We start from the raw sequence: 43,881 nt of genomic DNA on the forward strand, positions 1-43,881 counted from the left end.
GCGGAAGCATCATTTTCAGCAGCGCAGCTTTACGTTCTTCTGAGTAGAAAGGCATGACCATACTCTTGCCGCCCCCGGAATGCTTTTCAAAAAGCGGGGGACACGACAACTACCCTGACACCGGGGGAGCGGCTCGCTTCGGGTCGTGGTTAGCTGATTGAGTTTTGCGCGATGGGTAACTCGACGCAGAATTTCGCGCCGGCCTCGCCGTTGGTGACGCTCAGGCGCCCACCCATGTTTTCCACAATCCCATAGCTCACCGAGAGCCCCAATCCGGTGCCGACGCCTATCGGCTTGGTGGTAAAGAACGGTTCGAAAATCCGCTCCAACAGGCGCGGGTCTATCCCGCCGGCGTTGTCTTCGACCCAGATACGCACATGGCGGCTGTCGTGCTCGCTGTGCAGGGCAATCCAGGGGCGCAGGGCAGGGTCTTTCTCTCGCTGGCTGAGCAATGCGTCACGGGCGTTGACCATGAGGTTGATCAGCACCTGTTCCAACTGATCGACGTAGCCTTTGACCTGTACCGAGAAGTCCGCAGGGCTGATGCGCACGTCCACACCTTTGCCGCGCAAGCCGTCGCTGAGCAGGGCCAGGGTGCCCTCCAGCGCCTGCGCCGGGTCGAACGGTTGCTGCTCGATTTCCGAGCGGCGGCCGAAGACGCGCATGTGGTCGACCACCCGTGCTGCGCGTTGCACCTGGGCGTCGATGCGCTGCAGTTTTTCCGTGAGGTAGTCGATCTGCGCATCGCCATTGCCCAGGCGCTTGAGCACATTGGCGATGGCCATGCGCATCACGTTCAGCGGCTGGTTGATCTCATGGGCCAGGCCGGTGGCCATTTCGCCGAGGGTGGCCATTTTCGCGCTTTGGGTCAGTTGCTGCTGGGAGCGGCGCACTTCGGTGTTGTCGCGGCCCACGGCTTGCACCTCGATCAGGGTGCCTTGTTCATCGAAGACGCCACGGTCCGACCACACCCACCAGGCGTGTTCGCGCCCCGGCAGTTGCAGGCTGATTTCCGCCGTGCTCACCGGGAATTCCGGGGTCAGTTGCTGGATGCGCTGCATAAAGGCGGCGCGCTGTTCATCCGACAGCCACTGGCCCAGGTCGATGCCTGGCAATTGGTCGGGCCGGCATTCCAGGTAATTGGCCAGCGGCGTGTTGCCGAAGGTGAGGATCAGGTCGGGACGGTAGCGACAGATCATCGCTGGCGAGTCTTCCACCAGGATGCGGTAGCGCTCTTCACTTTGGCGCACCTGCTCGGCGGCCAGGGTCGCCTCGGTGACGTCCAGCCACAGGCCCACGGCTTCCACCGGCAAGCCGAGGTCGTCGCGCAAAAGCTTGGCTTCGTCGAGCAGCCAGTGGTAGTTGCCTTGTTTGTCGCGCAGGCGGTAGCGGCTGCGCACGTTGCCTTCGCGCAGCAGTTGGCGGGTGCGTTCGAAGTAGCGCTCACGGTCGTCGGGGTGGATCAGCGCCGCCAGGGTGTCGTGGTTGCAGTCGGCCAAGGTCCAGCCCAGCAGCGGCAACAGGCTGGCGCTGAAAAACGCCGGGTGCAGCGCGCCGTTGACGTAGCGCTGCACATAGATGACGGCCGGTGAGCTGGCGATCAGGTTGTCCAGGCGCGCATGGGCGGCGGCGGCTTGCAGTTGCTGGTTCTGGATGTCGCTGATGTCGAGCATGAAACCGATCCAGCGCCGTTCATTGCCGGCGCCCAGCACTTGGCCTTGTATGCGGTACCACAGGGGCGACTGCTCGGACTCGGTGCGTTGCAGGCGCACGCTGGTCAGCAGTGGCTTGCCCAAGGCTTGCAGGTCTTGCAGGCGGCTGCCGAGGGCCTGGCGGTCGGCGGGGTGGATGAGTTCGAGCCAAGTGCCGAGGGGTTGGCGGGTGGGGCCTTCGTCCAGGCTCAGGTTGCGCAGCAATTGTGGCGCCAGCTGGATCTCCTGGGTGGCGGGCAACAGTTCCCACCAGCCAGTGCCGAGCAGGCCTTGCAGGGCTTCTACCCGTTCCAGTTGCTGGTGGTGACGCTGTTCGCGCAGGCGGCCCAGCAGCGGCGCGGCGAGTGCTGCGCACAGGTTCAGCCAGTCACGCTCGCCGGTGTGGTGTGCCTGGCCGTTATAGAAACCACACAGCAGCCACGCGGCGGCGCCATGGCTGTCGCGGTACGGCACCAGGAAGCCGTCGGCATTGCCAAATACACTGTGCAGGCGCGGGTTGTCGCTGCGGCCCTGGGCAATGTCCAGGCTCAGTGGCGTGTTGCCGTTGATGCTGTCCAGGCTGGTGCCCAGGTGTTGCCCGGTTTGCCACAAGGCCGGGGCGTCGTGAGCGGCGTAGTGGCTGTAGATGCGCCAGCCTTGATCATCCTCGTCGAGCAGTGCCATGGCGACGCAGGGGATGCGCCAGCGCTGGGCCACGCTGCGCAGGTGTTCGCTGAACACTTGGGGCAGGCGGTTGAGGCTGCACACTCGCAGCTGTTCGCTCATCAGGGCGGCGAGTTGGTGATTCTGTTCGCGTTGCTGCACCCGTACTCGGTCGGCCAGCAGGTCAGTGATGTCCAGCAGGTGCAGGGCCCAGCCGTCGCCCTGCGGCTCGATCCAGCCGCGGGTATGCAGGACCTGGCCGGCAGCGCCCTGGAAGTCGAGGTCCAGGCCGTGTCGTTGCCACTCCTGCGGCGTGCCCTCGACACTCAGCGCGCTGTCGGCGCACAGCAAGGTCTGCAAGGGTGGGTTGGGCGCGTTGGCAAGATGCTGGGTAAGCAAAGGCCTCAAGGTGCCTGAGATGTCCAGCACCCGACCCAGGTTGTCCAGTTGCACTTGCAGGCCCGGCGCGGGTGTTGCTGGCGCGTCCAAGGCCAGGGCGCTGGTGCGCCCGCGCAGGCGTGCGAACAATTTATCCCCCGTCGTCAAAATTGAAGGCTCGAGGTGGCGGTGAGGTGGGTGGGCAGGTTCGGTACGGTGCCGACACCGGGCAACACCAGGGCCGGCAAGACGGCTTTGATATTGGCCGAGGGGTAAGTGATCTTCACCGTCAGCAAATTATTGGTGTAGGTGGCGGTGATATAGCCGGGCAAGAAATTCAGTGAGCCGGGGATCCAGTTCAATTGGGCCTGGGCGGCATCCTTGGCGCGTTGCACAACCAGGTCCGAATAGCCTGAGGTGCTGGGGTCCAGGGACACACTGCGGCGTACCCCTTCGGCCACCGCCTGGTGAAATGACTGCATCAACAGCAGCGGCAAGCTGTAGCTGAGCATGCCGTAGAACACCGCAAAGAAAATCACGAAGACCAAGGCAAACTCGATCGCCGCAGCACCTTTTTGCTTTCTCGGGAGGCTCGATTTCATGACTGCGTCTACCCTGAGGCGAGTACTTGATATCAGCATAGAATCATTCAGCCAGAAGGGATGTTTTTTACGTGATCCAGACGCTAGTGATTGTGCTGTGGTTGGGCGTATGTGCCGTGCAGGATATTCGCCAGCGCCAAATTGCCAATACGCTGACCCTGGGCGTCGGGCTGCTGGCGTTGATCTACCTGCTATGGGCGGGGTCGACGTGGCTGGGCGCGCCCCGCAGCGAGGGTGGCCTGGCCCTGGCCTTGGCGCTGGTGCTGACTTTGCCGGGCTATGCGTTGGGCCGCTTTGGCGCGGGGGATGTGAAGTTGCTAGCCGCCTTGGGGCTGGCCTCCAATATCGAGTACTTGCTGGGGTCGCTCATCGGTGCCGGCATCGCCATGGTGGCCTGGGCGCTTATGCATCAAGGGCTTAGCTCAAACCGCGTTGAGCGGGCAGGGCAAGCGTCAACAAAACAGCCCTTTGCGCCCTTTGTTTTGACAGGTTTTGCCGGCAGCTGGTTTTGGATCCATCATTCGCGCGAGTGGATTAATGCTATGTACATAGTCGGAAAGTACGTCTACGTTTAAGGGGGAGTTGTAGGAGTTTTCGTCAGAAAGGATAGGTCAACATTTGGCTTGCCAGGCATGGAGTAGCGCGTGAACAAGCTTACGTCTGCAGTAAAAGTGCTCGTAGTCGACGATCAACCATTAATCGTAGAGGAGCTCTGTGAATTTCTTGAAAGCAGCGGGTACCGTTGTGTCCCGTGCGAGTCCAGCCAGCAAGCTGTCCAGCGTTTTGGCGAAGACCTTCAGATTGGTTTAGTGCTGTGTGACCTGCATATGCCGGACATGGACGGCATCGAACTGGTCCAGGCGCTGCAGCGGATCGCCGGCAAACATCGTGCGTTCGAAGCGATCATGCTCACCGGGCGCGCCGACAAGCAGGATGTGATCAAGGCCCTGCGTGCGGGCATCGCCGATTACTACCAGAAGCCGATCAACCTCGATGAATTGCTCGAAGGCCTCAAGCGCCAGGAAGCGGCATTGGAGGAACGGCAAAAAGACCTGCAGCTGGGAACGCTCAACCAGAAGTTGCAGTACCTGTCCGAATCGATCAACGACTTGTATATGGACTTGGACAAAGTGCGTCGCAACCCGACGCTCCAGGACCATGACGGGGACCCATCGGCCGATGAAGCCGGGCCGTTGGAGATGCCGGCGATTTTCAATCAGCTGTCACCGCGTCAGTTGGACGTGGCACGCCTGGTGGGCAAGGGCCAGACCAACTATCAGATTGCCTGTGAATTGGGGATTACCGAGAACACGGTCAAGCTGTACGTGTCCCAGGTGCTGCGCCTGACCCATATGCACAACCGCACGCAGTTGGCGCTGGCGTTGTCACCGAGCAACTCGGCGATGCGCCAGCGGGTGACTGCGCACTAAAGGCCCGGCCCCGCCCCACTGTAGGAGCGAGCTTGCTCGCGAAGAACGTCAACGATAACGCGTGTTTCCTGAATGAACGCGGCGTCTGTGAGTTTTTCGCGAGCAAGCTCGCTCCTACAGGGGGCAACGTTATTTGCTGCCCTGCGACGTCCCGCCCACTTTCTGATCAAAGAACTCCGGAATCGGATGCTTGTTGCTGTCCAGCCAGCGCTTGAGCGCCTGCTCGCGTTCTGCCGGCGTGGTCTTCTGCGGGTTGGCCGAGGCTGCGCGCCCGCTCAGTTGCAGCGCCATCCAGTTTTCCGTTTCTGCCTGCCGGGGCGAGGACGGCCCCGCTTCGATGGCCGAAGCAAGGAGGGGCAGGGCCAGGCATGCAAGGCCGGCGAGGTAATGGAATTTCATCATCGACTCCCTATTTCACAGAGGCCGGCAGCGTGTCGCTGACCGCCGCTACCTGATCTTTGACTGGACGCTGCGGTGCCGTGCCAGCCTCCTTGAGGTGTTGCGCCCGTGCCTGGGCCCGGGTCACCTGATCAGGGCTCAACCCGAGTTGGCCGACCACTTTCGCGGCTTGCTCCCAATTGTCCTGATAGATCAGCAAGGTCACCAGGTTCACCGCCGCCAGTTGATCGCTCTGCTTGAGTTCGATGGCGGTCATGAATTCAAAGCGCGCGTCTTCCAGGCGCCGTTGGTCGAGGTACACCACGCCCAGGTCATTGCGGACTTTTTCGTCGGTGGGCGCCAGCCGTGCCGCACGTTGCAGATGGGCCATGGCCTGGCCGTTGTCGCCCTTGGCCGACGCCAGTTGCCCCAGGCCGTGCTCACCGTCGGCGGCCAGGCAGGTGCCCAGCAGGCTGCGGTACAAAGGTTCGGCTTCATTGCGGCCCAGCAAGCGATAGGCGCGGGCTTTGCGCTGGCGAACCTGAGGCAGGGCGTCGGGCAGGTTCTGCAGGTTGGCGAGGCTGGCGTGCAGCTTGCCTTCGTTGGCCATGTCATCGGCCAGGTTCAGCGACAGCTCCTGGTCCGAGCTGGGCTTGGGGCAACTGCCCGGCGCCAGCAACCCGGCCCACGGAACCTGGCCGTTGCTGGCACAGCCGCCTAGCATCAGCAGGCTCAAGGCGACGATCAGTGGTTTCATGGCAGGCTCCTCAAAAGTTATTCAAGGCTCGGGAGATGGCGATCATGGCCGGCCCCCCGAGCACAATCAGCAAGGCGGGAAACAGGAACACCATCATCACCACGGACATCTTCGCGGACATCTTCGAGATGTATTCCTGCAGGCGGGTCAGGCGGCGGTCGTCAAGCAACTGCTTGAGGGCCAGCAAGGATTTCATCGCGCCACCGCCTTGGTGGATCAACTGCTGAAGGATGATGCAGGTGTCGGTGAACTCATCCACGGCCAGCAGGCGTGCGGTCTTGCCCAGCTCTTCGGACAGTTCCAGGCCCGAGTCGACTCTCGCCAGGATCAGGCGCAGTTCATGGGTCAGGTCCGGGAGCAGGCGCTGGGCTTCGCTGCTCAATACCCGCAGCGATTGCTCAACCGCCATGCCGGACTCGAACAGGATGCGCAGCAACGGAATGAAGGTGGAAATTTCCCGAGCGATACGCTCCTGGCGGTATTTTGCGCTGAGGGCCAGGATGCGCTTGGGCAGCAGGTAACCGATGCCCAGAGCAATCGCCGGCGCAATCCAGGGCGAGCCGGTATGGGGAAACAGCAGTTGCTGGCCAAGCACGGTCAAGCCCAACAGCACGATGGGCACGCCGATCTGGAAAGCGGCAAACATGGAGCGCTGGTTGGCTTTGCGCCAGCCGACGCGGTTGAGCAGGGTCTGGGTTTCGTTGTCCAGGCTGACCGAGCGCTGGGCCACGGCGCTGGCGCCCAACTGGCGCATCAGGCTGCCGAGTTTGTCCTCGCGGGTCAGTTGACCTTGCAGGCGTTGGCTGACCAGGCGTTGACGGCGCCTTTGCTCCAGCAGGTTGCCGACGATCAAGGCGACGGCGGCGAGCAACAGCAGGATGCTGATCAGGATGGCCATCTCAAATACTCCGCAACATGCGCCACATGACGAAGGTGCCTGTGATGTCGAGTGCCACCGCGGCCAGCAGCAGGTAGCGCCCGGTCCCGTCATTCCACATGCTCATCAGGTAGCCCGGGTTGACCATCAGGAAGTAGCCGACCATGACGATGGGCAAGCCCGCCAACACGTAGGCGGTCATGCGGGTTTCGCCAGTCATGGCCTTGAGTTGGCGCGCACCCTGTTCGCGCTCGCGGATCATCTTGATCAGGTTTTCCAGCAGCTCGCTGGCGTTGCCGCCGTAGCGGTGGTTGACCTTCAGGCCCAGGGCAAACAGGCGCAATTCATCGCGTTCGTAAAACTCGGCAAAGTCGCTGACCGACTCCGGCAGGCTCACGCCCATTTGCACGTTGCGCTGGATGCGGCTCATAGCCTGCTTGAGCGGCGCTTCGGTGCTGTCGATCGCGCCCAGCACGGCGTCCGCCAGGGTGCGCCCAGACTTGAGGCTGCGCACGCTGTGGTCCAGCAGCTGCGGTAATTGTTCGACCATGCGCTGCACTCGCCGTTGGTAGCGCCAGGCGATATACACCCGCAGCAGCAGAGGCGGCAGGATCAGCATGGCCAACAGGCCCAGCCCGCCGGCCAGCAGGTAGCCCAGCAACATGCCCAGCGCCCAGCCGCTCAACCACAAACCCAGGCGGTCGGTGGGCTTGCCCAGGCCGGCGCGCTGGAACATGCGCTCCAGCGCGACCCAGCTGCCGTTCGGCTCCAGGAGCACCGGCTGGCCGTCGCTGAGCCGCTCCAGCACTCGGTCGGTGCCGGCCTGGCGCAGCCCTCGCTGGAACAGCCAGACGGACAGGCTGATCAGCAGGATGCAAATGAGCAGCAAGACAAGTCCGGTCATGAGCCCTCTCTACAACGGCAATGCCGATTCGCGCCGCAGCTTGTCGCCGGCCGGGTTGAGCGCTTCGCGCAGAAAGCCGAAACCGGTACGGCGGTCGAGGCGGAAGAGGGTGTTGGTGACATACACGTCGTCGCGCACCCCCACCACTTCCACCACCTCGCTGACGCAACGGCGCCCATCGGGCAGGCGCGTCAGTTGGATCACCACATCCAGTGCGGCGCAGATCATCTGCCGCAGGGTTTTCTCCGCCACCACACGGCCGGTCAGGCCCACCAGGGTTTCCAGGCGCAGCAGCGCGTCCTGGGCATTGTTGGCGTGCACGGTGCTCATGGACCCGTCATGGCCGGTGTTCATGGCGGTCATCACGTCGAGCACTTCGACGCCACGGATCTCGCCAAGGATGATGCGGTCCGGGCGCATCCGCAGGGCGTTGCGAATCAGGTCGCTGGCCTTGACCTCGCCATGCCCCTCGGCATTGGGCGGGCGGGTTTCCAGGCGCACCACGTGGGGGTGGCCCAGTTGCAGCTCGGCCACGTCTTCGATGGTGACCAGGCGTTCGTGGGGGTTGATCAATTGGCTGAGGATATTGAGCAGCGTGGTCTTGCCGGTGCCGGTGCCGCCACTGATCAGGATATTGCAGCGCTTGCCCACCGCCTCCTGGAAGAACTCGAAGATGTTCTGGTCGATGGTTTGCATCGCCACCAGGTCGCTGCTCTTGAGCATGTCCTTGCGAAATTTACGGATCGACAGGCACGGGCCGTCCAGGGCAATCGGCGGGATGATCGCATTGACCCGGCTGCCATCCGGCAAGCGCGCATCGACCATCGGTGACGACTCATCCAGGCGCCTTCCAAGGGGCGCGAGAATGCGCTGCATCACACGTTCTACATGGTGCGCATCGATAAAACGCAGGTCGCTCTGGTGGAGTACTCCGTCACGCTCGATAAACACCCGGTGCGGGCCGTTGACCAGGATCTCGGTGATCGACACATCGCGCAGCAACACTTCCAGCGGGCCGAAGCCGGTCAGCTCATCGACGATTTCCTCGGCCAGGCGCTCCATCTCATAGCGCGAGATCGCCAGGTGCATGCGCGTGATGTATTCGGCCACTTTGTCGATGACAAATTGCGCCAGGGATTGGCGTGAACCTTCCAGCAGGTTCTGGCCCGACTCTTCGATGGCATCGATGATGTAGCGATGCAGCACCAGTTTCAGGCCGTCGTGGTCGTTGTGCGCGGCGCTTTCACGGGCCGGGGCGCCGAAGAGTTTTTCGCCGTTCATCGACTCGCCCCCAGCAGGCGGTCGAACCAGCGTGACGAAGGTTTCTCTATGGCCTCGGAGCGTTTGGCCAGGCGCTCGCCCAATTGGCGCAGGGTTTGGGTCAAGGCTTCGCGCGGGGCCAGGGTGAACAGGCTTTGCCCTTGGTTCTTGGCGTTCAGGCGGACTTCGGGGCTCAGGGGCAGCACGGCGATGCACTCCAGGCCAAAGCTTTTTTCCAGGGCTTGGGTGTCGGGTGCACAGTTTTTGATATAGCGATCGATGAGCAGCTTGGCATGGTCGAGCTTCATGCCTTTTTCGCGCCACAGGTTCAGCACCGCCAGGTTACGCCGACAGTCGAGCACGCCCTGGTCGGTGCACCACAGCAGCTTGTCGCAGTGGCTGACAAAGGTGCGCAAGGCTTCGCTGTCGGCCTGCCCTGTGAGGTTGACCACGATGTGTTGGAAGTGCTGGCGCAAGGCGCTGAGCAACATGTACAGCTCGGCGGCGCTGGTCATTTCCAAGGCTTCATCGCCGGCGGCGTAGGCGAGGATCCGCAGGCCGTCGTCGGTGCTGGTGACTGCGCTGTTGATCAGCGTGGCGTCCAGGCGTCGCAGGTGGCGCAAGGCGTCGCCGAAATTGAAGGTACTGTCCAGGCCCAGCAGCGCCAGGCTGTCCCCCTTGGGCAGGCCGAGATCCAGCAGCAGCGTCTGTTGGCCACTCTTTTGCACCACCATTGCCAGGTGGCTCGCCAGCAGGGCGCCATCGGTATTGCCCTGGGCACCGTAGAGCACGGTCAGGCCGCCAAGATGGGCGTTGGGCGCGGTGGGCGGCAGACGCTTGCTCAGGCGCCGCACCAGACCGGCCACTTCGCTGGAGCGCGAGCCGTAGGCGACGAAGTCCCGGGCGCCGGCACGCATGGCGTTGAGTACCAACTGGTTGTCCATGCCGTCGCCCAAGGCCACCACCGCCAGCATCGGCTTGGCTTCCAGGGCACCTTCGATCAAGGCGCACTGGGCTACCAGGTGTTCGCGGTCGAGGCCCACGAACACCAGGGTGGCGAAGGTCACGTCCACCAGTGCCAGCAATTCATCGAGGCTGCCGCCGCCCACGCTGATCACTTGGCCAAGGGGGGCCAGCGCGCCCTGGAGCCATTCCAGGTCGGTGCTGTTGCGGGTGATTGCCAGGAAGGTCTGGCTCAGGCTATCGCTCATTGGGAGAGTCCACTGCGACGGTCGAAGTTGCCGTTTTCCAGGAAGAACAGGCGGAACCAATTCGGGTCATAGGTGCGCAGTTTTTCGCCAGGCAAGGACGGCAGTTGCGCATTGGCCGCCAAGGGACGAACCAGGTGCGGGGTGACAATCATCAGCAGCTCTTTTTCTTCGCTCTGGATATTGGAGTCGCGGAAAAACGCGCCAAGAATCGGGATATCGCCCAGGCCCGGAAGCTTGGCGATGGTGGAGCGGTTGGTGCTGCTGATCAGGCCGCTGATCACGAAGCTTTCGCCGTCGGCCAGCGACACACTGGTGTCGGTACGTCGTACGGTCAGGGCTGGCACCTGAATGCCTTCGATCCGGATTGCATTGTTGTAATCCAGCTCGCTGACTTCCGGGGCGACTTTCAGGGCGATGCGGTTGTGGTCGATGACCGTGGGCGTGAGGGTCAGGCGAATGCCGAATTCCTTGTACTCGATGGTGATGGTATCGCTGCCGGCGCTGGGCACCGGAATCGGCACTTCGCCGCCGGCCAGGAAGGTCGCGCTCTGGCCGCTCATGGCCACCAGGCTCGGGCGCGCCAGGGTGTAGGCGAAGCCGCTGCTTTCAAGGGCGTTGATCAGTGCCTTGACCCGGCCACCGCCAAACCCGATGTTGAAGCTGTCAGGGCTCACCGGCAATTTGAAGATGCCCTCTGAAGGGGACAGCAAGCTTGGGCTGCCGAGGAAGAAATTACTGCCCATGCCCAGGATCTTGGTGCTGGCCTCCTTGAGCTTGGTGCGGCTGACTTCGACGAAGCGGATATCGGTCTGCACCTGGCTGGGCAGCGTCGGGTCTTCCGAGGGCGACAGTGATTGGCTGGTCAGCGCCGAGGTGGCCTTGCCTTTGACGAACACCATGCTCTGGCGCGGCGTGGTCGCGCAGCCGGTCCACACCATCAGGCTGGTAGCGCCGCTGCCGACGCCAGTAAGCAGGAAATGGCGGTCGCCGTTGACCCGCACATCGGCGATTTTCGGGTCGCCGATGGCCAGGCGCGTAATCGCTACCGGCGATTGCAGCTCGGTCTGCAAGCCTTCGCCCACCTCGATCACGGCGGGCAATTGGCCCAGGGCGTTGCAGTTGCCCGATGCGCCCATCGCCATGCCCAGGGGCAGGCACGGCAGCATCAAGGCCAAGGCCAATTGAGCGTAGCGTTGGCTCATCCAAGGCATCCTTGTTCAATCAGGGGGTAGGTTGTGCTGCCGCCGCGCCGCGAATCACTTCGACGCCCCGACGCTGGCCGGTGTCGGCCACCGCGGGGGTGATTTTTTTCGGCGGGCCGCTGAGGGCCAATTGGGTGAATTGGTAGAGGTCGCGGTTGGCGCTTTGCACCTTGTCCGGGGTGTCGCTTTCACCGGCCCAGTAGCGGCTGAGCAATTGTTCGTCGGCACTGCGCACGGCCAGGCGCAGCGTGCCGGCTTGGGAGGCGAGCATCAGCCGGCTCAGCAATGGTTCGGGCACCGCCAGCACCACACTGCGCGCGGCGGTACGGCGTTGGGCTGCCTGGGCGCGTTCTTCGGCGGTGGCGGGTGGTGGCACGGCCGGTGTGCCGTCGTTGGCCAAGCCCAATTGGTCGCCGACGCTGAGCAGGCGAATCGCCGGGATCACCACCTGTGCCGACTGCTCGGCATTGGCATTGTCCTGGCGCAAAAACAGCAAGACATCCACGTAATCGCCGGGGCTCAACTGGCCACCGGCACCGATGACTTCATCGACGGCAACGGCGAGTGCGCGTTCATTTGCACGGATCATGCGGGCCAGGGGGCCGCCTGCGGTGAAGCTTTCATCATTGAGCCAGGTGCCAGCACCCAGGGCCCGCATGGGCGTGCGGCCGATGGCCTGGTCGACGCGGGTCAGGCTGCCCGCCGGCACGGTGCGCAGTTTTTCCACGGTGACATCGGCAGCGGTGAGGGGCACAAAAGGTGGAACTGTGTGCACCAGCACCACGACCGGCTGGCGGGTCTGGTCTTCCACGACAGCAACGGTTTTTTCAACAGAAATGACAGGTTCAGGCGAAGGGCTAGCGACCGGTGCCGGTGAACGGCTCAGCACCAGGCCCCAATACCCTGCAACCAATGCTCCGATAAGCAGCAAGCCAGCCAGGACCATGCTGATGCGACTGTTCATGACGGCTCTCCCTATCCTGTTGCACTGCTTTTATTCTCGTTACTTCAAACGAGTTAAATTCGCAACCGGGCTGTGATGAACAACTAACGATTTGGCTATTTGAAGGTAGCTCAGCTAGGACAAAATGCCATTACCGAATGCAAAATTTATCTGAATGCTAAATTTGTGCCAGTAAATAGCTGGCGGAGAGTGATGTCGAGGCGCTTAATACTTTGTGATTAATGCGTTCTTACAGTTGTGAGTGTTAAGTTTGTTGACAATGCTCTAGTGGCACACGGCAATCATTGTGCGGGCCAGCTGTATCGGCGCTTTGTGGCGCACGGAAGGAGTACTCATATGATCTTTGACCTGTTCTTGAAATTTTGCATACACGCTAAGTTATTCCTGCGTCGCAGAGACGGAGCGTCGGCCATTGAGTATGTGATTATCGTAGCGATAGTTGCGTTGGTTATCGTTGGTTTCGGCTCCGAGATTGGAGATAAGATAAAAGATGTCTTTCAGCGAATCTCCGACGGACTGCCGGATCCGGCTTAACGATAAATTGCTTTAGGCTATCGCCCCGCGGTTTCTTTTTTCGTCAGGTACTGCCCATGACCCACCCTTCGTCATCCCGCCAACAAATCCTATTGGTGGATGACGAGGAGGATGCGCTGATCGAGTTGGCCGAATCCCTCGAAAACGAAGGGTTCATCTGTTTCACCGCGACCTCCGTCACCTTCGCCTTGCAAGAATTGACACTTCACCCTGATATCGCCCTGGTCATCACCGATCTGCGCATGCCCGAGGAAAGCGGTATCTCCTTGATCAAGCGCCTGCGCGAACACACCTCACGCCAGCATCTGCCGGTGATCGTGATGTCGGGCCATGCAGAAATGGATGATGTCAGCGATATGCTGCGCTTGCAGGTGCTGGACTTGTTTCGCAAGCCTATCTACCTGTTGCGCTTGCTCGATACCCTCAATAGCCTGTTTCCCATCACCAAACCTCACAGGTAATGTTCGCGCGCCACTCAAAAAATGTGGGAGCTGGCTTGCCTGCGATAGCGGTGGTCCAGTTAAAGATTCATTGACTGACACACCGCCTTCGCGAGCAAGCCCGCTCCCACATAAGCTCCCTCGCCACAGGTTCACAGCTGATAACTGAAGCTCAGCGTATATCGCGGCCTGCGGTTAAAGCTGTCCAGGGCGATATCCGACATTGGCTTGGCCGCTTCCAGCGCGATGTTGTAGTACTTCTTGTCGCCAAAGCGTAAACCCACCGCCGCCGAGGACATGTCGTTGGCCTTGACCGGCAGGTCGTTGAACCAGGATTTGGCGCGGTCTACCACCACATAGGGCTGCAGGATTTTCACCCAGTTGCCGGTACGGTTGAAGCTGTAGTTGACCTCGTATGCCACCCCCCAGCCCTTGTCGCCCGAGCCTTGGTCGTCCGGGTAGCCACGGCCGAAATTCTGTCCGCCGAAGGTGACGCGTTCGCTGTCGGGCAGGGTGTTGTCGCTCCAGTACAGCGCACCGGACAGTACGCCTTGCCAGTTGTCGAAGAACTTGTCGCTTTGCACGCCGGAAAGGCGCAGGCGAAAGAAGTCGAGGTCGGGCTTGGCCACGTCCAGGTCACTGCGGGCCTTGGCGCCCAAACCGTCGATGCCTTGGTACAGGCCAGCGGTGATGATGCGTAGGCGTCGCGCGTCGGCCTTGCGCCAATCACCTTCGAAAGCCAGGGCGCGCAGGTTGGATTCGATGTCGAAACTCAGTGGGAAACCCACCAGTTTGTAGCGCGTGGTCTGGTCGACCACGTACAGGCGCGTGCCCAGGGTGAGTGACTCGGTGGGGGAGGCAATGAACGGGTGGCTCAGGCCAATGGAGTAGCGGTCGATGGACTGGTGCGGCTTGAGTTCGAAACCGCCGTCCAGTTGCACGCGGGTTTTGGGGTCGGCGCGATAGCGCTCGGCGGCGAGCGCCAGTTGGGTGCCCTCGGCATTGATGAACTGGTTGTAGTCCACACGGTAGTAATGCTCTTTGTCCTCGCCGGGTGGGAACAGGCCGCTGACGGTCAGCTGTTCGCCCATGAACGTCTGCGAATTGCTGGTGGCGCTCAGCAACGCTTGCGTGCCGCCACGGCTTTTCTGCACCAGGCTCATGCTGGTGGTGAAAGGTTTGCGGCTGGCCTGGATCTGCATGCGCGTGGCGCCATCGGTGGTGCCCGGTGGCGGCACTTGCGCCTGTACGCTGAGGCCGGGGATGCGGCTCATCAGCGTGGTGTAGCGTTCGAAGGTCTTGCGGGTCAGCGGGCGTTCGGCCAGAAGCTTCTGCGCGAGTTTATCGACGTAGGCCGACACCGAACCAATGTCGCCGGTTTGTTGATAGTCCTTGATGTAACCCTCTACAAGTACCACGCGGACCAGGCCGTTTTCGAAGGTCTGTTGCGGGAGGAACGCGTAGGACAGCAGGTAGCCATCCTCCTGATAACGACGGGTGATGCCACGGGTCGCTTCAATCAGTTGCGCGAGGTTGGTTTCACGTCCAATCAACGGCGCATACACCTGCGCCGTCTCGGCGAGCGGGTAGACCGTTCCGCCTTCGATCTGCAACTTTCGAATAGTGACCTTGGTGTCCATCAACAGCGGCTGGCCTGCAGTCGGCGGCGCCTCGGGTACTTGGGTTTTCGACGTGGGTGGTCGATAGGCGTCAGCGGGCAGGTTGGGCACCGGCAGGGTGCGGACAGTGTCGTTGCTGTTAAGAAAGCTGGGAAGGGTCTCGGCCTGGGCGTAAGCACTGAGGGTGAGCAATAACAACGGGGTCAACACGCGCATAGGACACTCCATGGTCAACTGCAGCAGCGCTTCGGGCCCGCCGGGTTCTGGGACTCGGTTCGGGAGGGCGGCGACTGATCACAGGTGTCTCTGCCCATAAAAAAGACGAGAGACTTATTAAAGGTCTCTCGTCTCAACCAAGCGTAGGCGCTGTAGGGGAGGCCGTCTAATCGGCCAGGTGCATTTCTATTGTCCGGTCAGGCCGTTCAACAAACCGCCCAGACCTCCCGTTGCAGTCGTGCTGCCTGTGGTTGTGGCGGTGCCTGTTGCTGTGGTGGTCGTGCCGATATTCAGGCCGCCGAGCAAGCCACCGCTGGTGCCGCCAGTCACCAGGCCACCCACCGAGGCGACGGTGCCGCCGACCGCTGTGACGGTGGTGCCTACTGCGTTGGTGATCGGGCTGGCATTGGCCGCCGTCAGGTTGGTACCCAGGCTGCTGACTGCGCCGCCGACTTGAGTCACCAACCCATCCACCGGCGTACCGATACCGGTGGTGGTGCCCACGTTTTGCGTCAGCGTGGTGACGCCGTTGGTCACGGGGTTCAAGGCTGCGCCAATGGTGGTGGAGACAGTGGCGAGCGGTGCGGTGGCGCCAGTGTTGGCGACACCCGTGCCGCCGAGTACGGTACCCACGGAGGCGATGGTGCCACCCAATGCGCCGCCGGTTACACCGGCTGCGCTGACCGTGCCGTTGGTGTTGCCGGCATTCAGGCCGGTGCCTACGTTGGCGACCACGCCGCCGATCAGTTCTGGCAGGCCGGGAGCCGCGGTGCCACCGGTTGGGGCGACATAGCCACCCGACGTATCGAGCGTGCCGCCTACGCCAGTCAGCACGCTGCCGACAACAGTGGTGACCGGGTTGCTTGTACCACCCGTGGTAGTGACTTGAGTGCCCAGGCTCGCGACGGTGGTGCCAACTTTATCCAGCACACCACTGACTGGCGTGCCCAGGCCGGTTGCCGTGCCGAGGTTGCCGGTGGTGTTTTCCACCAGCGACACTACAGGCACCAACACTTGGCCGCCCAGGGTGTTGGTCAACGAACCCAGCGGGCCGGTGGTGCTGGCCGTGCTGAGGGTATCGCCGAGCATGGTAACGGTGGTGCCGACTTTATCCACCACGCCACCGACTGCAGTGCCTACACCGCCTGTCAGGCCGCCCACGACGGGGATACCGCCGAGAGTGGTTGAAAGTGATTGGCCGGTGGTCGACAGGCCGTCGCCCAGGTCAGCGACGCCGCCGCCGACACCTGCCACCGTAATGCCCAGCGAATTGGTATTGGTCCCCAGGGAACCCAGACCTGTTGTAACTCCGGTACCGATGGTGGTGACCGCAGTGCCGACCGAGGTGACCAGGCCGCCTGCTGTAGTGCCGACGATCGGAACAGGTGTCAAGGCGCCTCCGAGATCACCCACTGCTGCGCCTACATTGCCTACGGTGGTGCCGAGGGTGCCGGCGATCTGGCCGGTGATCAGCGGGGTGGTTGTCGAACCTGTTCCGCCGCCAGTCCCGCCAGTGCCACCACCAGTCCCGCCAGTGCCGCCGCCAGTCCCGCCAGTTCCGCCGCCAGTCCCGCCAGTTCCGCCGCCAGTCCCGCCAGTGCCACCACCAGTGCCGCCAGTGCCACCACCAGTCCCACCCGTGCCGCCGTCAGTGCCACCTGTGCCGCCACCAGTCCCACCGGTACCGCCGTCAGTGCCGCCAGTGCCACCGCCGGTCCCACCCGTGCCGCCGCCCGTGCCGCCATCACCGCTCCCTGCACCTGCACCTGCATCCGGCGAAGACGCCGCCACGCTGGATTTATGCCCGCCACCACCGCTGCTGCAGCCGCCCAGGCTCATTGCCAGAATCAGGGCCAGCGCGGTACTTGCTTTCCAAAACACGACTTGAGTTTTCATGATTGAATTCCTTGCACCTGGTACAACCTTGGTTGTTTCAAACCTTCGTTACTTCTTTGGATAACGATAGGTTTGTCCGTGTGGCTATCTCAGGCCAGGGCACTCTTTCACGCAACGCTCAACTTGGTATTAACGATTTATATACACTCGACCATCGTCGGCTTAATGACTAATGCCAAAGGTGTAATGGATGGATGTTTAGAGGATAAAAATCAAAGAGTTGTAAGTAAAGACGGACCTCGTAAGGCCCGCTATAACTTAGGGTATATATACAATTAATCAGGGGGCAGGCAACGGCTGCCACTGCCCCACCATATGTTGTATATCCCCAGCGCCTTTGAGTTCCAACGCCCCGCTGGAACCGGCCGCGCTGCTCATCAATATCACTTCACTGGGCAGTCGCACCGGCTTCAAGAATTGAACGTCGATTTCAATATTGGCGGCCGGCAAGTGTTCTGCCAGCGCCGCGAGGGTGCGCGCCTTGTTCCATAACCCGTGGGCGATGGCCTGGGGAAAACCGAACAACTTCGCGGCCGGGGTACTGAGGTGGATGGGGTTGTAGTCGCCAGACACTCGGGCGTAGCGTCGGCCAATATCAGGGGGGGCTTTCCAGCGCGTCAGTTCGGTGAGGGTTCCTGGAGTCTGCAATCCGCTGTCCGCAACTTCGCCTTCAAGCTTTACGCCCCGACATAGCATTTGGCTTTCGCCCTCCCACAAGAGCCCAAGGGCATCCTCTACAACCGTCACGATGTCAAAGGTTGCCCCCTTGGGATGGGGGCTGAGATTGCGTGCGTAGACACCGACACTCACGTCACCCACGCCACCCAACGGCCGATGAATACGGATGCGATTGCGCAGGTGGATCAACCCCAGCAACGGAAACGGAAAGGTCTTGTCCGTCAGCAGTTGCAGTTGCAGGCCGAACGCGAGGATATGCGGATAAGTCGCCGGCAGCATCGGGCTGTCAGCAAAGCCGCACACCTTGCGGTACGCCGCGACGGCGCTGGGGTTGATACTCATCCGGCAGCGCAACCCGCGTTCGGGCAGTGAGCTGCCGGTGATCTTGCGCTTGAGCGCCGCACGCCAATACAGCGGCAGTAGAGGCGGGGTGCTGTCCAACGTTTGCCATTGCATGCTTACGCTCCCAGAAGACTTTGCCCACACACCCGCAGCGCTTGGCCGCTGACCGCACCGGAACCCGGCTGGCTCAGCCAGGCGACGGCTTCGGCCACGTCCTGGGGCAAGCCACCTTGGCCCAGGGAACTCATGCGGCGTCCGGCCTCGCGCAGGGCGAAGGGAATATGCGCGGTCATCTGGGTTTCGATAAACCCAGGCGCGACGGCGTTGATGCTGATCCCACGTTCCTTCAACAGCGGCGCCCAGGCTTGAGCCAGGCCGATGAGCCCGGCCTTGCTCGCGGCATAGTTGGTTTGCCCACGATTGCCGGCGATGCCACTGATGGAGGCCAGCAACACCACCCGTGCGTTGTCCTGCAGGGTGCCGCTGTCGAGCAGGGCCTTGGTCAGCACTTGCGGTGCCTTGAGGTTGACCGCCAGCACTGCGTCCCAGTATTCCGGGGTCATGTTGGCCAGGGTTTTGTCGCGGGTAATACCGGCGTTGTGCACCAGGATGTCGAGCCCCTCGGGCAGGTGCTCGATCAGTTGGCGTGCGGCATCTTCGGCGCAGATATCCAGCGCCACCGTGCGTGCATTCAGGCGTGCGGCCAGGGCTTCAAGGTCGGCCTTGGCCTGGGGCACATCGAGCAGAATGACCTCGGCGCCGTCGCGGGCCAGGGTTTCGGCGATGGAGGCACCGATGCCTCGGGCTGCGCCGGTAACCAACGCCTTGCGCCCGGCCAAAGGGCGCGTCCAGTCTTGCACCGGGGTGTCGCACGCTGACAGGCGAATCACCTGGCCCGAGATATAAGCGCTTTTGGGCGAGAGGAAAAACCGCAACGCGCCCTCCAACTGGTCTTCGGCACCGTCGCCCACGTACAGCAACTGCAGCACGCCACCGCTGCGCAATTCCTTGGCCAGGGAGCGGCTGAAGCCTTCCAGGGCGCGCTGGGCGCTGGCGGCGAACGGATCGCTGAGGCTTTCCGGCGCCCGGCCAAGGATCACCAGGTGGGCACTGTGGTCGAGGTTTTTAAGCAGTGGTTGGAAGAATTCGCGCAGCTGCTTGAGCTGGTCTGTGTGTTGCAAACCGCTGGCGTCGAACACCACCGCCTTGAGCTTGGGGCCGTGCCCTGGAATCCATGCGGGCGCTGTCGAGGCCTCGGCGCCGTAGCTGTAGACGGCGTCGGTGAGTCGGTTGGCAAATGCCAGCACCTGGGTAGCCAATGCGCCACCGCCCAGCAGTAGCGCACCTTCGACCGGGCGCAGGCGCCCGGCTTGCCAGCGTTCCAGGCGTACCGGCGACGGCAGGCCAATGGCGGCGACCAGGCGATGGCCGAGGCTTGAGTTGGCGAAGTCGATATAACGGTCAGACATGGAACGCTCTCCGAAGGCTGGGGTTCAAAGGTTGACCACCCTGGGGTGGCAGTCGTTCGATTGAGCCTAGGCTAGGCTTGATGATTCCACCCACCACCACAAGGGAGCTTTCCATGACTCAATTGCGCCGTGTAGCGATCATTGGCGGTAACCGCATTCCTTTCGCCCGTTCCAATGGCCCCTATGCCACGGCGAGTAACCAGGCGATGCTGACTGCCGCGCTGGAGGGCCTGATCGAGCGCTACAACCTGCATGGCCTGCGCATGGGCGAGGTGGCCGCCGGCGCGGTGCTCAAGCATTCCCGTGATTTCAACCTGACGCGTGAATGCGTGCTCGGCTCGCGCCTGTCACCGCAAACCCCTGCGTACGACATTCAGCAAGCCTGTGGCACGGGGCTTGAGGCGGCGCTGCTGGTGGCCAATAAAATCGCCTTGGGCCAGATCGAATGCGGCATTGCCGGCGGGGTGGACACCACCTCGGATGCACCGATTGGCGTGAATGAAGGGCTGCGCAAGATCCTGCTGCAAGCCAACCGCAGCAAATCCTTGGGAGATAAATTAAAACTCCTGTTACAACTTCGTCCTCATCACCTCAAGCCGGAACTGCCGCGCAACGGCGAACCGCGTACCGGTTTGTCCATGGGCCAGCACTGCGAGCTGATGGCCCAGACCTGGCAGATCCCCCGCGCCGAGCAGGACCAGCTTGCGCTGGAGAGCCACCAGAAGATGGCGGCGGCCTACGCCGAAGGCTGGCACAACGATTTGCTCACGCCCTTTCTCGGCCTCACCCGCGACAACAACTTGCGCCCCGACCTGACCCTGGAAAAACTCGCCAGCCTCAAGCCGGCCTTCGAGCGCAGCGAAAAGGGCACGCTCACCGCCGGCAACTCCACACCGTTGACCGATGGTGCCTCCCTGGTGCTGCTGGGCAGTGAGGCATGGGCCAAGGAGCGCGGCCTGCCGATCCTGGCTTACTTGCGCGATGGCGAAGCGGCGGCGGTGGATTTCGTCCACGGCGCCGAGGGCCTGCTGATGGCGCCGGTGTATGCAGTACCGCGCTTGCTGGCGCGCAATGGCTTGACCTTGCAGGACTTTGATTACTACGAGATCCACGAAGCCTTCGCCGCCCAGGTGTTGTGCACGCTCAAGGCCTGGGAAGACGCCGACTATTGCAAGACCCGCCTGGGCCTGGACGCGCCGCTGGGGTCGATCGACCGCAGCCGGCTCAACGTCAAGGGCAGTTCCCTGGCGGCGGGGCATCCGTTTGCCGCTACCGGTGGGCGTATCGTCGCCAACCTGGCTAAATTATTGGATGCAGCGGGCAAGGGCCGTGGGCTGATTTCCATCTGTGCAGCCGGTGGCCAAGGCGTGACGGCGATTATCGAACGCTGATTGCCGACAAAATTGGCCCATTGAATGCATTCTGAAGGGGTCAGAGGTCAGTAGCCTCTCCCCCCGGCGAGCCGATTGCCGTATAACGAGTGCCACACGCGTGTTTGGTAATACAGGACCCACAATAAAAGCTGATGAAGACTCCTAAACGCATTGAACCCCTGATCGAAGACGGTCTGGTCGACGAAGTGCTGCGCCCACTTATGAGTGGTAAAGAAGCAGCTGTTTATGTGGTGCGCTGCGGCAATGAATTGCGTTGCGCCAAGGTTTACAAGGAGGCGAATAAACGAAGTTTTCGTCAGGCATCCGAATACCAGGAAGGCCGTAAGGTCCGTAACAGCCGCCAGGCGCGAGCCATGGCCAAGGGTTCCAAGTTCGGTAAGAAAGAAACCGAAGATGCCTGGCAGAACGCTGAAGTGGCGGCGCTGTTTCGCCTGGCCGGTGCGGGCGTTCGTGTGCCCCAGCCGTTCGACTTTCTCGAAGGCGTGCTGTTGATGGAACTGGTGGCCGACGAATACGGCGATGCGGCGCCGCGTCTGAATGACGTAGTGCTGGAGCCGGACCAGGCGCGCGAATACCACGCCTTCCTGATCTCCCAGATCGTGCTGATGCTGTGCACCGGCCTGGTGCACGGTGACCTGTCCGAGTTCAACGTACTGCTCACGCCCACGGGCCCGGTGATCATCGACCTGCCCCAGGCGGTGGATGCGGCGGGCAACAACCACGCGTTCAGCATGCTGGAGCGCGACGTGGGCAACATGGCTTCGTACTTCGGGCGCTTTGCCCCGGAGTTGAAGAAGACCAAGTACGCCAAGGAAATGTGGGCGCTGTATGAAGCCGGCACCTTGCACCCGGCCAGTGTATTGACCGGTGAGTTCGACGAACCGGAAGAACTGGCGGATGTGGGTGGTGTGATCCGCGAAATCGAAGCGGCGCGGCTGGATGAAGAGCGTCGCCAGGCGATTCGCGCGGCGGATGATGCGCCACCAAGCAAAGTGCCGGACGAGCCACCGCCGCCGCCTTGGATGCAGTGATCTGCTGGTAAAAGGAGATCAAAAAAATGTGGGAGCGGGCTTGCTCGCGAAAGCGGAGTGTCAGTCAACGTATGTACCGACTGATCCACCGCTTTCGCGAGCAAGCCCGCTCCCACATTTGGTTTGTATGTGTCCAGTCAGATCCTGTCAGGCGCAGCAGTTGCCCGCCGCCAACTCCTTGAGTATCGGGCAATCGGGCCGATGATCGCCCTGGCAGTGCTCCATCAGGTCCTGCAAGGTATCGCGCAGTTGCCCCAGCTCCCGGATCTTGTGATTCAGCTCGTCGATGTGCTGGCGTGCCAGGGCTTTTACGTCGGCGCTGGCCCGCTGCCGGTCTTCCCAGAGGGTCAGCAACTTGCCGACTTCTTCCAGTGAAAACCCCAGGTCCCGCGAGCGCTTGATGAACGTCAGGGTGTGCAGGTCGTCGTGGCCGTACACCCGGTAGCCGCTGTCGGTGCGGTGGGCGGTTTTCAGCAGGCCAATGGATTCGTAGTAGCGAATCATCTTCGCGCTTAGCCCGCTGGTGCGGGCGGCTTGGCCGATATTCATGGGTGTTGATCCTCCAAGTCCTTGGGTTTCCAGGTTTTCAACAACAGGGCGTTACTCACCACACTGACGCTGGACAAGGCCATGGCGGCGCCAGCCAGTACCGGGTTGAGCAGGCCGAAGGCGGCCAGGGGAATGCCGATCAAGTTATACACAAAGGCCCAGAACAGATTCTGTCGAATTTTCGCGTAGGTCTTGCGGCTGATTTCCAGGGCGGCCGGCACCAGGCGCGGGTCGCCACGCATCAACGTGATACCAGCGGCGTGCATGGCCACGTCGGTACCGCCGCCCATGGCGATGCCGATATCGGCAGCGGCCAGGGCCGGCGCATCGTTGATACCGTCGCCGACCATGGCCACCACGCCGGTTTTTTTCAGCTCGGCCACGGCAGCGGCTTTATAGGCGGGCAGTACCTCGGCATGCACATCGTCGATGCCCAAGGCCTCGGCCACCACCCGTGCGCTGCCGTGGTTATCGCCGGTGATCAGGTGGCTGCTGATGTGCTGGGCCTTGAGTTGTTGCACGGCTTGCAACGCGCCGGGCTTGAGGGTATCGCCAAAGGCAAACAGCCCCAGCACACGGGGTTGCGCGCCTTGTTCGATCAGCCAGGACAAGGTGCGGCCTTCGGCTTCCCATTCCTTGGCACGCGGGCCTAAATCGCCTGCGTCCAGGCCGGTCTCTTCCAGCAAGCGGCGATTGCCCAGCGCCAATGGCCGACCGTCGAGCGTACCGGCAATGCCGCGACCTGTCAGGGATTGGCTGGCGCTCACATCGGCCACATCCAAGCCTCTTTCGCGGCAAGCATCCAGCACGGCCTTGGCCAGTGGGTGCTCACTGCCGCGTTGCAAGGCGCCGGCCTGTTGCAACAACAGGGCTTCGTCGCCATCCACGGCCGCCAAGTGGGCAATGTTGGGCGCGCCAGAGGTGAGGGTGCCGGTCTTGTCGAACACCACGGCGCTCACGGCATGGGCGCGCTCCAGGGCTTCGGCGTCCTTGATCAGGATGCCGTGGCGCGCGGCGACGCCGGTGCCAGCCATGATCGCGGTCGGTGTGGCCAGGCCCAAGGCACAAGGACAGGCGATCACCAATACGGCCACCGCATTGATGATGGCGGTTTCCAGGGAGGCGCCATACAGCCACCAGCCCACTACGGTAATCAGCGCCAATACCAGCACGGCCGGCACGAACACTTGGCTAACTTTGTCCACCAGTTTCTGAATCGGTGCCTTGGCGGCCTGGGCGTCTTCGACCAGGCGGATGATGCGCGCCAGCACGCTTTCCGCGCCCAGGGCCAGGGTGCGCACCAGCAGGCGGCCTTCACCGTTGATGGCGCCACCGGTGACCGCGTCGCCGGGCTGCTTTGGCACCGGCAGGCTTTCGCCGCTGATCAGCGCTTCATCGGCATGGCTCTGGCCTTCCACCACTTCACCGTCCACCGGGAAGCGTTCGCCGGGTTTGACCAACACCAGGTCACCGTGCTTCAACGCACTGATGGCGACGTCTTCTTCGCGGCCGTCCTGCACGCGAATCGCCCGCTCCGGACGCAAGGCTTCAAGGGCGCGGATGGCGCTGGCGGTCTGGCGCTTGGCGCGGCTTTCCAGGTATTTGCCCAGCAGCACCAGGGCGATCACCACCGCCGAGGCTTCGAAGTACAGGTGCGGCGTCACGCCTGGGGCTGCGGTGAGCCATTCATAGATACTCAAGCCGTAGCCGGCACTGGTGCCGATCGCCACCAGCAGGTCCATATTGCCGGCGCCGGCGCGCACGGCTTTCCACGCGGCGACGTAGAAGCGCGCGCCCAAGATGAATTGCACCGGCGTGGCCAGGGCAAACTGTATCCAGGCGGGGAGCATCCAGTGCAGGCCGAAGGGTTCCACCAGCATCGGCAGTACCAAGGGCAACGCCAGCACAATGCCCGCCACCAGCGACCAGCGCTCGCGGCGCAGGCGCCGGGCCTGATCGGCGTCGGTGGCGGTTTCGCTTTGGGGCAGGGTGGCGGTGTAGCCGGCCTTGTCGACGGCGGCGATCAACACGCTGGGGTCCATCTGGCCCTGTACTTCGATGTGCGCGCGCTCATTGGCCAGGTTGACACTGACACGCTGCACGCCCGGCACCTTGCCCAGCGCGCGTTCGACCCGCCCGGCACAGCTGGCACAGGTCATGCCGCCGATGGGCAGGTCAAAGGTGGTGGATCCATTCATGGGGCAGTCCTCCAGAAGAAGTTGCCACTAGGATCAACCTTAACCTGTGGGGAAGGTCAAGCCCCTTCAGTATTCCAGTTTCGCGGCTTTGAGGTACATGCCGTCCGGGCCCAGGGCAATGCGCAATTTGCGTACGTCGCCGGCCTTCAAGGTAATGTTCTGCGCGGCAGGCGCGAGCATGCCCGGCTGACAGCCTGGGGATTGGCTCGGCAACAGTTTCAGGCGCAACGACACGTCGCCTGGGGGAAGGTTGAATGAGGTGGCCTGTTCCTGGAACAGGCGCCCGGCCAGTTGGTCCTGAAGATACAGGCCGATCTCGCAGTGGGTCGGCACTTCCAGGCGTTCGCGGGAAATAATCAGCACCGCATAATCTTCAGCAGCGAGGGCCTGGGGCGCAGCGGCAGGCAAGCTCAGCAGGCCGGCAAGGGCAAAAAACGACCAGCGCATGGCGAATGCTCCGTGGTTCACAGCTAGGAAGGTTGAAGCTTGGCCGACGCCGCCTGCGAATACCAGCCCGGCAGAAATACTGAGAACTTGACCTTGCCATCATGGCAAGCTCGACACTGGGCTCAACCTCATCAAAGGAGTCATGTCATGCAAATATTCAGCGTTGAAGGAATGACCTGCGGCCATTGCGTTAAAGCGGTGACCCAGGCGGTACAGAGCCAGGATTCGGCGGCGAGTGTGGAGGTCGACTTGAAGGCGAAAGAAGTGCGGGTGGCAAGCAGTCTGTCCTCGGACCAAGTGATCGATCTGATTGCCGAGGAAGGCTATAACGTCAAGCTGGCGTGATTTTCTCAATCGTTAGCGACCTAACGTAATGTTCACGGCACCCAAGCACGGCTAGACTGTCGAGCTGCCGACTCACTTGGGTGCCTGATGAACTTTCGCATAATCCTGATTCTCGCCTCCTTGAGCGCCTTTGCGCCGCTGGCGATCGACTTTTACCTGCCGGGCTTCCCGGCGATAGCGACGGCTTTTGCCACCGATGACAAACACGTTCAACTGACCCTGGCCGTGTATTTTGCCGGCCTAGCCATCGGCCAATTGATCTACGGTCCCCTGGCCGACCGCTTTGGCCGGCGCGTGCCGCTGCTCAGCGGCGTGATGCTGTTTACCCTTGCGTCTTTCGCCTGTGCCTACGCGCCAACGTTGGAATGGCTGATCGGTGCGCGCTTCGTGCAGGCCCTCGGCGGTTGCGCGGGCATGGTGATTTCCCGGGCGGTGGTCAGTGACAAATGTGATGCCGTAAGCTCGGCCAAGGTGTATTCACAACTGATGTTAGTCACCGGGCTTGCGCCAATTCTCGCGCCGCTGGCCGGTGGGGTGATGGTCGGCATATGGGGCTGGCAGTCGATTTTCCTGGCGCTGTCGCTGTTCAGCGTGATGGCGGCCATTGCCGTGGCGGTGGGCTTGCCGGAAACCTTCCCAGCCCATCAGCCGCGCCAGCCGTTGTCCGGCTCGCTGCGCCGCTACGGTGCGCTGTTGTCAGACCGGGTGTACCTCGGTTATGCCTTGACCGGTGGCATTTCGATTGGCGGCATGTTTGCCTATATCGCCGGTTCTCCGTTTGTGTTCATCAAGTTATATGGCGTGCCCGCGGAGTATTACGGTTGGCTGTTCGGTTCCAATGCCGCCGGTTTTACCCTGGTGGCGCAGTTGAATGCGCGGCTGCTGGCTAAACGCGGCCCGGCGTTTCTGCTGTCGCGTACGGTGTGGGTTTATGCGGCGGCGACCTTGACCCTGTTAGGCGTTGCCGCGCTGCGCACCGAGGCCCTGTGGCCGTTGCTGGTGCCGCTGTTTATCTGCATCGCCAGCCTGGGTGGCATCATGCCTAATACCTCGGCGTGCGCCATGAACGGCCAAGGTGCCCGAGCGGGCAGCGCGTCGGCCTTGCTCGGTTGTCTGCAGTTCGGCTTGGCGGCCGGTGCGGCGTCGTTGGTCGGCGTGTTGCACGATGGCACGGCGATGCCGATGGCCATGGTCATCAGCCTGTGCGGTGTGCTGGCGGTGACGATTGCAATGGCGACCCAGCGCCTGCAACGGGCAAGGGCCGTACAGGCGCAGGTCTGAAGTTGGGGTCAGCCAGCGGAACGTTGCTGGCTGGGAGGGAAGCGATGGGGCGCCTGGATCCGCGCTTGCAGGGTGTCGACGAAGGCGCGCGCCTCAGCTTCACTGCGGAAGGTGATGGCTTCGCCGTCGAGACGAACTTGCCATAGCTTGCCTGGGGATTTTGCTAACGCTCTTATCAGGATTTTCATTGCTGACTTCCTCACGTAAAAGAATCGTGGCAAAGGCGGCCAATATAAACCTGAACGGGCTCATAGATATGACAAGGATCAACTCTCGGACTAATGGTGTCGTCCATTACCTACGTAGATAACGGACGACACTGACAGCCGTTTTTTCAGAACCCTTCCAGCACGATCTTGCCCTTGGCCTTGCCGCTTTCCAGCAGGGCGTGGGCGCGACGCAGGTTTGCTGCATTGATCACACCGAAGTGCTCGCCTACCGTGGTTTTCAGGGTGCCGGCGTCGATCAGTTCGGCCACGCGGTTGAGCAGGTTGTGCTGCTCGATCATGTCTGGCGTCTCGAACATCGAACGGGTGTACATGAACTCCCAGTGCAGCGACAGGCTCTTGCGCTTGAGTTTGCTCACATCCAAGGCCTTGGGGTCATCGATCAACGCCAACTTGCCTTGGGGTTGCAGCGCTTCGACCAGTTGGTCCAGGTGATGCTCGGTCTGGGTCAGGCTGGCAACGTGGGTGACTTGCCCGTGCCCGGCCTGTTTCAACGCTTCGCTCAGCGGCTGGCTGTGGTCGATCACCACGTGTGCACCCAGGCCCTTGGCCCATGCCTGGGTCTCGGGGCGCGAGGCGGTGCCGATGACCTTCAACGCGGTGAGCTGGTTGGCCAACTGAGTCAGGATCGACCCCACGCCACCGGCAGCGCCGACGATCAGCAGGCTCTGGCCTTGATCGTCTTTGCCTTCAGTCACCTGCAAACGTTCGAACAACAGCTCCCACGCGGTGATGGCGGTCAACGGCAGCGCGGCCGCTTCGGCAAACCCCAGGCTGTGGGGCATATGGCCGACGATGCGCTCGTCAACAGTGTGCAGTTCGCTGTTGCCGCCTGGGCGTACCAGGGAACCGGCGTAGTAGACCTTGTCGCCGGCCTTGAACAACGTCACGTCACTGCCGACCGCCTTGACCACACCCGCCACGTCCCAACCCAACACCTTGGCGGCGCCATTTTCCGGGGCGACGTTCTGGCGCACCTTGGTGTCCACCGGGTTGACCGAGATGGCTTTGACTTCCACCAACAGGTCACGGGGGCCGGCCACGGGGGCTGGTAGTTCGATGTCTTGCAGGGATTCTGGATCGTTGATCGGCAGTGAGGCGTAGTAGGCGATGGCTTTCATGGTGGCTCCAAGTGAATACGGTCAAGGTAGGAGCGAGCTTGCTCGCGAAAATCGTTAACGATGACGCGGTGTTTCTGGTTTAACGCGTCGTCCTTGGGGTTTCGCGAGCAAGCTCGCTCCTACAAAAAGGCGGGATCAGGCGAGAAATTTCAGGCGCTTGAGTTCGAAGTGTTCGATCACATCGGCGGCCTTGGCGCGAAAGCTCTGGATATGCGTGCTCTGGTCGTGGTCGGCCAGCGCAGCGTCGTCGCTCCAGCGCTCGAGCATGTAGAAGGTCTCGGGGTGTTGCAGGTCCTGGTGCAGGTCGTACTGCTCGCAACCGGCTTCCAGGCGGGTCGGTTCCAGCAGGCCGCGCAGCAGGGTTTCCAGGGTGGCGTGCTGGCCGGGTTTGGCGATCAGCGTGGCGATGACATTAAAAGCGGTGGACATAGTCGACTCCTGGCACGGGTTAACGGGATGGGCAGATGATTGGCTATTTCCCACGCCGATAAAAGCGGCTAAAACAGCAGGCTGTTTCAACCAAATATTGATAATGAGCGGTAATGCATGCTGCGTTTTGATGATTTGCAGTTGTTTGTGCGGGCAGCGGACTTGGGCAGCCTGTCGGCTGCGGCGCGGGTCATGGACCTGTCACCGGCGGTGGCCAGTGCCGCGCTCAAGCGTATCGAACAGCAACTGGGTACGCGCTTGCTGGCGCGCTCCACCCGCAGCCTGCGCCTGACGGCCGAAGGTGAGGGCTTCCTTGCGTACGCGCGGGCGTCACTGAGCGCGCTGGATGAAGGGCGGCGCCTATTGGCCAGTGGCCAGGATCACGTCAGTGGTGTGCTGCAATTGTCGGCACCCTCGGATTTCGGCCGCAACCAACTGTTGCCGTGGCTGGATGCGTTCCAGCAGGAGCATCCGCAACTGAACGTGCGCCTGTTGCTCGGTGATCGCATCGCCGACCTGTTCCGCCAGCCCGTGGACATTGCCCTGCGTTACGGCGAACCCGAAGACTCCAGCCTGATTGCGCTGCCCATCGCCCCGGACAATGTCCGCGTACTCTGCGCCGCCCCCAGTTACCTCGCCCGGCATGGCGAGCCGCGCCATCTGGAGCAATTGGCCCAGCACAATTGCCTGCTGTACATGCTCGGCAGCCGCGTCCACGACCACTGGGGTTTTTACGATGGCAAGCGCCATGTAAGCCTGACGGTCAGCGGCGATCGCTTCAGCGATGACGCTGATGTGGTGCGCCGCTGGGCGGTGGCGGGCATGGGTATTGCCTACAAGTCCTGGCTGGATGTGAGCACCGATGTGCTGGCCGGGCGCTTGCGTTTGATCCTGCCGGAACTGCAGGGTGAGCGCACCCCGCTCAACCTGCTGTGCGCCCACCGTGCGCAATTGAGTAAACCCATCAATCTGCTGCGGGACATGCTCGTGTCCCGTTGTGCGACATTGACGGCGCAGCGACCGGGGCGAATGGCTTCTCGGCAATAGCCTGCGCCACGCTCGGAAGTTTCACTCATATCCTGTCCTGATCTGTACTGTCAGACGCCGCGGAACCTACAGCCTGCGCACCTATACTTGGGCGTCAACCGCAGCAGACAAAATGGTTTAACAGGGAGTGAATACATGGGAGCAGCACCTTGCATCAGTCAGATCGCCAGCTTGCTCGCCGAGCCTAAACGCACGGCCATGCTCTGGGCCTTGATGGACGGTTCGGCGAAGTCTTCAGAAGAGCTGGCGACGCTGGCCGGGTTGTCGCCGGCGTCAGCCAATGCACATTTGGCGCGGCTGTCCGGCAGCGGCCTGTTGCGAATCGAGGCGCGGCGGGGCCAGCGCCTGTTTCGTGTAGCGGCGGCCGATGTCAGTGCCGCCATTGATGCGCTGGCCAGCACCACTATGGCCAGTGCGGCCCGCAGCACACCTGATGTTTTGCCAGCGGCGCTGCGCGCACCGCTGTTGCTGCGCCGTGCCCGCTGGTGCCATGGCCACCTCGGCGGCGAGCTGGCGGCGCAGCTGTATCAACGGATGCTTGCGGCCGGGTGGATCGAACGCCATGAGCCGCGTACAGAGGTGACGCCCAAGGGCGTGCAGGCGTTGGCGCAGTTGGGCATTTTTACCCAGGCATTGGCATCGCCGCTGGCCTGCGACTGTTTCGACTGGAGCCAGCAACAACCCCACCTGGGCGGTGCGTTGGGGGCGGGCTTGATGCAACTGTTTCTGCAGGCGAACTGGATCAGCGTAATCAACGAGTCACGGGCCTTGTCGGTCAATGACGTGGGGCTTGAGCACATAGCTGGCATTGCCAAGCTGTAGGAGCGAGCTTGCTCGCGAAAAATTTGAGTGCGCCGCGTTTTATCCAGATGCCCCGCGTTATCGTTAACGTTCTTCGCGAGCAAGCTCGCTCCTACAGGTGCTGGCGTCGTTCTCAGCTGTCGTCAGGTCGCATCCAGCAATAGTCGGCGCAAACGATGCGGCACACTCGCAAGGGGGATTTTTCATACGAGGGGTGTGGCATGGGTAGGCAGGGTTATAGCGCGGCGGAACGCCTGGAACGGTTGCCCATCAGCGGTTACCACCGAATCATTTTCATCGTCATCGCCCTGGCGTTTTTCTTTGACTCCATGGACCTGGCGATGATGACCTTCCTGTTGGGCTCGATCAAAACCGAGTTTGGCCTGAGCACGGCCCAGGCCGGGTTGCTGGCCAGTTCGAGTTTTTTCGGCATGGTGGTGGGGGCTTCGCTGTCCGGGATGCTTGCTGATCGCTTCGGTCGCAAACCGGTGTTTCAGTGGAGCATCGTACTCTGGGGGTTGGCGAGCTACTTGTGTTCCACGGCGCAGACGGTGGAGACGCTGACGTTGTTTCGGATCCTGCTGGGCATTGGCATGGGCATGGAGTTTCCTATTGCCCAGTCGATGTTGTCAGAGCTGATCCCCGCCAAAAGACGCGGGCGTTATATCGCGTTGATGGATGGTTTCTGGCCGTTGGGCTTTGTGGCTGCGGGCGTACTGTCTTACTTCTTGTTGCCGGTGATTGGCTGGCGCGACATCTTCCTGGTGCTGGCGGTACCGGCGGTATTCGTGCTGGCTATCCGCTTCTTTATCCCGGAGTCACCGCGTTGGCTGGAACAGGCGGGGCGCCATGAAGCGGCGGACAAGGTCTTGCTTGGCATCGAGCAGAAGGTGCGCGATTCCCTGGGCCGCGACGACTTGCCGGAGCCAATTGCTTTGCCACGGGTAGAGAGTACGCCGGGGACGTTTTTCTCCGCGTTCCAGCAGTTGTGGTCGGCGCAGTACCGCCAACGCACGGTGATGATCTGGAGCGTGTGGTTCTTTGCCCTGCTCGGGTTCTACGGGTTGACGTCGTGGTTGAGTGCGTTGTTGCAGCAATCGGGTTTTGCCGTGACCCAGTCGGTGTATTACACGGTGATCATTTCCCTGGGCGGAATCCCGGGCTTTTTGATGGCCGCGTGGTTGGTCGAGCGCTGGGGGCGCAAGCCCGTGTGCGTGGTGACCCTGCTGGGCGGCGGGGTGATGGCGTTTTTGTATGGGCAGAGCGCAGTGTTTGGCGGCAACGTGGGCCTGCTGATCACCTCGGGGTTGTTGATGCAGTTCTTCCTGTTTGGCATGTGGGCGGTGCTGTACACCTACACGCCGGAGTTGTATCCCACCTCGGCACGTGCGACAGGCTCGGGGTTTGCGTCGGCAATTGGGCGGGTTGGCTCGTTGTTGGGGCCGTTGGTGACCGGGTTGGTGTTCCCGGTAACCGGGCAGGGCGGGGTATTTGCCTTGGGCGCGCTGTGTTTTGCGGTGGCGGCGCTGGTGGTGTGGCTGTTCGGGATGGAGACCAAGGGCAAAACCCTGGAAGAACTCAGCGAAATCTAAAGGACAATGCAAAACCAATGTGGGAGCGGGCTTGCTCGCGAAGGCGGCGTGTCAGTCGATGCAACTGTAGACTGATTCACCGCATTCGCGAGCAAGCCCGCTCCCACATTTAGCCCGCGTTCATCCAATGATTGCCGGTTATGGCTTCACGAGCCGCGCATCCAGGCTGTTCTGCGCCAGGCGTTTGGCCTGGTCCTGGGTCATGCCCAGGGAGGTGTGCAGCGCATGGAAGTTCTCGGTGACATAGCCGCCGAAGTACGCCGGGTCATCCGAATTCACGGTGACCTTCACGCCACGCTCGAGCATGTCGAGGATGTTGTGCTGGGCCATGTCGTCGAACACGCAGAGCTTGGTGTTAGACAGCGGGCACACGGTCAGCGGGATCTGCTCGTCGATGATGCGCTGCATCAAACGCTCATCTTCGATGGCGCGCACGCCATGGTCGATGCGCTGGATTTTCAGCAGGTCGATGGCTTCCCAGATGTACTCGGGCGGGCCTTCTTCGCCGGCGTGGGCCACGGTCAGGAAGCCTTCGTGACGGGCACGGTCGAACACGCGCTGGAACTTGCTCGGTGGGTGGCCCATTTCCGAGCTGTCCAGGCCCACGGCCACGAAGGCGTCACGGAACGGCAGCGCCTGGTCGAGGGTTTTCTGCGCTTCGTCTTCGCTCAGGTGGCGCAGGAAGCTGAGGATCAAACCGCTGGTGATGCCCAGTTGCTGCTCGCCGTCTTTAAGCGCAGCGGCGATGCCGTTGAGCACCACTTCGAACGGTACGCCACGGTCGGTGTGGGTTTGCGGGTCGAAGAAAGGTTCGGTGTGGATCACGTTCTGGGCCTTGCAGCGCAGCAGGTAGGCCCAGGTCAGGTCGTAGAAGTCCTGGGACGTGCGCAGCACATCGGCGCCCTTGTAATACAGGTCGAGAAACTCTTGCAGGTTGTTGAAGGCGTAGGCCTTGCGCAGGGTTTCGACGTCGTTCCATGGCAGCGCAATCTTGTTGCGCTCGGCCAGGGCGAACAGCAACTCAGGCTCCAGCGAGCCTTCCAGGTGCAGGTGCAATTCAGCCTTGGGCAGGGCGTTGAGCCAATCGTACATGTTTAAAATCTCATCAGGTGCAATGGCGGCATTCTACAGGCCATGGCTGAAATAATCGGCAAAACCTGACCAGCAGGAGAGTATTTCTGTCACTCACGCAAGGGTGACCTGAACTAAGGTGTAACGAAACGTTAGCAGCTCGGCGCAGTCTTTACCCCATCAATGACTGATCCGCTGTAAAAAAGGCCCGGAATGCTCACATCCCTCAAGCAAGAAAAATTCATGCTGCTGGCGCTGATTGCCGCCATCGCCGCCTACCCGCTGGAACACTGGATGCTCCACAGCGGCCAACTGGTTGCGCTGCTGGCCGGCTTTGCGCTGATCGCGTTTATCGTGATGGCGTCGATGCGCGTGGCCCATCACGCCGAACAGTTGGCGGAAAAAGTCGGCGACCCCTACGGCACCATGATCCTGACCCTCGCCGCGGTATTGGTGGAAGTGGTGATCCTGGCGATCATGATGAGTAACGAGCCATCGCCCACCCTGGTGCGCGACACCATCTACTCAGCGGTGATGCTCGATATCAACGGTATCCTCGGCCTGGCCGCGCTGATGGGCGGCATCAAGCATGGCGAACAGTCCTACAACGATGACTCGGCGCGCACCTACAGTGTGATGATTCTTACCGCCATGGGGGTGTCGATGGTGGTACCGGAATTTATCCCCGAAGCGGACTGGAAAATTTACTCTGCCTTCACCATTGGCGCGATGGTGGTGCTTTACACCTTGTTCCTGCGCATGCAGGTGGGGCCGCACAGTTATTTCTTCAGCTACAGCTACCCGGAAAAGCGCCGCAAGAAACAACCGGAAGACGAGCACGCGCCGTCTGTCAGCCTGACGTTTTCCATTGCGACTCTGGTGTTTGGGGTGATCGTGATTGGCGCGCTGGCCGAGGTGATGTCCAAGACCCTCGACCTGGGCCTGGAAGGCACAGGCGCACCGCCGGTGATTACCGCGATTGTGGTGGCGGCTATCTCTGCCGCGCCGGAAATCCTCACGGCACTGCGCGCCGCGTTGGCCAACCGCATGCAATCGGTGGTCAACATCGCGCTGGGGGCTTCGTTGTCTACGGTGATCCTGACGGTGCCGGTGATGGAAGCCATGGCGCTCTACACCGGGCAGCCGTTCCAGATGGCGATGACGCCGGTGCAAACGGTGATGGTGTTGATCACGCTGATCGTCAGCGCGATCAACCTCAACGATGGTGAAACCAATGCGATAGAAGGGATGACGCATTTTGTGTTGTTTGCGACCTTTATCATGCTGTCGCTGTTGGGTTTGTAACCGAGTTAAAAGGTGGCACAGATCCAATGTGGGAGCGGGCTTGCTCGCGAATGCGCTGTGTCAGTCAGTACATCTGTGACTGAACCACCGCATTCGCGAGCAAGCCCGCTCCCACATTTTTGATTGGCGCCTGGCTTAGATACCCGCGATCAACTGCCGCGCCGCCTGGCTGTGATCGGCGATCAAGCCCTTGAGGTCCAGGCCTTCGACTTGGCCGTCGATCACCCGCCATTGACCCGCGATCATCACCCGGTCTGCCCGGTCCGCGCCGCACAGCAGCAGTGCGGAAATGGGGTCATGGCTGCCGGAGAAGCGCAGCTCATCGAGCTTGAACAGTGCCAGGTCCGCCTGTTTGCCTACTGCCAACTCGCCAATATCCGTGCGCCCCAGCAACTGCGCCGAGCCCTTGGTGGCCCAGCCGAGTACGCCTTCGGGGGTGATCTTTTCCGCGCCGTAGCGCAGGCGCTGAATGTACAGGGCCTGGCGGGCTTCAAGGATCATGTTCGAGGCGTCGTTGGAGGCCGAGCCGTCCACGCCCAAGCCGATCGGGGCGCCGGCGGCGAGCAGGTCCAGGGTGGGGCAGATGCCGGAGGCCAGGCGCATATTCGAGCTTGGGCAATGGCAGATGCCGGTGCCGGCGGCGCCCAGGCGCGCTATTTCGTCCGGGTTGAAGTGAATGCCGTGGGCCAGCCAGGTGCGCGGGCCGAGCCAGCCGACGCTGTCGAGGTAATCCACGGTACGCAGCCCGAAGCGTTGCAGGCAGAAATCTTCCTCGTCGAGGGTTTCCGCCAAGTGGGTGTGCAGGCGCACGTCCAGCTGGTTGGCCAGCTCGGCGCTGGCTTGCATGATTTCCGGGGTGACGGAAAACGGCGAGCACGGCGCCAGGGCGATCTGGATCTGCGCGCCGTCACCGCGCTGGTGATATTCGCGGATCAGGCGCTGGCTGTCTTCGAGGATCACCTGGCCTTGCTGCACCGTTTGCTGCGGTGGCAGGCCGCCATCGGCTTCACCCAGGCTCATGGAACCGCGGGTGAGCATGGCGCGCATCCCCAGTTCGCGCACGGTCTCTACCTGCACATCAATGGCGTTTTCCAAGCCATCGGGGAACAGGTAGTGGTGATCGGCCGCCGTGGTGCAGCCCGAGAGCAGCAATTCGGCCAGAGCGACTTTGCTGGCCAGGGCGAGTTTTGCCGGGGTGAGGCGCGCCCATACCGGGTACAGGGTTTTCAGCCAGGGAAACAGCGGTTGGTTGACCACCGGGCCCCAGGCACGGGTCAGGGTTTGATAGAAGTGGTGGTGGGTATTGATCAGCCCAGGCAGCACCACATGCTCGCGGGCATCGAACACCTGCGCGCAGGGGTGTGCAGGCGCTTGCCCTTGGGCCAGCACCTCGGTGATGACACCGTCTTGCAGCACCAGGCCGCCACGGGCATCGAAGCCATTGGCAGTGAAAATCGCGAGGGGGTTTTTTAACCAGATACGGGTCGCAGGCATTGGCCGGCTCCTCTGAATGATGGGTTCAGGTTTGCCAGCTCAGTGTTGCCCTGTCTGCTGATCCAGGGTCGCCGGGGAGGGCGAGGTGGGCAGTTTACCTCTGTGGGAGCGAGCTTGCTCGCGAAAATCGTCAACGATGACGCGGGCAGTCTGGTTTAACGCAGTGCCTGGCGTTCTTCGCGAGCAAGCTCGCTCCCACAGTTGGGGGTGGCTACCAGGCGATGGTGTCGCCCTTGTAGTCGACGAAGTGATGACCACCTTTGCCGGTGTAGGCATTCACCTGGTCCACCAGGCCGCGCACGCTGGTCTCGACGTCGATGTGCGCGTTTTCGCCGCCCATGTCGGTCTTTACCCAACCCGGGTGCAGCGACAGCACCGTCGGCTTGTGCTCGCCAAGTTGCGTAATAAAGCTATTGGTCATCGAATTGAGGGCGGCCTTGCTGGCCTTGTACAAAGCCAGGTCCGAGTTGTCGGGAATGGTCACGCTGCCCAGCACCGAACTCATGAAAGCCAGCACGCCGGTATCTTTGCGGATCTGCCCGACAAAGCGCTGGGCCAGGTTGATCGGCGCTATGGCGTTGGTGAAAAACAGCTGGCCGACTTCCGCGAGGGTAGCGTGGCCCGGCTCCTGGTTCGCCGGGCCCTTGACGCCGGCGTTGACGAACAGCAGGTCAAAGGTGCGATCTTTCAGGCGTTGGGCCAGGGCGATCACAGCTTGTTGATCGTCCATATCCAGCTTCTCGATCTGCACCGGCCCCACGGCGTTCAGGGCATCGGCCTTGTTCGGATCGCGCACGGTGGCGATCACGTCCCAGCCGTCCTGAAGCAGTTGCTTGACCAGGCCAAGGCCCAGCCCGCGCGAGGCGCCGATGATCAGTGCGGTTTTTGGCGTAGACATGAAAGGCTTCCTTTGAAATCGCGGTTCAGGGAGTTCAGCACATAACAGTGGCAGTTTCAGCGTTCCAGCAAGATGCGCCCACGGCTCAGGTCGGCGAGCTGGGTTTGCAGGGTGTCGATGTGTGCCTCCCCCAGTGCGAGCTGCAGCTCCACGCCGTTGGCGGTGAAGATTTCTTCCACCACGAGTCCGCCGAGTTCAGCGACACGCAGCTTTACCAGGTTCAGCTCGGAGAACCCGCAGGCGCAGCTCAGGGGCACGCGGCTGATCAGCTCGATGCGCTCGGCATTTTGCAGGCATTTATTGGCCCCACCGCCATAGGCGCGGGCCAACCCACCGGTGCCCAGTTGGATGCCGCCGTACCAGCGGATCACCAAGACGGCCACCTGATCAAAGCCCTGGGCCTCGATGGCCGCGAGGATTGGGCGCCCGGCGGTGCCACCGGGTTCGCCGTCATCGCTGCTGCGGTATTGATCGCCCAGCTTCCAGGCCCAGCAGTTGTGCGTGGCGTTCAGGTCGCTGTGTTGCTCGAAAAACGCTTGGGCGTCCTGCGGGCTGGTAATCGGTGCCGCCAAGGTGATAAAGCGGCTTTTGCGTATTTCTTCACGAAACTCGCAAAAGCCGGTGAGCGTAAAAGGCATAAATCGCTTCGTTTATAGGGCTGGCTTGATGCCGCAGCCTTTGAGAATGATATGGATCAGGTTGGTGCCGGCATCTTCCATGTCCTGCTTGGTCAGCTTGGTGCGACCGGTGACGCGGCAGATCTGGGTGGCGAAGTCGGCGTAGTGCTGGGTGCTGCCCCACAGCAGGAAGATCAGGTGCACGGGGTCGACGGGGTCCATTTTGCCGGCGTCGATCCAGGCCTGGAACACTGCGGCACGGCCACTGAACCAGGCCCGATAGTCTTGGCCGAAATATTCAGTGAGGCATTCGCCACCGCTGATGATCTCCATGGCGAAGATCCGCGAGGCTTGGGGTTGGCGGCGCGAGAATTCCATCTTGGTACGGATGTAGCGAGCGAGCGCCACGGCCGGGTCGTCCTCGGCGGTCAGCGCGTTGAAGGTGCTGTCCCACAGTTCGAGGATATTGCTCAGCACTGCGATATACAGGCCCAGCTTGTTGGTGAAGTAGTAGTGCAAGTTGGCCTTGGGCAGCCCGGCACTGGCAGCGATGGTGTTCATGCTGGTGCCTTTGTAGCCATGGCGCGCGAATTCATCTTCAGCAGCCTGGAGAATCGCTTGTTCGTTCTTTTGCCGAATGCGGCTGGCGGGTTTACCGGCGTGGTTGCTGTGGGCAGGAACTTCGAGGCTCATGGAGGTTTCCGTGCTGATCGATAGAGACGACGTGTGCACAGATAACCCACCCTCAAGCCTCAGACAAGTCCTGATGCAATAAAACCGTCAAAGCGGTTCCAGGCTGTCGCGTTCCGGGCTGGGGTTTGCGGCGGCGGTACTTGCCTTGGCCTCCGGCAGTAACAGGCACAGGAGGATGGCAGTGATACCGCCGCTGGTGATGGCGGAGTCGAACAGGTTCTGCACCAGTGTCGGCATCAGGTGCAGCAGGTTGGGTTGCGCGGCGATACCCAGGCCAACCCCGAACGAGGTGGCGATAATCAGCATGCTGCGTCGATCCAGCGGTGCCTGGGCGAGAATGCGCACGCCGGCCGCGGCCACACTGCCGAACATCACCAGGGTCGCGCCGCCCAGTACCGGCTTGGGGATTTGCTGCAGCACGGCGCCGATCAGCGGAAACAGGCCCAGACAGAACAGCAACACGCCGATGTATAAACCGACGTAGCGGCTGGCCACGCCGGTGAGTTGGATCACGCCATTGTTCTGCGCAAACGTGGTGTTGGGGAAAGCGCTGAAGGCGGCGGCGATCATGCAGCTCACCCCATCGCCGAGGACCCCGCCCTTGAGCCGGCTTATATAAGAAGGGCCGCTGATGGGCTGGCGGGCGATCATGCAATTGGCGGTGAGGTCGCCGACGGTTTCGATGCTGCTGATCAGATAAATCAGCGCAATCGGCAGGAAGGCGCTCCAGTCGAAGTTGAAACCAAAGCGGAATGGCGTAGGAAGGCTGACCAGTGGCAGGTCAGGCAAAGCCTGGGGAACCAGTTTGCCACTTAGCCACGCCGCCAGGCTGCCCAGGGCCAGGCCAATGATGATGGCCGACAGGCGTACCGAGGGGGTGTTCGAGCGGTTGAGCAGGATGATCGTCAGCACCACGAACAGGCCCAGCGCCAGGTTGGCGGGGGCGCCGAAGTCCGGTGCATTGAAACCGCCGCCGAGGTCGGTGATCCCCACTTTGATCAGGCTGATGCCGATCAGCGTAATCACAATCCCGGTTACCAGCGGTGTGATCACTCGGCGCAGTTGGCCGATAAAGCGGCTCAATACAATCTGCACCGCCGCGCCGAAGAAGCACACGCCGAAAATCATCGCCAGAATGTCTTCCGGGCTGCCGCCGCGTTGTTTCACCAGAAAGCCTGCAGACAGCACCGCGCCGAGAAACGCAAAGCTGGTGCCTTGCAGGCAGATCATGCCGGCACCGATACCAAACGGCCTGCGTGCCTGGATGAAGGTGCCTACGCCGGAAACCATCAACGCCATGCTGATCAGGTAGGGCAAGTGGGCGGTGAGGCCGAGGGTGGAGCCAATAATCAGGGGCGGGGTGATGATGCCGACGAACGCCGCCAACACATGTTGCAGCGCCGCGAGTAGAGCGGGCAGTGGTTTCGGCCGGTCGTTGAGGCCGTAGATCAGGTCGCTGGGGCTGGAGGATTCTGGGGGCATGGCGGGTAAACTCAAGGCGGACGGTTCAAGGTCCTTGAGTCCTTGCAAAAAGCTGTCCATGTGCTCAGCTTTTTGTGCGAGGCCCGAATCAGCGGGTGGCGGCCAGGCTTTCGAGGAAGCTTTCCAGCACCAAATGAGGGCGACGGCCCTTGCGCGTGACCGATGCCAGGCTCAAATCGTAAAAACGTGTAGCCGGTTTCAGCGCGCGCAGTCGGCCCTGTTGCACCCACAGGCTGGCGTAATGGTCGGGCAAGTAACCGATATAGCGCCCGGTGAGAATCAGGAACGCCATGCCTTCGCGGTCTGACGCACTGGCGGTGCAGTTGAGCGCCTGGTAATGGGCCTGGATTTCCGCGGGTAAGCGGAAGGTGGGGGCGATGGCGTCCTGGCTGTCGACGCGCTCGTCGTCGAGTTGCTTGTTGTCGGCGTAGAACAGCGGGTGGCCGACCGCGCAATAGAGCAAGGAGCGTTCGCTGTACAACGGCTGGTATTCCAGGCCCGACAGTGCGCTGGCCTGGGGCACCACACCGACGTGCAGGCGACCGTCGAGTACGCCTTGCTCCACTTCATTGGGGGCGATCATGCGGATCTGGATCTGCACGTCCGGGCCGCGTTCCTTCAACTGCGCCAATGCGTGGGTGATGCGCATATGGGGCAGAGTGACAAGGTTATCGGTGAGGCCAATGATCAACTCGCCGCGCAAATGTTGGTGCAGGCCGTTGACCTCGGTGCGAAAACTTTCAAGGGCACTCAGCAGTTGCAGGGCAGATTGATAGACCTCGCGGCCTTCTTCTGTCAGGGAAAAACCGGCGCGGCCGCGTTGGCAGAGTCGTAGGCCGAGTCGTTGCTCAAGGTCGCTCATCTGCTGGCTGATGGCCGAGCGACCGATGCCAAGGACGGTTTCCGCTGCCGAGAAGCCGCCACACTCCACCACACTGCGAAAGATGCGCAGCAGGCGAATATCGAAGTCACTGACTTGGGCCAAAGGGTCGGGACGACGGCTGCTCATAGTTTAGTGAAGTCCTGACTGAAGGTTAGAAGAGTTGAATTTCATCGACTTTATCCCCGTGGCAATTTAGCTGCAACAACGCTTTTTCAATCCCGACGCTGCCTGTTGCCCTGCGAGGTTTTGCTGATGAACATGCCCGAAAACGCCCCATCGTCCCTGGCCAGCCAATTGAAGCTGGATGCGCACTGGATGCCTTACACCGCCAACCGCAACTTCCAGCGCGATCCACGCCTGATCGTGGCCGCCGAAGGTAGCTGGTTGACCGATGACAAGGGGCGCAAGGTCTATGATTCGTTGTCGGGCCTTTGGACCTGTGGCGCCGGGCATACGCGCAAGGAAATCCAGGAGGCGGTCGCCAAGCAATTGGGCACCTTGGACTACTCTCCAGGCTTCCAATACGGTCATCCGTTGTCCTTCCAGTTGGCGGAAAAGATCACCGACCTGACCCCGGGCAACCTGAATCATGTGTTCTTCACCGATTCGGGCTCTGAATGTGCCGATACGGCGGTGAAGATGGTGCGGGCCTACTGGCGCCTGAAAGGCCAGGCCACGAAGACCAAGATGATCGGTCGCGCCCGTGGTTACCACGGCGTGAACATCGCTGGTACCAGCCTGGGCGGTGTGAACGGTAACCGTAAGCTGTTTGGCCAGGCGATGATGGATGTTGACCATCTGCCTCACACCTTGCTGGCCAGCAACGCCTTCTCCCGGGGCATGCCGGAGCAGGGCGGTATTGCCTTGGCCGATGAGTTGCTCAAGCTGATCGAGCTGCATGACGCGTCGAACATCGCAGCCGTGTTTGTCGAGCCGATGGCCGGTTCCGCTGGCGTATTGGTGCCACCGCAGGGTTATCTCAAGCGTCTGCGCGAAATTTGCGACCAGCACAATATCCTGTTGGTGTTCGACGAAGTGATCACGGGCTTTGGCCGCACCGGCTCGATGTTCGGTGCCGACAGCTTCGGCGTGACCCCGGACCTGATGTGCATCGCCAAGCAAGTCACCAACGGCGCGATCCCGATGGGCGCGGTGATTGCCAGCAGCGAGATCTACCAGACCTTCATGAACCAGGCGACGCCGGAATACGCAGTGGAATTCCCCCACGGCTACACCTACTCGGCGCACCCGGTGGCTTGCGCGGCGGGCTTGGCGGCATTGGACCTGTTGCAGAAAGAAAACCTGGTGCAGAGCGTAGCCGAAGTCGCACCGCACTTTGAGAACGCGCTGCACGGTTTGAAGGGCAGCAAGAATGTGATCGACATTCGCAACTACGGCCTGGCCGGTGCGATTCAGATTGCTCCGCGTGATGGAGATGCCATCGTGCGTCCATTCGAGGCCGGCATGGCGTTGTGGAAAGCCGGTTTCTATGTGCGTTTTGGCGGTGACACCCTGCAGTTCGGGCCAACCTTCAACAGCAAGCCGCAGGACCTGGACCGTCTGTTTGACGCGGTCGGCGAAGTGCTGAACAAGATCGACTGATTTCTCCTTCTATATAGAACAATTTTTCAGGAGCCCTGCATGAGCCTTATCCAGCATTTGATCAACGGTGAACTGGTCAACGACAGCGGTCGTAGTGCCGACGTCTACAACCCGTCTACCGGCCAGGTGATTCACCAGGTGCCTTTGGCCAGCCGTGAAACCATTCAACAGGCGATTGACTCAGCCAAGGCGGCGTTTCCGGCTTGGCGCAATACGCCGCCGGCCAAGCGTGCCCAGGTGATGTTCCGTTTCAAGCAACTGCTGGAGCAGAACGAAGCACGGATCTCGCAGTTGATCAGCGAAGAACATGGCAAGACCCTGGAAGACGCCGCCGGTGAACTCAAGCGTGGGATCGAGAACGTGGAGTACGCGTGCTCGGCGCCGGAGATTCTCAAGGGTGAATATAGCCGCAACGTAGGGCCGAACATTGATGCATGGTCGGACTTCCAGCCGCTGGGCGTGGTGGCGGGTATCACCCCGTTCAACTTCCCCGCGATGGTGCCGTTGTGGATGTACCCGCTGGCGATTGTCTGCGGTAACTGTTTCATCCTTAAACCGTCGGAGCGCGACCCGAGTTCGACGCTGTTGATCGCGCAATTGTTGCAGGAAGCCGGGCTGCCCAAAGGCGTGCTCAGTGTGGTGCATGGCGACAAGGGCGCGGTGGATGCATTGATCGAAGCGCCGGAAGTCAAAGCCTTGAGCTTTGTAGGCTCGACGCCGATTGCCGAGTACATCTATTCCGAAGCGACCAAACGTGGCAAACGCGTGCAGGCGCTGGGCGGGGCGAAGAACCACGCAGTGCTGATGCCGGATGCAGACCTGGATAACGCGGTGAGTGCCCTGATGGGCGCGGCTTATGGCTCCTGCGGTGAGCGTTGCATGGCGATCTCAGTGGCTGTGTGCGTGGGCGACCAGGTAGCGGATGCGTTGATCGCCAAGCTGGTGCCGCAGGTCAAGGCGTTGAAGATTGGTGCGGGCACTTCTTGCGGCCTGGATATGGGCCCGTTGGTGACGGGGCAGGCACGGGATAAAGTCAGTGGCTATATAGAAGATGGTGTGTCGGCGGGGGCTGAGCTGGTCGTTGATGGCCGTGGCTTGAGTGTTGCCGGACATGAGCAAGGTTTTTTCCTCGGTGGCAGCTTGTTTGACCGCGTCACCCCTGAGATGCGTATCTATAAAGAAGAGATCTTTGGGCCGGTGCTGTGCGTAGTGCGGGTGGATAGCCTGGAAGCGGCGATGCAACTGATCAATGATCATGAATACGGTAACGGTACCTGCATCTTCACCCGTGACGGTGAAGCGGCGCGTCTGTTCTGTGATGAGATTGAGGTCGGCATGGTGGGTGTTAACGTGCCGCTGCCTGTTCCGGTTGCGTATCACAGCTTTGGTGGCTGGAAACGTTCGCTGTTTGGCGACTTGCATGCCTATGGGCCGGACGGGGTGCGTTTCTATACCCGTCGCAAGGCGATCACCCAGCGTTGGCCGCAACGGGCCAGCCATGAAGCGTCGCAATTCGCCTTCCCTAGCCTGTAAGGCTCGGTAGGTAAAAGGCCGGCCCCTTGGGGCCGGCCTTTGCGTTATTGGGGCTTTTTTGACTGATATGACAGAAATGTGAAAAAGAAGGTTGACGGCAGATTCCAGAGGCCTATAATTCGCCCCACTTCCGGCGCGTTCGAAACGGAAAACTCCTTGGTAAACAATGAGTTAAGAAGTTTTCGGCAGCAAGTTGCTTCAGCTCATCGAAGCCAAAAGGAAGTTGAAAAAGAGGTGTTGACAGCAGCGTGTAACGCTGTAGAATTCGCCTCCCGCTTACGAGAGATCGCAAGCGCAAGTGGTTGAAGTTGTTGAAGAAATCTTCGAAAA

At 61.5% G+C, this 43,881-nt stretch carries 42 protein-coding genes; 14 read left to right on the forward strand and 28 right to left on the reverse strand.

Going from position 1 to position 43,881, the window contains the following annotated elements; translation table 11 throughout:
* Positions 1-149: 149 nt before the first annotated feature.
* Together BUE92_RS00265 and BUE92_RS00270 are read right to left on the reverse strand one after the other, a co-directional pair.
* Entirely contained in the window at positions 150-2,900 is a 2,751-nt protein-coding gene (locus BUE92_RS00265) for a PAS domain-containing sensor histidine kinase (protein ID WP_073521460.1), read from the reverse strand.
* A complete protein-coding gene (locus BUE92_RS00270; protein ID WP_073521461.1) occupies positions 2,897-3,334 on the reverse strand; it encodes a TadE/TadG family type IV pilus assembly protein in 438 nt (145 codons plus the stop codon). The genes BUE92_RS00265 and BUE92_RS00270 overlap by 4 nt, the downstream gene beginning before the upstream one ends.
* Positions 3,335-3,405: 71 nt before the next feature.
* On the opposite strand from BUE92_RS00270, the gene BUE92_RS00275 reads away from it, so the two are divergent.
* Positions 3,406-3,909, forward strand: coding sequence for a prepilin peptidase (locus tag BUE92_RS00275; RefSeq protein WP_073521462.1), 504 nt, complete (start codon positions 3,406-3,408; stop codon positions 3,907-3,909).
* Positions 3,910-3,978: 69 nt separating this feature from the next.
* Complete coding sequence (locus BUE92_RS00280; RefSeq protein ID WP_073521463.1) at positions 3,979-4,764, forward strand: response regulator transcription factor; 786 nt, start codon at positions 3,979-3,981, stop codon at positions 4,762-4,764.
* Positions 4,765-4,893: 129 nt separating this feature from the next.
* Here BUE92_RS00280 and BUE92_RS00285 read toward each other — a convergent pair whose 3' ends face one another.
* From BUE92_RS00285 to cpaB, 8 genes are read right to left on the reverse strand one after another with little or no spacing between them, the layout of a single operon-like run.
* Positions 4,894-5,163, reverse strand: coding sequence for a DUF3613 domain-containing protein (locus BUE92_RS00285; RefSeq protein ID WP_073521464.1), 270 nt, complete (start codon positions 5,161-5,163; stop codon positions 4,894-4,896).
* Between the two features lie 10 nt (positions 5,164-5,173).
* On the reverse strand, positions 5,174-5,899 hold the full coding sequence (locus tag BUE92_RS00290; RefSeq protein WP_073521465.1) for a tetratricopeptide repeat protein: 726 nt from the start codon (positions 5,897-5,899) through the stop codon (positions 5,174-5,176).
* 10 nt (positions 5,900-5,909) lie between these two features.
* Positions 5,910-6,797 carry a type II secretion system F family protein gene (locus tag BUE92_RS00295; protein WP_073521466.1) on the reverse strand — a complete coding sequence of 296 codons (888 nt, stop codon included), beginning with the start codon at positions 6,795-6,797 and terminating at the stop codon, positions 5,910-5,912.
* A 1-nt stretch (position 6,798) separates the two neighbouring features.
* Positions 6,799-7,680: a type II secretion system F family protein gene (locus BUE92_RS00300; protein ID WP_073521467.1), complete on the reverse strand. Its 882-nt coding sequence runs from the start codon at positions 7,678-7,680 to the stop codon at positions 6,799-6,801.
* A gap of 9 nt (positions 7,681-7,689) precedes the next feature.
* A complete protein-coding gene (locus tag BUE92_RS00305) occupies positions 7,690-8,961 on the reverse strand; it encodes a CpaF family protein (RefSeq protein WP_073521468.1) in 1,272 nt (423 codons plus the stop codon).
* Entirely contained in the window at positions 8,958-10,151 is a 1,194-nt protein-coding gene (locus BUE92_RS00310) for an AAA family ATPase (RefSeq protein WP_073521469.1), read from the reverse strand. The genes BUE92_RS00305 and BUE92_RS00310 overlap by 4 nt, the downstream gene beginning before the upstream one ends.
* Positions 10,148-11,353 carry a type II and III secretion system protein family protein gene (locus BUE92_RS00315; RefSeq protein WP_073521470.1) on the reverse strand — a complete coding sequence of 402 codons (1,206 nt, stop codon included), beginning with the start codon at positions 11,351-11,353 and terminating at the stop codon, positions 10,148-10,150. Before BUE92_RS00315 ends, BUE92_RS00310 begins: the two co-directional genes overlap by 4 nt.
* A gap of 19 nt (positions 11,354-11,372) precedes the next feature.
* Complete coding sequence (gene cpaB / locus BUE92_RS00320) at positions 11,373-12,317, reverse strand: Flp pilus assembly protein CpaB (protein ID WP_073521471.1); 945 nt, start codon at positions 12,315-12,317, stop codon at positions 11,373-11,375.
* A gap of 336 nt (positions 12,318-12,653) precedes the next feature.
* On the opposite strand from cpaB, the gene BUE92_RS00325 reads away from it, so the two are divergent.
* Positions 12,654-12,851, forward strand: a complete 198-nt coding sequence (locus tag BUE92_RS00325; protein WP_073521472.1) for a Flp family type IVb pilin — start codon at positions 12,654-12,656, stop codon at positions 12,849-12,851.
* Positions 12,852-12,907: 56 nt separating this feature from the next.
* Positions 12,908-13,312 carry a response regulator gene (locus tag BUE92_RS00330; protein WP_073521473.1) on the forward strand — a complete coding sequence of 135 codons (405 nt, stop codon included), beginning with the start codon at positions 12,908-12,910 and terminating at the stop codon, positions 13,310-13,312.
* Positions 13,313-13,443: 131 nt separating this feature from the next.
* On the opposite strand, the gene BUE92_RS00335 is transcribed toward BUE92_RS00330, so the two are convergent.
* From BUE92_RS00335 to BUE92_RS00350, 4 genes are all read right to left on the reverse strand, one after another.
* Entirely contained in the window at positions 13,444-15,126 is a 1,683-nt protein-coding gene (locus tag BUE92_RS00335; RefSeq protein ID WP_073521474.1) for a ShlB/FhaC/HecB family hemolysin secretion/activation protein, read from the reverse strand.
* A gap of 186 nt (positions 15,127-15,312) precedes the next feature.
* Positions 15,313-17,022 carry a collagen-like triple helix repeat-containing protein gene (locus BUE92_RS00340; protein WP_073521475.1) on the reverse strand — a complete coding sequence of 570 codons (1,710 nt, stop codon included), beginning with the start codon at positions 17,020-17,022 and terminating at the stop codon, positions 15,313-15,315.
* Positions 17,023-17,301: 279 nt separating this feature from the next.
* Positions 17,302-18,156 carry a MaoC family dehydratase gene (locus tag BUE92_RS00345; RefSeq protein WP_073521476.1) on the reverse strand — a complete coding sequence of 285 codons (855 nt, stop codon included), beginning with the start codon at positions 18,154-18,156 and terminating at the stop codon, positions 17,302-17,304.
* Between the two features lie 2 nt (positions 18,157-18,158).
* Positions 18,159-19,511, reverse strand: a complete 1,353-nt coding sequence (locus BUE92_RS00350; RefSeq protein ID WP_073521477.1) for a 3-oxoacyl-ACP reductase — start codon at positions 19,509-19,511, stop codon at positions 18,159-18,161.
* A gap of 113 nt (positions 19,512-19,624) precedes the next feature.
* On the opposite strand from BUE92_RS00350, the gene BUE92_RS00355 reads away from it, so the two are divergent.
* Together BUE92_RS00355 and BUE92_RS00360 are read left to right on the forward strand one after the other, a co-directional pair.
* Complete coding sequence (locus BUE92_RS00355) at positions 19,625-20,902, forward strand: acetyl-CoA C-acetyltransferase (protein ID WP_032902907.1); 1,278 nt, start codon at positions 19,625-19,627, stop codon at positions 20,900-20,902.
* Between the two features lie 134 nt (positions 20,903-21,036).
* Positions 21,037-21,936 (forward strand): PA4780 family RIO1-like protein kinase, encoded by a 900-nt coding sequence (locus BUE92_RS00360; protein ID WP_014716761.1) that lies wholly within the window; start codon positions 21,037-21,039, stop codon positions 21,934-21,936.
* Between the two features lie 147 nt (positions 21,937-22,083).
* Here BUE92_RS00360 and cueR read toward each other — a convergent pair whose 3' ends face one another.
* The 3 genes from cueR to BUE92_RS00375 all read right to left on the reverse strand — a co-directional run bounded on the left by cueR (position 22,084) and on the right by BUE92_RS00375 (position 25,130).
* On the reverse strand, positions 22,084-22,485 hold the full coding sequence (gene cueR / locus BUE92_RS00365; protein WP_003188242.1) for a Cu(I)-responsive transcriptional regulator: 402 nt from the start codon (positions 22,483-22,485) through the stop codon (positions 22,084-22,086).
* Positions 22,482-24,683, reverse strand: a complete 2,202-nt coding sequence (locus BUE92_RS00370; protein ID WP_073521478.1) for a heavy metal translocating P-type ATPase — start codon at positions 24,681-24,683, stop codon at positions 22,482-22,484. Before BUE92_RS00370 ends, cueR begins: the two co-directional genes overlap by 4 nt.
* Positions 24,684-24,749: 66 nt before the next feature.
* The gene (locus tag BUE92_RS00375) at positions 24,750-25,130 is read right to left on the reverse strand and encodes a hypothetical protein (protein WP_073521479.1); all 381 of its coding nucleotides are present in this window, start codon (positions 25,128-25,130) and stop codon (positions 24,750-24,752) included.
* 147 nt (positions 25,131-25,277) lie between these two features.
* Between BUE92_RS00375 and BUE92_RS00380 the strand changes: the two genes are divergently transcribed.
* Both BUE92_RS00380 and BUE92_RS00385 read left to right on the forward strand, forming a co-directional pair.
* Positions 25,278-25,475: a heavy-metal-associated domain-containing protein gene (locus BUE92_RS00380; RefSeq protein ID WP_073521480.1), complete on the forward strand. Its 198-nt coding sequence runs from the start codon at positions 25,278-25,280 to the stop codon at positions 25,473-25,475.
* 87 nt (positions 25,476-25,562) lie between these two features.
* On the forward strand, positions 25,563-26,756 hold the full coding sequence (locus BUE92_RS00385; RefSeq protein WP_073521481.1) for a multidrug effflux MFS transporter: 1,194 nt from the start codon (positions 25,563-25,565) through the stop codon (positions 26,754-26,756).
* Between the two features lie 8 nt (positions 26,757-26,764).
* On the opposite strand, the gene BUE92_RS00390 is transcribed toward BUE92_RS00385, so the two are convergent.
* From BUE92_RS00390 to BUE92_RS00400, 3 genes are all read right to left on the reverse strand, one after another.
* Positions 26,765-26,944, reverse strand: coding sequence for a hypothetical protein (locus BUE92_RS00390; protein WP_073521482.1), 180 nt, complete (start codon positions 26,942-26,944; stop codon positions 26,765-26,767).
* 146 nt (positions 26,945-27,090) lie between these two features.
* Positions 27,091-28,104, reverse strand: coding sequence for a zinc-binding alcohol dehydrogenase family protein (locus tag BUE92_RS00395; protein ID WP_073521483.1), 1,014 nt, complete (start codon positions 28,102-28,104; stop codon positions 27,091-27,093).
* A 135-nt stretch (positions 28,105-28,239) separates the two neighbouring features.
* Positions 28,240-28,533, reverse strand: a complete 294-nt coding sequence (locus tag BUE92_RS00400; RefSeq protein WP_073521484.1) for a putative quinol monooxygenase — start codon at positions 28,531-28,533, stop codon at positions 28,240-28,242.
* Positions 28,534-28,650: 117 nt separating this feature from the next.
* Here BUE92_RS00400 and BUE92_RS00405 point away from each other — a divergent pair, with 117 nt between their 5' ends.
* The 3 genes from BUE92_RS00405 to BUE92_RS00415 all read left to right on the forward strand — a co-directional run bounded on the left by BUE92_RS00405 (position 28,651) and on the right by BUE92_RS00415 (position 31,973).
* Entirely contained in the window at positions 28,651-29,580 is a 930-nt protein-coding gene (locus tag BUE92_RS00405) for a LysR family transcriptional regulator (protein WP_073521485.1), read from the forward strand.
* A gap of 135 nt (positions 29,581-29,715) precedes the next feature.
* Positions 29,716-30,402, forward strand: coding sequence for an ArsR/SmtB family transcription factor (locus tag BUE92_RS00410; protein WP_073521486.1), 687 nt, complete (start codon positions 29,716-29,718; stop codon positions 30,400-30,402).
* A gap of 200 nt (positions 30,403-30,602) precedes the next feature.
* Positions 30,603-31,973 (forward strand): MFS transporter, encoded by a 1,371-nt coding sequence (locus tag BUE92_RS00415; RefSeq protein ID WP_073521487.1) that lies wholly within the window; start codon positions 30,603-30,605, stop codon positions 31,971-31,973.
* A gap of 138 nt (positions 31,974-32,111) precedes the next feature.
* On the opposite strand, the gene BUE92_RS00420 is transcribed toward BUE92_RS00415, so the two are convergent.
* On the reverse strand, positions 32,112-33,065 hold the full coding sequence (locus tag BUE92_RS00420; protein ID WP_014716772.1) for an adenosine deaminase: 954 nt from the start codon (positions 33,063-33,065) through the stop codon (positions 32,112-32,114).
* Positions 33,066-33,257: 192 nt separating this feature from the next.
* Between BUE92_RS00420 and BUE92_RS00425 the strand changes: the two genes are divergently transcribed.
* The gene (locus BUE92_RS00425) at positions 33,258-34,349 is read left to right on the forward strand and encodes a calcium:proton antiporter (protein WP_073521488.1); all 1,092 of its coding nucleotides are present in this window, start codon (positions 33,258-33,260) and stop codon (positions 34,347-34,349) included.
* Between the two features lie 135 nt (positions 34,350-34,484).
* Here BUE92_RS00425 and BUE92_RS00430 read toward each other — a convergent pair whose 3' ends face one another.
* The 6 genes from BUE92_RS00430 to BUE92_RS00455 all read right to left on the reverse strand — a co-directional run bounded on the left by BUE92_RS00430 (position 34,485) and on the right by BUE92_RS00455 (position 40,542).
* Positions 34,485-35,843, reverse strand: a complete 1,359-nt coding sequence (locus BUE92_RS00430; protein WP_073521489.1) for an 8-oxoguanine deaminase — start codon at positions 35,841-35,843, stop codon at positions 34,485-34,487.
* A 211-nt stretch (positions 35,844-36,054) separates the two neighbouring features.
* Complete coding sequence (locus BUE92_RS00435; protein WP_073521490.1) at positions 36,055-36,741, reverse strand: SDR family oxidoreductase; 687 nt, start codon at positions 36,739-36,741, stop codon at positions 36,055-36,057.
* Positions 36,742-36,797: 56 nt separating this feature from the next.
* Complete coding sequence (locus BUE92_RS00440) at positions 36,798-37,379, reverse strand: IMPACT family protein (RefSeq protein WP_073521491.1); 582 nt, start codon at positions 37,377-37,379, stop codon at positions 36,798-36,800.
* Between the two features lie 12 nt (positions 37,380-37,391).
* On the reverse strand, positions 37,392-38,051 hold the full coding sequence (locus BUE92_RS00445) for a TetR/AcrR family transcriptional regulator (RefSeq protein ID WP_005784489.1): 660 nt from the start codon (positions 38,049-38,051) through the stop codon (positions 37,392-37,394).
* A gap of 87 nt (positions 38,052-38,138) precedes the next feature.
* Positions 38,139-39,533, reverse strand: coding sequence for a uracil-xanthine permease family protein (locus tag BUE92_RS00450; RefSeq protein WP_073521492.1), 1,395 nt, complete (start codon positions 39,531-39,533; stop codon positions 38,139-38,141).
* Between the two features lie 88 nt (positions 39,534-39,621).
* On the reverse strand, positions 39,622-40,542 hold the full coding sequence (locus BUE92_RS00455) for a LysR family transcriptional regulator (RefSeq protein ID WP_034125912.1): 921 nt from the start codon (positions 40,540-40,542) through the stop codon (positions 39,622-39,624).
* A gap of 126 nt (positions 40,543-40,668) precedes the next feature.
* Here BUE92_RS00455 and BUE92_RS00460 point away from each other — a divergent pair, with 126 nt between their 5' ends.
* Both BUE92_RS00460 and BUE92_RS00465 read left to right on the forward strand, forming a co-directional pair.
* Positions 40,669-42,018 (forward strand): aspartate aminotransferase family protein, encoded by a 1,350-nt coding sequence (locus BUE92_RS00460; RefSeq protein ID WP_003188272.1) that lies wholly within the window; start codon positions 40,669-40,671, stop codon positions 42,016-42,018.
* A 39-nt stretch (positions 42,019-42,057) separates the two neighbouring features.
* Positions 42,058-43,551: a CoA-acylating methylmalonate-semialdehyde dehydrogenase gene (locus tag BUE92_RS00465; protein ID WP_014716778.1), complete on the forward strand. Its 1,494-nt coding sequence runs from the start codon at positions 42,058-42,060 to the stop codon at positions 43,549-43,551.
* A 112-nt stretch (positions 43,552-43,663) separates the two neighbouring features.
* On the opposite strand, the gene BUE92_RS28590 is transcribed toward BUE92_RS00465, so the two are convergent.
* Positions 43,664-43,881, reverse strand: a 218-nt coding sequence (locus BUE92_RS28590) for a hypothetical protein (protein WP_218599044.1), incomplete at its 5' end; no start/stop codon positions are given.

The organism is Pseudomonas fluorescens (assembly GCF_001902145.1).
Taxonomy (GTDB): Bacteria; Pseudomonadota; Gammaproteobacteria; order Pseudomonadales; family Pseudomonadaceae; genus Aquipseudomonas; species Aquipseudomonas fluorescens_BV.

Excerpts from the sequence above, each read along its gene's own strand:
- BUE92_RS00430 (WP_073521489.1), bottom strand. The coding sequence starts at position 35,843 with ATGCCTGCGACCCGTATCTGGTTAAAAAACCCCCTCGCGATTTTCACT.
- BUE92_RS00420 (WP_014716772.1), bottom strand. The coding sequence starts at position 33,065 with ATGTACGATTGGCTCAACGCCCTGCCCAAGGCTGAATTGCACCTGCAC.
- BUE92_RS00410 (WP_073521486.1), top strand. The coding sequence starts at position 29,716 with ATGGGAGCAGCACCTTGCATCAGTCAGATCGCCAGCTTGCTCGCCGAG.
- cueR (WP_003188242.1), bottom strand. The coding sequence starts at position 22,485 with ATGAATATCGGCCAAGCCGCCCGCACCAGCGGGCTAAGCGCGAAGATG.
- BUE92_RS00340 (WP_073521475.1), bottom strand. The coding sequence starts at position 17,022 with ATGAAAACTCAAGTCGTGTTTTGGAAAGCAAGTACCGCGCTGGCCCTG.
- BUE92_RS00355 (WP_032902907.1), top strand. The coding sequence starts at position 19,625 with ATGACTCAATTGCGCCGTGTAGCGATCATTGGCGGTAACCGCATTCCT.
- BUE92_RS00445 (WP_005784489.1), bottom strand. The coding sequence starts at position 38,051 with ATGAGCCTCGAAGTTCCTGCCCACAGCAACCACGCCGGTAAACCCGCC.
- BUE92_RS00350 (WP_073521477.1), bottom strand. The coding sequence starts at position 19,511 with ATGTCTGACCGTTATATCGACTTCGCCAACTCAAGCCTCGGCCATCGC.
- BUE92_RS00380 (WP_073521480.1), top strand. The coding sequence starts at position 25,278 with ATGCAAATATTCAGCGTTGAAGGAATGACCTGCGGCCATTGCGTTAAA.
- BUE92_RS00465 (WP_014716778.1), top strand. The coding sequence starts at position 42,058 with ATGAGCCTTATCCAGCATTTGATCAACGGTGAACTGGTCAACGACAGC.
- BUE92_RS00455 (WP_034125912.1), bottom strand. The coding sequence starts at position 40,542 with ATGAGCAGCCGTCGTCCCGACCCTTTGGCCCAAGTCAGTGACTTCGAT.
- BUE92_RS00370 (WP_073521478.1), bottom strand. The coding sequence starts at position 24,683 with ATGAATGGATCCACCACCTTTGACCTGCCCATCGGCGGCATGACCTGT.
- BUE92_RS00335 (WP_073521474.1), bottom strand. The coding sequence starts at position 15,126 with ATGCGCGTGTTGACCCCGTTGTTATTGCTCACCCTCAGTGCTTACGCC.
- BUE92_RS00310 (WP_073521469.1), bottom strand. The coding sequence starts at position 10,151 with ATGAGCGATAGCCTGAGCCAGACCTTCCTGGCAATCACCCGCAACAGC.
- BUE92_RS00285 (WP_073521464.1), bottom strand. The coding sequence starts at position 5,163 with ATGAAATTCCATTACCTCGCCGGCCTTGCATGCCTGGCCCTGCCCCTC.
- cpaB (WP_073521471.1), bottom strand. The coding sequence starts at position 12,317 with ATGAACAGTCGCATCAGCATGGTCCTGGCTGGCTTGCTGCTTATCGGA.
- BUE92_RS00360 (WP_014716761.1), top strand. The coding sequence starts at position 21,037 with ATGAAGACTCCTAAACGCATTGAACCCCTGATCGAAGACGGTCTGGTC.
- BUE92_RS00325 (WP_073521472.1), top strand. The coding sequence starts at position 12,654 with ATGATCTTTGACCTGTTCTTGAAATTTTGCATACACGCTAAGTTATTC.
- BUE92_RS00330 (WP_073521473.1), top strand. The coding sequence starts at position 12,908 with ATGACCCACCCTTCGTCATCCCGCCAACAAATCCTATTGGTGGATGAC.
- BUE92_RS00385 (WP_073521481.1), top strand. The coding sequence starts at position 25,563 with ATGAACTTTCGCATAATCCTGATTCTCGCCTCCTTGAGCGCCTTTGCG.
- BUE92_RS00390 (WP_073521482.1), bottom strand. The coding sequence starts at position 26,944 with ATGAAAATCCTGATAAGAGCGTTAGCAAAATCCCCAGGCAAGCTATGG.
- BUE92_RS00450 (WP_073521492.1), bottom strand. The coding sequence starts at position 39,533 with ATGCCCCCAGAATCCTCCAGCCCCAGCGACCTGATCTACGGCCTCAAC.
- BUE92_RS00270 (WP_073521461.1), bottom strand. The coding sequence starts at position 3,334 with ATGAAATCGAGCCTCCCGAGAAAGCAAAAAGGTGCTGCGGCGATCGAG.
- BUE92_RS00440 (WP_073521491.1), bottom strand. The coding sequence starts at position 37,379 with ATGCCTTTTACGCTCACCGGCTTTTGCGAGTTTCGTGAAGAAATACGC.
- BUE92_RS00405 (WP_073521485.1), top strand. The coding sequence starts at position 28,651 with ATGCTGCGTTTTGATGATTTGCAGTTGTTTGTGCGGGCAGCGGACTTG.
- BUE92_RS00305 (WP_073521468.1), bottom strand. The coding sequence starts at position 8,961 with ATGAACGGCGAAAAACTCTTCGGCGCCCCGGCCCGTGAAAGCGCCGCG.
- BUE92_RS00395 (WP_073521483.1), bottom strand. The coding sequence starts at position 28,104 with ATGAAAGCCATCGCCTACTACGCCTCACTGCCGATCAACGATCCAGAA.
- BUE92_RS00300 (WP_073521467.1), bottom strand. The coding sequence starts at position 7,680 with ATGACCGGACTTGTCTTGCTGCTCATTTGCATCCTGCTGATCAGCCTG.
- BUE92_RS00400 (WP_073521484.1), bottom strand. The coding sequence starts at position 28,533 with ATGTCCACCGCTTTTAATGTCATCGCCACGCTGATCGCCAAACCCGGC.
- BUE92_RS00295 (WP_073521466.1), bottom strand. The coding sequence starts at position 6,797 with ATGGCCATCCTGATCAGCATCCTGCTGTTGCTCGCCGCCGTCGCCTTG.
- BUE92_RS00290 (WP_073521465.1), bottom strand. The coding sequence starts at position 5,899 with ATGAAACCACTGATCGTCGCCTTGAGCCTGCTGATGCTAGGCGGCTGT.
- BUE92_RS00435 (WP_073521490.1), bottom strand. The coding sequence starts at position 36,741 with ATGTCTACGCCAAAAACCGCACTGATCATCGGCGCCTCGCGCGGGCTG.
- BUE92_RS00425 (WP_073521488.1), top strand. The coding sequence starts at position 33,258 with ATGCTCACATCCCTCAAGCAAGAAAAATTCATGCTGCTGGCGCTGATT.
- BUE92_RS00315 (WP_073521470.1), bottom strand. The coding sequence starts at position 11,353 with ATGAGCCAACGCTACGCTCAATTGGCCTTGGCCTTGATGCTGCCGTGC.
- BUE92_RS00375 (WP_073521479.1), bottom strand. The coding sequence starts at position 25,130 with ATGCGCTGGTCGTTTTTTGCCCTTGCCGGCCTGCTGAGCTTGCCTGCC.
- BUE92_RS00345 (WP_073521476.1), bottom strand. The coding sequence starts at position 18,156 with ATGCAATGGCAAACGTTGGACAGCACCCCGCCTCTACTGCCGCTGTAT.
- BUE92_RS00460 (WP_003188272.1), top strand. The coding sequence starts at position 40,669 with ATGAACATGCCCGAAAACGCCCCATCGTCCCTGGCCAGCCAATTGAAG.
- BUE92_RS00415 (WP_073521487.1), top strand. The coding sequence starts at position 30,603 with ATGGGTAGGCAGGGTTATAGCGCGGCGGAACGCCTGGAACGGTTGCCC.